This is a genomic window from Variovorax sp. PAMC26660, from assembly GCF_014302995.1.
Classification (GTDB): Bacteria; Pseudomonadota; Gammaproteobacteria; order Burkholderiales; family Burkholderiaceae_C; genus Variovorax.
The window spans coordinates 2,882,838-2,940,305 of sequence record NZ_CP060295.1 but is presented as its reverse complement, the minus strand read 5'-3'; the positions used below and the strand labels follow the sequence as shown (position 1 = coordinate 2,940,305).

Sequence of the window (57,468 nt, the reverse complement as noted above, 5' to 3'; positions counted from 1 at the left end):
TCGTCGCCACCTGGCTCACGGCATGGTGCGGCGTGCCGGGCGGGATCTTCGCGCCCTCGCTGTCCATCGGCGCGGGCATCGGCGAAGCGGTGGCCCGGCTGGCCAATGGCGACCTGGGGCCGGCCCTCATCGCGATGGGCATGGCCGGCTTCCTGGCCGCGGTGACGCAGGCGCCGCTCACGGCGTTCATCATCGTGATGGAGATGGTCGACGGCCACTCGATGGTGCTGAGCCTGATGGCCGCCGCCATGCTGGCCAGCCTGGTCTCTCGCATGATCAGCCGGCCGCTGTACGACACGCTGGCCGAGCACATGGTCGGCCGGGCCATCGGCACCGCCGAACCGGTGCATCCGCCCCCGCCGCAAGCGCCTCCCACCGATCCGCCGGCACCCGCCCGCTCGCCTTGAAACCGCGGGCGGTCTATCATGTCCGGTTGCCCTCGGACGATCGCCCCCTTTGAATTCAACATCCACTGAAGACAGCGCGGAGCGCGCACGCGACGCGGAACGCGAACGCGACATCTACCTCGGTGCCGTGCTCGCACAGCAGCGCATCAGCATCCGCGGCGCGCGAACCCACAACCTGAAGAACGTCGATCTCGACATTCCGCGCAACAAGCTGGTGGTCATCACCGGTCTGTCGGGCTCGGGCAAATCGAGCCTGGCCTTCGACACGCTGTATGCCGAAGGGCAGCGCCGCTACGTGGAAAGCCTCTCGGCCTATGCGCGGCAGTTCCTGCAGCTCATGGACAAGCCCGACGTCGACGTGATCGAGGGCCTGTCGCCCGCCATCAGCATCGAGCAGAAGGCCACCAGCCACAACCCGCGCTCCACCGTGGGCACGGTGACCGAGATCCACGACTACCTGCGCCTGCTGTATGCCCGCGCCGGCACGCCCTACTGCCCCGACCACCACCTGCCGCTGCAGGCGCAGACGGTCTCGCAGATGGTCGACGCCACGCTGGCCCTGCCCAACGAGCCCCGGCTGATGATCCTGGCGCCCGTGGCGCGCGAGAAGAAAGGCGAGTTCGTCGAACTCTTCGCCGAGATGCAGGCTGCGGGCTACGTGCGCTTTCGCGTCGACGGGCAAACGTACGAATACAACGACCTGCCCAAGCTCAAGAAGACCGAGAAGCACGACATCGACGTCGTCATCGACCGCCTGCGCGCGCGCGCCGACATGCAGCAGCGCCTGGCAGAGAGCTTCGAGGCCGCGCTGCGGCTGGCCGAAGGCCGCGCCATTGCGCTGGAGCTGGGCGCCGAGGGCGTGGCCGACAAGGAACACCTGTTCAACGCCAAGTTCGCCTGCCCGGTCTGCCACTACTCGCTGTCGGAGCTGGAGCCGCGCCTGTTCTCGTTCAACTCGCCCGTGGGCGCCTGCCCGAGCTGCGATGGCCTGGGCCACCGGGAAGTGTTCGACCCCGCGCGCGTGGTCGCCTTCCCGTCGCTGTCGATCGCCAGCGGCGCCATCAAGGGCTGGGACCGCCGCAACGGCTACTACTTCAGCATGATCGAGAGCGTCGCCAAGCACTACAAGTTCGATGTCGACGCGCCCTTCGAGTCGCTGCCTGCGTCGGTGCAGCAGGTGGTGCTGCAAGGCTCGGCGGCCGAGGAGATCAAGTTCAACTACACCATGGAGTCGGGCAACTTCGTGGGCAAGAAGCTCACGAAGAAGCATCCCTTCGAGGGGATCATCCCGAACATGGCGCGGCGCTACCGCGAGACCGACTCGGTGATGGTGCGCGAAGACCTCGCACGCTTTCGCAACCTGCAGCCCTGCCCCGACTGCGGCGGCTCGCGGCTGCGGCGCGAAGCGCGCAACGTGTTCCTGGTCGATGAGTCGGCGCGCCCGGCCGATGGCGGCGAGCCGCCTCGCATGGCGATCTTCGAACTCAGCCACCTCACGCTGCGCGATTCGCTCGCGTGGTTCCAGACGCTCAAGCTGCGCGGCGCCAAGGCCGACATCGCCGACAAGGTGGTGCGCGAGATCGGCCTGCGCCTGAAATTCCTCAACGACGTGGGCCTGAACTACCTGAGCCTGGACCGCAGCGCCGAAACCCTTTCGGGCGGCGAAGCGCAGCGCATTCGCCTCGCGTCGCAGATCGGCTCGGGCCTGACAGGCGTGATGTACGTGCTCGACGAGCCCAGCATCGGCCTGCACCAGCGCGACAACGACCGCCTGATCGGCACGCTCAAGCATCTGCGCGACATCGGCAACAGCGTGATCGTGGTCGAGCACGACGAGGACATGATCCACGCCGCCGACCATGTGATCGACATGGGCCCCGGCGCCGGCGTGCACGGCGGCCGCGTGATGGCGCAGGGCACCTATGCCGAGGTGTCGGCCAACCCTGAATCGCTCACCGGCCAGTACCTCTCGGGCGTGCGCAAGATTGAAGTGCCCAAGCACCGCACCGCCTGGCTGCCGGTGGTGAAGAAGGCGGCCTTCAACGAAGGCAAGAAGCCCTCGCGCTTTCCGGCAAGCCCTGCAGCCGAACGGCGTGCCGCGCGTGAAGCGGCCCACCTCGCATCGCAAACCGACCTGCAGGAAATCCGCGTGGTCGGCGCCACCGGCAACAACCTGAAGGACGTGACCGTGGCCTTCCCGGTCGGCCTGCTCACTTGCGTGACCGGCGTGTCGGGCTCTGGCAAGTCGACGCTGGTGAACGACACGTTGTACACGGCCGTGGCGCGCACGCTGTACCGCGCGCACGAAGAACCCGCCGCACACGAGTCGGTCGAGGGCATCGAGTATTTCGACAAGGTCATCAACGTCGACCAGAGCCCCATCGGCCGCACGCCGCGCAGCAACCCGGCCACCTACACCGGCCTGTTCACGCCCATCCGCGAGCTGATGGCCGAGACCAACACCGCGCGCGAACGCGGCTACGGGCCGGGCCGCTTCAGCTTCAACGTGGCGGGCGGACGCTGCGAGGCCTGCCAGGGCGACGGCGTGGTGAAGGTCGAGATGCACTTCCTGCCCGACGTGTACGTGCCCTGCGAGGTCTGCCACGGCCAGCGCTACAACCGCGAGACGCTCGAGGTTCTGTACAAGGGCAGGAACATCGCGCAGATTCTCGAGATGACGGTCGAGACCGCGCACGAGTTCCTGAAAGCCGTGCCGACCATCGAGCGCAAGCTGCGCACGCTGCTCGACGTGGGCCTGAGCTACATCAAGCTCGGCCAGTCGGCCACCACGCTGTCGGGCGGCGAAGCGCAGCGCGTGAAGCTCGCGCTCGAGTTGAGCAAGCGCGACACCGGCCGCACGCTCTACATCCTCGACGAGCCGACCACGGGCCTGCACTTCGCCGACATCGAACTGCTGCTGAAGGTGCTGCACCAGTTGCGCGACGCAGGCAACACCATCGTCGTGATCGAGCACAACCTGGACGTCATCAAGACCGCCGACTGGCTGATCGACATGGGCCCCGAGGGCGGTGCCGGTGGCGGCATGGTGGTGGGCGAAGGCACGCCGGAAGACATCGCGACGAATGAGGCGAGCCATACAGGGCGCTACCTCAAGCGGCTGTTGTAAGCAGCGCCTGCACGAATGCACGGGCCGCGCCACAATCGCGGCCCATGCCGTCCTTCACACCGCGCCAATTCATCCTCCTCGTTCTCCTGACCCTCGCCTGGGGTTTCAACTGGCCGGTGATGAAGCTCGGCGTGGCGGACTATCCGCCGCTCGGCTTCCGCGCGATCTCGATCTGGCTGGGCCTGCCGGTGCTGGGCCTTGCACTGGTGTGGATGAAGGTGCCGTTTCGCGTGCCGCGCAGCGCCTGGCCCGAGCTGCTGTGGCTGGGCGCCACCAACATGTTCGTCTGGCACGCCTGCATCATCCTGGCGGTGAAGGCGCTGTCGGGCGGGCGCGCGGCGATCCTGGGCTACACGATGCCGGTGTTCTCCGCCGTCATCGGGGCCGTGCTGTTCTCGGCCGTGCTCACGCGACGCGCGTGGCTCGGCGTGGGCGCCTGCGCGGTCGGCGTGGGGCTGCTGCTGTGGCACGAACTCACCGACTTCGCGGGACGGCCCGGCTATGTGGCGCTGGCGCTGGTGGCGGCTGCCACGTGGGCTCTGGGCACGCAGTTGCTGCGGCACACGCGCATCGGGCTGCCGACGCTCACGCTGTCGTTCTGGATGACGGCGCTCACCGCGGTGGTGATGACGGTGCTGTCACTGTTGTTCGAGCGCGAGCAATTGCGCTGGCCGGGCAATGTGACCTGGGGATCGATCGGCTACAACGCGGTGCTGATCTTCGGCTTCGCGCACGCGGCGTGGTTCTATCTTGCGCGCGGACTGCCGCCGGTGGCCTCCACGCTGAGCGTGATGTTCATTCCGGTGCTCGGCGTGTTCAGCGGCGCGGTGTGGCTGGGTGAAGTCGTGCACTGGCAGGACTGGGTGGCGGTGGCGCTGATGATGGTCGCCATCGCCTCGGTGCTCTGGCCCGCGCGCAGCACCGCCAAGGCCTGACGCGCAACCAGGTTCAAGTCGTCGTCTGCACGTGCAGGCGGCTGGTCTTGCAGCGGTGCAGCGCGCGGTAGTGTTCCAGCGGCCGGCCGTTGGCACCGTAGGCAATCGATTCGATGCGCAGCAGCGGCTCGGGCTGCGGCAGAGCCAGCAGTTCGCAGGTCGCGGCATCGGGGAGCACCGCATCGATCCAGCGTTCGGCGCGCACGAGGCGCAGGCCGTACTGCCGGCGCAGCACGTCATAAAGCGAGCGGTCGTCCAGGCGCGTGCGATGCAGGCCCGGCGCCAGGTCGGCGGGCACCACGGTCTCGACCAGCAGGCGCAGCTCGCCATCGACGCTGCGCAGGCGCTTGAGTGCAACGACCTGGGTGTCGTCGGTCAGGCCCAGCGACGCAGCCTCCTGCGCGGTCGGCGCGCGCAGTTCCTGCGTGAGGATCTGCGTGCGCACCGAGCGGCCCTTGCGCTCCATTTCGTCGGAGAAGCCGAGCACGGTCGAGACGAAATCTTCATCGCGCTCGCGCGCCGACACGAAGGCGCCGCGCCCCTTGATCTTGTAGATGAGGTTGTTGCGCACCAGATCGGCCAGGGCCTCGCGCACCACGATGCGTGAGATGCCGAACTGATCGCCCAGCTCTGCCTCCGAAGGCAGCTTGGCGCCGATGGGCAGCACGCCTTGCAATATCTGCAGGCGGATGGCGTCGCGAAACTGGGCCCACAGGGGGGATTCGGAGCTGCGGTCGAGCACGATGGGAGTGTCGGTCGGAGAGTTCATGTCAGTGTTTCACCACGCAGTCGTGGATTTTTCTTTGGACCGGCTTTGCTGGTTCTTGGCGCTGCTGTTCGGGGCGAGTGCGAATGACACCAGGTGCTCCCCTCCGCGAATGTCCCCCGCTTCGCTCCTCCTTTATTTCGCTGCGGGGAGCACCTGACGTCATTCGCACAGGGGCACGCTCCTGGTGATCCTGCGATCAACCACCGCTCCGTCCAACGCTCGCGTCGATACGGTGCTCTTTTTCGCGAAATAAAGGAGGAGCGAAGCGGGGGACATTCGCGAAAAAGAGCACCGTGTCGGCGTGAGTGACGCCCTGAATGACTCACGCCAAACACAACGCGACGAGCAAAAGAGCAAGGTGTCATTTCACGACTGGCCAAGGGCCGAGCTGGTCATCAATGATGCATCGAAAGGAGATGCCGCTTCAGGCGCCACTGGGGAGAGGCGCACACCATGGCGTTCACGCAAGGCGGTGGCGCAAGCCTGAAGTTCCTTGTGCGCCAGGGCCGCATCCCACCCCAACGCCTCGGCGGCAATGCTCGCCATCTCGGCCAGCGCGGCATCGGTGACGAGGCCACGGATCGCGAGCAAGGTCCGGCGGATCACGAGATCGTCGAGATGGACCACACCCGTTTCAAGGCACAGGTAAGAGAGTTCGGCGGCCGAGTAGTCGGGTGCGTGCTGCAACGGCACGTCACCCGATGCGCCCAGTCGCTGTGCCAGAGGCAGCGCCTTCGAACCATAGCGGCGCAACAACGCGTGCGCACGCGGACGGCTCAGGCCAGAGGCCGTGACCATGCGATCGAGAAAGCGCTCTGTCGCTTGCGCATCGGCTGGCAATTCGGCGCCGCCGCCAATGGGCAGCAGTTCTGTCGATGCAGTACGCGGGCGGCCCAGCCGCTGCAGCACTTCGTTCGTCGCCTCTTCGGCCAGTGCGCGAAAGGTCGTCCACTTGCCGCCGACCAGGCCGACGATGGGAATGTCCCGCGTGGCATTGGGCAGGTCCACCACCACCGAATGGTCGCGCGAAATCTGCCCCGGCTTGTCGGCATCGGAGCGCGCGAGCGGCCGCACGCCGACGTAGGTGTAGACCACGTTGTCGCGACCGAAGGCCATGTTCGGGAAGACCTCGCCCAGCACGTCGAGCAGGTAGTCGACCTCGGCCGGTTCGGTCGCGATCTTGTCGGGGTCTTCCACCGGGATGTCGGTGGAGCCCACCAGCACGCGGTCGAGGAACGGGTAGACGATGCACACCCGCCCGTCGACCGCCTCGAAGTAGGCCATGCGGCCTTCGAGCGCATCGCGCAGCGCGGGGTGGTCGAGCACCAGGTGCGAGCCCTTGGTACCCATCACGCGCGAGCCTGCACCGCCCAACACCGCCGTGCTGCGGTCGAGCCACGCGCCCGTGGCATTGACCACCGTGTCGGCCGTCACGCGCACCAGCGCGCCGGTGATCTCGTCGCGCAGCGTGAGGATGTTGCCGGCGCAGCCCATCACGCGGCAGTAGTTGGCGGCGGCGGAGCGCGGCTGGTCGCGGCAGGCATCGCCGATGAGTTCGAGGATCAACCACTCGGGGTGGCTGATCCACGCATCGAAGAAAGTGGCAGTCCAGCGCACGGCGGTACGGAACAGGCTGCGGTCGGTCGGCGGCACACGGCTGATGCGGTGGTTGGGCATCACGCGCTGGCGGCGGCCCAGCAGGTCGTACAGGCGCAGGCCCGCGGCCACGGCCAGCAGCCCGCGCGTGCGTTGCGGCGGCGTGCGGCCGAAGAACTTGAGCGCGCTGCTCATCAGGCCGCCGAAGAAGCTCGACAACGGCACCACGGTCTTGAGCGGCTGCACCAGGTGCGGCGCGTTGCGCAGCAGCAGGTTGCGCTCGCGCGTGGCCTCGGCCACCAGCGAGAAGCTGCCGTTTTCCAGGTAGCGCAGGCCGCCGTGGATCATGCGCGACGGCGCGCTGCTGGCACCGGCGCTGAAGTCGCCCTTGTCGACGATCAGGCAATCGACGCGCTGCAGCGACAGGTCGCGGAACACGCCAACGCCATTGATGCCGGCACCGACGATCACGGTCGAGAAATGACGATCCGCCAGCGAAGCAGGACGCACGAAAGGCAGTTGCCAGGCACTCATTTCGCACCCCCTGCCAGATGGGAGAACACAGGGGACATGGTGTCGATCAGTTCATTGAAACCGGCGTTGAAATCGGCGTGGGCCTGCGCGTCGCGCGCATCGGGCTCGACGGTGTCGCAGGGGGCGAGCAAGGCGCAGCCTTGCGCGGCGTGGTCGATGTCCTGCGACATGGCGGCGTAGATCGCGGCGCCGCGCGCGCCGGTCTCGTCGTCGGCGCAGCGTTCGACCGGGCGGCCGAGAAATGCGGCGAGCAGGCGCACCAGCCGCACGTCGCTCGCGCCGCCGCCGAGCACGGTCGTTGCAGACACCGGCAGGCCGCATGCCGCCAGACGCGCGGTGTGCCGCGCATGCAGCGCGGCCGTGGCATCGACCACGGCGCGCGCCATGTCGCCGCGCGTGTGGTGGCTCTTGAGGCCGACGAAGCCGGCGGTGATGCCGCCTCCGCCATTCACGAAAGGCAGGAAGCGCAGGCCACCCGCACCCAGCGGCATCGACATTGCAAGATCGACCACGGCGCGCGCATCGGGCAGGCCGAGCACGCCGGCCAGCCACGCGATGTTGGCCATCGACGAGGGGCTGTTTTCCATGTACAGCCGCTGTTGCTCGCGGCCGAAGTTCACGACGGCCGCGACATCGGGCTTGGGCTCGATCACCGGCCCGATGACCGCGTTCACGCACCACGTGCCGAACACCGACACCGCGCGCCCGCGCCCTTCGGCGCAGATCGCGGTCATCGAGGCGAGCAGGTCGATGGCGCCCATCGCGACGGGAATGCCCGCGGGCAATCCGCATTGCGCCGCCTCGGAGGGCAACAACTGGCCGAGCACCGTGCCGCTCGGCAGCAGAGGGCCGAAGGCGCGCGGGCCGAGGTCCGCAATGCCTGAGGCATCGAAGGCTGCCTGCGACCACGTGCCCGTGGCAATCGACACCAATCCGGCGGTGCTTGCGTCACTCGCATCGGTCGCGATCTCGCCGGTGAGCAAAAAGGCGAGGTAGTCCTTCGCGAACAGCAGGCGGTGCACCTCGCCGCGCTGCACCGCGTCGGTGCCCAGCAGTTCGGCAGCGATCACCGTGGGCTGCCCCGGCCACGGCTGGCAGCCGATATCGGCGAACAGGCGCGGGCCGTGGCTGGCGGCCAGCGCCCGTGCGCGCGCATCGGCCCGCTGGTCGGTCGAGGCGACGGCCCGTCCGCCCACGAGTTGGTTGCGCGCATCGAGCGCATAGAGCCCCGCGCCATGGCCGGTGCAGCCGATGGCGCGGACTTCGGCCACGCGGGCGCCGAGCTGGTGGGCGACGTCGCGCAGCACGTGGGTCAGGGCCGAGCGGATGGCTATCGCGCTCACTTCGCATCCACCTGCGGGCAGCCGGTCGTGTGGCAATGGCATTCGGGACAGGGCAACGGCGCGGCCGCTCCCGGCTTCGAGGGCCAGGGCTTTCAGGCTGCTCGAACCCATGTCGATGCCGATCAGTATGTTTGGCTTCATGTCATAACAGCTTCGGCGGAATAAAAGCACCTTGCCAGTAGCGTTTCCCCTAGTTAACCCCGCAAACAGGCAGCGCGTACATTCTAGCCTGTCATAACAACTGTCGTGACAACGAGGATCAGAGAGCTGCCTTGAAACGCAGCATCAGCAAGCTGTGCCACTCAACGTGAGGAGACAAAAAATGAGACGTAATTTCCTGAAGTCCGCAGCGGCCGCCGGTATCGGTCTGGCCGGTGCGAGCGCACTCGCGCAACAGCAAGCTGCGGCCCCCGCAGCCGGAGCCGGCCTGCGCGGCAATGCCAGCGACGTCTACGTGATGAACGTGATGGTGTCGGGCGTGGAGTACTGGTTTCCGGTCTACGAAATGATGAAGCAGCTCGGCCGCACGCTGGGCGTTCGCACCCGCTACACCGGCACGCCGGAGTACGACGTCAACAAGCAGCTCGCGTCCTTCGAGCAGGAACTGGCGCGCAAGCCGGCCGGCATCCTGCTGCACCCGATGAACCCCGATCCGTTCATCGAGCCGATCAACCGCGCGGCGGCGATGGGCATCCCGGTCGTCACCTTCGCGGCCGATTCACCCAACTCCAAGCGCACCTCGTTCATCACCTCGGACAACGACCGCGAAGGAACGCAGGCCGCCGATGCGATTGCCGCGTCGCTCAACGGCAAGGGCGAATACGCCGTGCTGGAGAACCCGGGCCAGGACAACCACGACCGCCGCATCGCCGCCTTCGTGAACCGCATGAAGACCAAGCACCCGGGCATGAAGCTGGTCGGCCGCGCCGCCAGCAACCAGGACCCGAACAAGGCCTACCAGGCGGTGCTGAGCCTGGCGCAGGCCAACCCGAACCTGGGCGCGCTGTTCATGCCCGAAGCCAATTCGGCGCTCGGCGCGGCGCAGGCCAAGGTCGAGAGCAAGAAGAACATCAAGGTGATGTGCTGCGACGTGAACGCCAAGATCCTGGACATGATCAAGTCGGGCGACGTGTTCGGCTCCATCAACCCGAACCAGGGCATGCAGGGCTACATGGGCATGATGATGTTGTTCCTGGCAAAGAACCCCTCGCTCATCGATCCGATGAACGACGCCAAGCGCAACGGCACCAACCCGATGGCCGTGCCCTTCCTGGACAACGGCCTGGCTGTGGTCAGCAAGGCCAATGCCGACGACTTCTACTGGGACAAGTACCTCGCCCGCCGTGGCACCAAGGGTATCGGCGAGTGAGCGCACTGCTCGAACTGAAGGGCATCAGCAAACGCTTCGGCGCTTCGCGCGCGCTCTCGGGTGTGGACTTCTCGCTGCACGCCGGCGAGATCCACGCCCTGTGCGGCGAGAACGGCGCGGGCAAGTCCACGCTGATGAACATCATCGATGGCATCCATCAGCCGGACGAGGGCACGATCTCGCTCGACGGCCACAAGGTGGTCATCGACGGCCCGGCGCATGCGATGCGCCTGGGCATCGGCCTGGTGCACCAGGAGATCGCCCTGTGCGGCGACGCCACCGTGGCCGAGAACATCTTCATGCCGGAGATCAACGCCGGCAAGCATGCGTGGATGAACTACGCCAGCCTGAACGAGCGCGCCGCCAAGGTGCTGCAGCGGCTGGGGCAGGACATCGACCCGTCCTCGCTGGTGAGCACGCTGAGCATTTCGAGCCAGCAGCTCATCGAGATCGCCAAGGCGCTCACGCTCGACTGCAAGGTGCTGATCCTCGACGAGCCGACGGCTGCGCTGACCGACAACGAATCGGCCGCGCTCTTCAAGGTGCTGCACGACCTCAAGGCGCAGGGCATCGGCATCATCTACATCAGCCACCGCATGGCCGAGATCTTTGCGCATGGCGACCGCGTCACCGTGCTGCGCGATGGGCGCAACGTGCACAGCGGCCCGCTCGCCGAGCTGAACGCCGACGACCTGGTGCGCCGCATGGTCGGGCGCGACCTGGGCAACTACTACCCGCCGAAGCAGCAAGACAGCAGCAGCGCGAACGACCACGTGCTCGAAGTAAGCGACATCGCCGATGGCGAGCGCGTGCACGGCATCTCGTTCACGCTCAAGCACGGCGAGATCCTCGGCATTGCCGGCCTGATGGGTGCCGGCCGCAGCGAACTCGCGGAAACCGTGTGCGGCCTGCGCCCTTCCATGCGCGGCACCGTGCGCTTGCGTGGCAAGGCACTCACGATCCGCAAGTACAGCGACGCGCTGCGCGAAGGCATCGCCTACCTCAGCGAAGACCGCAAGGCGGCCGGCGTGTACCTCGACCTGCCGATCGCGCAGAACATCGCATCGATGGCGCTCAAGCGCGTCAGCTCGCGCTTCGGCCTGCTGCAGCGTGCGGCCGAATACAAGCTGGCCACCGACCTGGGCGCCAAGCTCAAGCTGAAGTCGGACGGCGTGGCCATCGACGTGGCAAGCCTGTCGGGCGGCAACCAGCAGAAGGTGGCCATCGCCAAGCTGCTGGCCACCAACCCTTCGGTGCTGCTGATGGACGAGCCCACGCGCGGCGTGGACGTCGGCGCCAAGTCGGAAATCCATCACATCCTGCGCGAACTCGCGAGCCACGGCGTGGGCGTGGTCGTGATCTCGTCGGAGCTGCCCGAAATCATCGGGCTGTGCGACCGCGCACTGGTGATCCGCGACGGCCGGCTGGCCGGTGAACTGCAAGACAACGAAATGACGGAAGAGGCCCTGCTGCGGCTGGCCTCGGGACTCGAACAGGAGATGGCATGAACTACCCCGCACAACTCGACGCCGGCGCCGGTGTGCCGCCGCGGCAGGCCCCGGGCGGCCCGGCGAAACCGCCCAACCGACTCACCAGCATGCGCGAGATGGGCCTGCTGCTCATCATCGCGGTGCTGTGCGTGGCCATGAGCTTCGCCTCGCCCTACTTCCTGACATGGGACAACGTGCGCGCAATGCTGCTGTCGTTCTCCATCGAGGGCATCGTGGTGGTCGGCATGACCATCCTGCTGATCGTCGGCGGCATCGACCTGTCGGTGGGCTCGGTGGTGTGCTTCGCGATGGTGGTCACGGGCAAGCTGTTCCTCATGGGCCTGGACCCGTGGACCGCCGGGCTGGTGGCCATCGGCGCGAGCGCGTTGATCGGCGCCATGATCGGCGGCTGCGTCACGCGCATCGGGCTGAACCATTTCATCGCCTCGCTCGCCTTCATGGTGATCGTGCGCGGGCTGTGCCTGGCGCTGACGCAGGGCACGCCGCAGTCGCTGTTCTCGCTGCCGGCCGAGTTCAAGTTCATCGGCCAGGGCACGCTGTTCGGCATTCCGGCTGTGATCCTGATCTTTTTGGCGATCGTGGTGGTGAGCGACTTCGTGCTGCGCCGATCGACCCTGCTGCGCCGCGTGTTCTACACCGGCAGCAACGAGAAGGCCGCGCTGTACTCGGGCATTCGCGTGGGCCACGTGAAGTTCTGGGTCACTGTGCTGTGCTCGGCCTCGGCGGGCCTGGCCGGCGTGATCTACACCGCGCGCTTCGGCGCCGCCACGCCGACCTTCGGCGTGGGCATGGAGCTCAACGTGATCGCGGCTGCCGTGATCGGCGGCGCCAGCCTCAAGGGCGGCTCGGGCACGGTGCTGGGCGCGGTGCTCGGCCTGGCCCTGCTGTCGGTGGTGACCAGCTCGCTGATCCTGCTCGACGTGTCGCCTTACTGGCAAGACGTGATCAAGGGATTGATCCTGCTCGCGGCCGTGACCATCGACCACATCCTGAACACCCGAAAGACCAAGCGATGACTGCACCGATGAAAAAGACCACCCTCGGCCCCTCGGGCATCGAAAGCTCGGCCATCGGCCTGGGCACCTGGGCCATGGGTGGATGGATGTGGGGCGGCGGCGACAACGCGGCCGCCGTGCTGGCGATCCAGGCCTCGCTGGACGCGGGCGTGACGCTGATCGACACCGCCCCGGCCTACGGCCTGGGCCGCTCCGAGAGCATCGTCGGCACTGCGCTCAAGGGGCGCCGCCAGGAGGCCGTCATTGCCACCAAGTGCGGGCTGGTGTGGCACACCCAACAGGGAACGCACTTCTTTGAAGAAGACGGCCACCCGGTGTACCGCTACCTGGGCCGCGAGTCGATCTTTCATGAATGCGAAGAGAGCCTCAAGCGCCTGCAGACCGACTACATCGACCTGTACATCACGCACTGGCAGGACAGCACCACGCCCGTGGCCGAGACCATGGACGCGCTGCTCGCACTGAAGAAGCAGGGAAAGATCCGCGCCATCGGTGTGAGCAACGTGAGCCCCGAGACGCTGGCCGAGTACCTGCAGTACGGGCCGGTCGATGCGGCGCAGGAGCGCTACAGCCTGATCGACCGCGAGATCGAACAGACGCTGGTGCCGCTGTGCAGCGAGCACAACGTCGCGGTGCTCGGTTACTCGTCGCTCGCGCTCGGTCTGCTGGCCGGCCCCATCGATCCCGAACGCCAGTTCACCGGTGACGACCAGCGCGCCACCAACCCGCGCTTCAGCGCCGCCAATCGCGCGAAGCTCAAGGCCTTCTTCGAGGAGCTGGAGCCTCTGCGCAAACAGCTCGAATGCTCGTTCGGCCAGATGATGATCGCGTGGACGCTCGCACGCGGCAGCGTCTCGGTGGCGCTGTGCGGCGCGCGCGTGCCGAAGCAGGCCATCGAGAACGCGGCCGCCGGCTCGATCACGCTGCGCGACGACGCACTGCTGCTGATCGATGCGGCAGCCGGCCGCCATCTGGACGCACTGGCCTGACGGCCCGCTGCGTCATCCCTTCACTTCTTTGCACAAGGATTTCTTTCGTATGTCGAAGGACAAAACCGCACGCCTGAACCGGCTGCTGAACAACGGCCGCTGCCTGGACATCGCGCTCGACCACGGCGTGTGCAACGAGCCCTCGTTCCTCAACGGGCTCGAAGACATGCCGGCGGTGATGGACAAGCTCGTGGCCGCAGGCCCCGACGCCATCCAGCTCAACTACGGCCAGGCCGATCTGCTGCAAGACCGCCCGGGCCGCGACAAGCCCGCGCTGGTGCAGCGCATCGACATGGGCAACCCCTACAACGCCACCGCGCACCGCGTGATGTGGGCCCTGCTGCAGAACGAGCACGACCCGGTGCTGCCGGCCGTGCAGCGCGACGCGGCCTGCGTGGTGGTCAATCTGTTCATGCTGCCGAACGAGCCCGACCTGTTTCGCCAGTGCGTGCAGAACATCGCGCGCGTGCGCGCCGACTGCGACCGCTACGGCATGCCGCTGATGATCGAGCCGCTGGTGATGCGCCCGCACAGCGAACAGGGCGGCTACATGGTCGACGGCGATGCCGAGAAGATCGTCACGCTGGTGCGCCTGGCGCGCGAGATGGGCGCCGACATCGTCAAGGCCGACCCCACCAGCGACCCCGCCGATTTCCACCGCGTGGTGCAGGCCGCGCGCTGCCCCGTCCTCGTGCGCGGCGGCGGACGCGAAGACCTGCAACAGGTCTTCGCACGTTCGCGCGTGCTGATGGACCAGGGCGCGGTCGGCATGGTGTACGGACGCAACGTCTACCAGCACGCCAACCCGTCGGCGGTGGTGAGCGCGCTGATGGCCATGATCCACCGCGGCGCCAGCGCCAAGGACGCATGGGACATCTATGAATCGGGCGGCGTGAAGTAACGCTGCCGCCCTGGAGGGAGTTTTTTACGGGAGGCGATGAACCCCTCGCCTGCCCGGGGTGCGTCCTGCGCGCGCACTTTGCGATGAGTCTGCCGAAGAAAAAGAAATGGGTTGCCCTGCGAACTTCTAACAACTTGGAGGCGACGATGAAAATCCGGTATTACTTGATGGCGTTCCTGCTGCCATGCGTCACTTTGCTGACGCATGCGGCAATCACCGGGGTCAGTCCGATCACGACCCTGAGCAACATGGCCACGGCGGTTTCCGCAGCCGTCGCCGACCCGCTCCCGCTGCAGGGACCGGGCCTGGGCAACCTCACCTACACCTCGGCGGAACTGTTCAAGCCGGTGTCGATGATCACCAGCGCCGCGCACCCGCTCGACCCGGCGCACAGCAGTGCCTACGAGTCGCGCGAGGTGCCCGCCACCTACCCGGGCCGCAAGGACTACGGCATGAACGCCGGCATCATGGTCAACGGCTACTTCCTCACCTCCTTCGCGCCGGACAGCGGCCTGGGCCCTGGCGGCTTTTTGCTGTACGACGTGTCGAACCCGCGCCAGATCCAGCTCGTCAAGAAGATCTACGAACCCGAGGCCCGCACCAAGGAGTTCCGCGAAACGCACTCCTTCGGCACCGCCAAGATCGGCGGCAAGACCTACGTGGTGCTGCCCAGCATCAACGGCGTCGAGTTCTGGGACTTCACCGACATCAACGACATCAAGCAGGTGAAGAAGCTGGCGCTGCCCGGCGTCAGCGGCGGCGACTACGAGAACGTGGCCTGGCAGCTCTGGTGGCAGGCGCCCTACCTGTACGTGGCGTCGGCGGGCCGTGGCATCTTCATCGTCGATGCCACGGACCCCGCGAACGCCGTGGTCGCGAACCGCGGCGCCGGCAGGCCCAATCCGGTGCCCACCGGTGAACTCGGCGGTTTCCGCATCGGCCCGATCTTCACGATGGGCAACCACATGGTGCTGACCGCCATGGAAAGCAACGGAGGTTTCGCGAGCCTGGACATCTCCGATCCGCTCAACCCCAAGGTGCTCGACGCCATCGTCGGCACCACGCCGTTCTACTACGCGACCTGCTTCGACGGCAGGAACCTGCATGCCTCCGCGCGCAACAGCGGCGCGAAGATGTACAGCTACGACCTGAGCGACCGCTCGCGCTTCGTGGCCGAAGACAACCGGCTCGTCATCGACGAGCAGTTGTACTGCGCCACGCAGGACAACTACGTCATCCAGGGCGCGCAGACCCGCATCCACAAGGTCGACGTGAGCAATCCGCTCAATCACGTGGAGGTGGGCCGCGGCAGCATCCTGCGCGAGGACGACCCGAACTTCACGCATTCGGACAACGGGCAGGTCGCGATGTTCGGCAACCTCGTCTTCGTGGGCAACGACCACGGCTCGGGCAGCGGCTTCATCGTGCATGCGGTCGACCCCGACATCACCAAGCCCGAAGTGAAACAGGTCTCGCCCGCCAACGGCGCCAAGCAGCAGGCACTGACCTCGCGCATCGGCCTGGGCATGACCGACAACATCCGGCCCGAGAGCGTGAACGCCAACACCTTCATCGTGCGCCCGGTGGGCGGCAACACGCTGGCGGGCACCTACAGCGTGCAGTTGGGCATCATCAACTTCTCGCCCGAGCAGCCGCTGCAGCCGGGCACGAGCTATGAAGTGTTCCTGCCGGCCAACGGCGTGAAGGACTATGCGGGCAACGCGATCGGCGCGGACTACAAGTCGACCTTCAACACCGGCAATGCGACCGAGATCGGCCTGATGCACCACTGGGCGCTGACCGGCAACCTGGCCGACACCATCGGCAGCAACAACGGCACGCCGGCCTCGGGCGACGCCTTTGAAAGCATCGGACTGAACTTCGCGAACCGCACCGCCGGCGTACCGCTGAAGAACGACACCGTGGCCACCGTGCTGGGCGGCACCGCCTCGCTGAGCTTCTACATGAAGACCACGCAAACCGGCAGCGCAAACTCCTGGACCGCGCCCGGCATCTTCGGACGCGACCAGTCCGGCGGTGCGGACGATGTGTTCTGGGGCTGGCTCGACAGCAGCGGCTTCATCAAGCTGTCGGTCGGCAACGACGCCGGCACCCGCTCGTCGGTGGCCGTGAACAACGACCAGTGGCACCACGTCGTCATGACACGCGATGCCGCTTCGGGTGCGCAGGCCGTGTACGTGGACGGCGCAAAGGCCGCCTCGACCGGCACCACGGGCAACAAGGGCCTGTCGAACAAGTTCCAGTTGCTGGGGCAGATCCAGGGCAATGCCGCGCTCTTCAACGGCAGGCTGGCGGAAGTGCGCGTCTACAACCGCGTGCTCACCGACGGCGAGGTGGCGACGCTGGGCGGCCAGACCATCATCGGCGACCCCGGCATCGGCGGCGGACCGAAGCTCGTCAACGGCCAACTGCAGTTCAACCCCGGCACGCTGGGCAGCGGCAGCGCACAGTTCCGCTGGAACTTCGGCGACGGCACGCAGACGGCCTACTCGAGCGCATCGAGCTACACCTACACCTACACGCGCCCCGGCCACTACACGGTGACCCTGACGGTGAAGGATGCCTCCGGCCGCGAGACCTTCCACACCTACAACCTCACCGTGATCGCCCCGACCACGGCGCGGGCGCCGACGCACACCACCAACATCGCGGGCGATGCGAACTCGGTGTACTCGGTCAACCCCGACAGCGGCACGGTCGCCGCCATCGACGCACAGACCCTGGCCAAGCGCTGGGAAGTGCGCGTGGGCGATGAGCCCAAGACGCTGGCCGTGGGCCCCGACGGCCGCATCTGGGTCACGGTGCAGGGCGAAGACAAGCTGGTGGCGCTCAGCGCGGCAGACGGCAGCCTCTCGGCCACCGTGCCGCTCGCCTACGGCAGCGGACCTTATGGCGTGGCCTTCACGCCCGACGGCACCCGGGGCCTGCTGACGCTGGAGAGCAAGTCGGTGTTGATGAGCTTCGACCCGAGCAATGGCGCCACCACCGGCGCGGTCGCGCTCGAAGGCACCCTGCGCGGCATCGCCGTGAATGCCGACTCGCAGTTGGCGTACGTCACACGCTTCAAGTCGAAGATGACCGGCGGCCAGTTGCACAAGGTGAACCTGCAGAGCATGAGCGCCATGACGACCATCGCGCTGCCGGTGGACACCGCCACGATCGACACCGAGAGCCGTGCACGTGGCGTGGCCAACTACCTGAGCCAGGTGATCATCTCGCCGGACGGCACACGCGCCGTGCTGCCTTCGAAGAAGGACAACATCGTGCGCGGCAAGTTCAGGGACGGCAACAACCTGGTGCACGACCAGACGGTGCGTTCCATCCTGTCGCAGGTCAATCTGCAGACGGCTGCGGAAGTGTTCGGCGATCAGATCGACTTCGACGACCGCGCACCGGCACGCGCCGCGCTGTTCTCTCCGTCGGGCGACTACATCTTCGTGGCACAGATGGAAGGCAACCGCGTGGCCATCGTCGATCCGTACAGCCGCACGGTGCGCGGCGAGATCAACGCCAGCAGCGCGCCGCACGGGCTGTACCTGGACGCGACGCGCAAGCGCCTGTTCGTCAACAACTTCCTGGCGCGCTCGGTGTCGGTGCACGACGTGGCCTCGGTGCTGTCGTCCGAATCGGCGGCCGCGACCTTCCTGCAGAACGTGTCGACGGTGGCGCAGGAGCCGATGGCGGCGGCGGCGCTGCGCGGCAAGCAGGTGTTCTACAACGCGTCCGACCGGCGCATGAGCAAGGACAACTACATCTCCTGCGCAAGCTGCCACGCGGACGCTGGCGACGACGGCATGGTGTGGGACTTCACCCAGCGCGGCGAAGGCCTGCGCCGCACCATCAGCCTGATGGGCCGCCGCGGCATGGGCCACGGCAAGCTGCACTGGACGGCCAACTTCGACGAGCTGCAGGACTTCGAGAACGACATCCGCAACGAGTTCGGCGGCCTCGGCTTCCTGACGAACGCGGACTTCACGGCCACGCAAGATCCGCTGGGCGCACCCAAGGCCGGCAAGAGCGCGCAGCTGGACGATCTCACGGCCTACCTGACCTCGCTGAACAAGTACATGCGCAGCCCGGCGCGCAACGCCGACGGCAGCCTCAGCGTCGACGCGGCGCGGGGCCAGGCGCTGTTCGCCTCGGCGCAGTGCGTGACCTGCCACACCGGCGCCACATTCCGCGACGGGTTGCGGCACGACGTCGGCACCATCCAGCTCTCGTCGGGCAAGGGCAGCAACCAGCCGTTGGCGGGCGTGGGCTTCGACACCCCGACGCTGCTGGGCACCTGGAACACGACGGCGTTCTTCCACAACGGACAGGCGGCCACGCTGCAAGATGTGCTGGCCAGCGGTCACGGCAACGCCAGCAGCCTGCCGGCCGCCGACGTGGTGGCGATCCGCGAGTACGTGCGGTCGCAGGACACGGACCCGACGCCGACGATCACCCGCATCCGTTCGAACCATAGCAACCTGTGCGTGAACATCAAGGCTGCGGCGACGACGAGCGGGACGACAGCGGTGCAGTGGCCGTGCGGCAACGCGGGCAACGAGAAGTTCACGGTGACGAGCCTGCCCGGCGGCTACGTGCAGTTCAAGGCCGAGCACAGCGGCCTGTGCCTGGCGCAGAGCGGCACCGCGACGACGAACGCGGCGGTGGTACAGCTGGCCTGCTCGGCGGGCGACACGACGCAATGGAGCCAGGTGGGCGGGGCCCTGAAGAACCGCGCTTCGGGTTCGTGCCTCGACGTGCCGAACAACGCGACGACGCAGGACACTGCGTTGATCACCTGGACGTGCAACGGGGGGAACAACCAGAGCTGGACGCAGCTGCCTTAGCGTTCGATTTCTGATTCATTCACGGCCGTGCAGGGGACCCGTTGGGGTTTTCTGCACGGCTTTTTTTGTGCTTGGCGGCGCTGCTGTTCTTCAGGGCGAGTGCATTCGGGGTGCGTGCGAATGACACCGGGTGCTCCCCTGTGCGAATGTCCCCCGCTTCGCTCCTCCTTTATTTCGCTGCGGGGAACACCCAGTGCCATTCGCACCTGGGCACGCTGCTGGTGATCGTCGATCAACAACCGCTCTGAGTGCTCACGTCGATACGGGGCTCTTTTTCGCGAAATAAAGGAGGAGCGAAGCGGGGGACATTCGCGAAAAAGAGCACCGTGTCGGCGTGAGCGGCGCCCTGAACAGCAGCAGCGCCCAAACCACGCAACGCGAAATCCGTCACGTCTCACGAAAGACTGGCCGTTCGTACAGGACATGACCTCCCACGTCATGGACCCCGCGCACCCGCTCTGGGAAAGTACGTCCATCGATCAACCAACCAGGAGAAAACACCATGACCGGCTTCAACATCCTTCCCCTCGCAGTCGCCTTGCTGATCGGCATTGCCGCACTCGGCTCCTGCCTCGGCATCGGACTGGTCGGCCAGAAGTTTCTGGAAAGCACCGCCCGCCAACCCGAAATGGTCGACGTGCTGCAGACCAAGTTCTTCCTGATTGCGGGTGTGACAGACGGTGCATTCATCATCGCCACCGGCATCGGCCTGTGGTTCGCGACGGCCAATCCCTTCGGCTGATCCGGGACAAGCGGGCCCCTGAAAACGGAGCCCGCGCACCAGGAAGTGACACGGACCACTGGCACCATTCGTGCTAGCACCGTTGACACTGAATCGTTTATGGTTAAAGTATTTAGCTATCAACGGTTCGATGTCGCCGGTGCTGCATGGCGCAGTGCCGGTGCGTCGTTTCATCCTTCCCAGTCGGAGAACCCATGAGCCACCTGTCCCCGAAGTCGCCCGCGCTGCCGCGCACCCTGCTCTCGCTGTTGCTCTGCGGCGCAGCCCTTGGTACGGCGGTGTCGGCCATGGCCGCTCCCGTCAAGGTCGGTTTGGCCCTCGACATCTCGGGGCCTTTCGCGGCATTGGGCGCCGAAGCGCGCGACGGTTTTGCGCTGGGCATCAAGCAGCTCAACGGCAAGCTCGGCGGACAGGACGTCGAATTCGTGCAGGCCGACATGGCCGGCAGCCCCGACCAGGCCAAGCAACTGGTCGACCGCATGATCCAGCGCGACAAGATCGACATCTTCAGCGGCCCCATCGGCTCCAACGTGGCGCTGGCCGTCGGCCCCACGCTCTTCAACGCCAAGGTGCCGTACCTCTCGGCCAACGCCGGCCCCAGCCAGTTCGCGGGTGCGCAGTGCAATGCGTTCTTCTTCGGCACCGCTTATCAGAACGACCAGTTCCATGAAGCCGCCGGCAAGTTCGCGCAAGACCGCGCCTTCAAGAAGATCGTGCTGATCGCCCCCAACTACCCGGCCGGCAAGGATGCGCTCGGCGGCTTCAAGCGCCAGTTCAAGGGCCAGGTGGCCGACGAGCTGTACACCAAGCTCGGCCAGATCGACTACGCCGCCGAACTCGCGCAACTGCGCGCGGCCAAGCCCGACTCGATCTACTTCTTCCTGCCCGGCGCAATGGGCATCAACTTCATCAAGCAGTTCGTGGGCGCCGGCCTGTCCAAAGACATCACGCTCGTGACCAGCGGCTTCTCGGCCGACGAAGACGTGATCGGCGCGGTGGGCGAGCCGATGCTCGGCCTGTTCAACACCTCGCATTGGGCGCACGACCTCGACAACCCTGCCAACAAGGCTTTCGTGGCCGCGTTCCGCAAGGAATACAACGGCCGCTATCCGTCGGTGTATGCCGCACAGGCCTATGACGCGATCCTGGCGATGGACGCGGCCGTGAAGCAATCGGGTGGCAATGCGCAGAACCGCGAAGCCGTGGTCGCCGCGCTGAAGAAGGCCAACTACGCCTCGACGCGCGGCAACTTCAAGTACGCCAACAACCACTACCCGATCGAGAACTTCTACCTGCGCGTGATCGGCAAGGATGCACAGGGCAAGGTCACGAACAAGCTGATCAACACGGTGCTCACCAATTACGGTGACAGCTACGCAGACAAGTGCCCGCTGAAGTAAATCGAGTTACTCAATAACTCGTGACTACAGCAAAACAGGAGCTTGGTGCTTGGGGGGAGACCGAGGTCTCCAAGAAATGCGCATGCCCAAGCTGCAAAAGATCCAAGACGCTCAAGCGTCTGCCAACAAACTTCAAGTGTGCAGATCTCATCTGTGACTTCTGCGGCTATCTTGCGCAGGTGAAGTCAATGTCGGTGCGCAAGCTGGATCCGATGCCCAGACAGATCCTTGGCGCGGCGTGGGGACCGCAAAGAGAACGAATGGATGCGGGAATCTATTTCCCGTTGTTTCTCGTTTTGAAGACACCGACGGAGTTCGCTATCTACTACCTGCCCTCGGACTTTCAAAGTCCAGCACTCTTTTCTGCGCGTGCACCGCTATCCCCCTCGGCCAAAAGAGCGGGATGGCAAGGGTTCCTCTACGTTCTCTCGGCCGTTCCTGACGGCGCCCTTGTTCGATTGATCTAGCTTGATATGAGTGGAATTCTTGTTCTGGAGCAGCTGCTCAACGGCCTCGGCTATGGGCTGATGCTGTTCCTGCTGGCGGCCGGGCTCACGCTGGTGTTCGGCATCATGGACGTGCTCAACCTTGCGCACGGCTCGCTGTTCATGTCCGGCGCGTATGTGGCGGCCGAAGCGCACACGCGCACCGGCTCGTTCACCGCCGCCATCGTCATCGCGGTGGCGGTCACTGTCGTGGTGGCTCTGCTGCTCGAAGTGCTGCTGATGCGGCGACTCTACACACGCGACCACCTCGCGCAGGTGCTCGCCACCTTCGGCGTGATCCTGGTGGCCGACGACATCGTCACGATGGTCTGGGGCCCGTCGCCGATCATGGCGCCGACGCCGGCCGCGCTTTCGGGGCCCGTCAACCTGATGGACGGCCTGCCCTACCCGTCCTACCGCCTCGTGATCCTCGCTGGCGGGCTGCTGGTGGCGCTGGCGCTGTACCTGCTGGTCAACCACACGCGCATCGGCATGCGGGTGCGCGCGGGTGCGTCCGACCGGCCGATGGCCGAGCTGATGGGTGTGCGCGTGGGCCGCATCTTCAACGGCGTGTTCCTGCTCGGCGCGGCGCTGGCCGCGCTGGCAGGCGCGCTGATGGGCCCGATCGTCGCGGTGCAGGTCGGCATGGGCGAAGCGATCCTGATCCCGGCCCTGGTGGTGCTGGTGATCGGCGGCATCGGCTCGGTGCGCGGCGCCTTCGTGGCCGCGCTGCTGGTGGGTCTGGTGGACACCGTCGGACGCGCCTTCGTGCCGATGCTGCTGCGCGCCACGCTGCCGCCCGCCACGGCGGCCGACCTGGGCCCGCTGTTCGCCGAAGTCGCGATGTACGCGCTGATGGTGATTGTTCTGATCTTCCGGCCCTCGGGCCTTTTCTCGGCGCGCGCATGAAGCACCCCTCACGCTACATCGGCCTCGGGCTGGTCTTCCTGCTGCTCGCCGCGTTTCCACTGGTCGCACCACTGTTCGGGCTCGAGTTCTACATCGGCTTCGTGCGGCGCGTGCTCATCGTGGCGCTGGCCGCGGCGAGCCTCAACTTCATCCTCGGCTTCGGCGGCATGGTCGCGCTGGGGCATGCGGGCTTCATCGGCATGGGCGCCTACACGGTGGTGGCGCTCAGCGACGCCGGCGTGATGTCGGGCTGGATCATGTGGCCGGCCGCCGCGCTGGTGGCCGGGCTGGTCGCCGCGCTGATCGGCACGGTGGCGCTGCGCACGCGCGGCGTGTACTTCATCATGACCACGCTGGCCTTTGCGCAGATGCTGTATTTCGTGGTGGTGTCGCTGCGGCGCTATGGCGGCGACGACGGCTACACGCTCATGTCGCGCCCCACGCTGCTGCCCGGCCTGGACCTGGGCAACGAATCGAACTTCTATTGGGTGGTGCTGGCCATCGTGGCGCTCGCGCTGTGGTGGCTGCACCGCGCGACACAATCGCGCTTCGGCCATGCGCTGATGGGCATTCGCGACAACGAGACGCGCATGCGTGCGCTGGGCTATCCGGTGTTCCGGCTGCAACTGGTGGCGTTCGCGATTGCGGGTGCCATCGCCGGGCTGGCCGGTGCGCTGCTCGCGGGCGGCAACGGCTTCGTGAGCCCTGCGACGATGCACTGGACGCAATCGGCAACGCTGCTGGTGATGGTGGTCATCGGCGGTCTTGGGCGCAGTTGGGGCGGGCCTGTGGGCGCTGTCGTCTGGCTGGTGCTGGAAGAGGCGTTGAAGCAGCACACCGAACACTGGCACATGCCGCTCGGACTGCTGTTGATTGCCGTTGCGTTGTGGGCGCCCAAAGGGTTGGCCGCACTGTACAAGCGCCGCTTGCCCCTCACCCCCACCCTCTCCCCAGAGGGGCGAGGGAGTAAGACAACACCATGAGCCTTTTCAGAATCGAAGGGTTGGTCAAGCGCTTCGGCGGACTGCTGGCGACCGACCATGTGAACCTCACGGTGGAGCGCGGCGAAGTGCATGCGCTGATCGGGCCGAACGGCGCGGGCAAGACCACGCTGGTCAACCTGATCACCGGGCTGCTGAAGGCCGACGCCGGTCGCCTGCTGCTCGACGAGAAAGACATCACCTCGCTGAAGGACCACCAGCGCGTGGCGGCCGGCATGTCGCGCTGCTTCCAGGTCACACGCGTCTTCGCCAAGGAAACGGTGCACGACAACCTCATGCTCGCGGCGCAGGCCCATGCGGGCAGCAGCCTGCGCTTCATGGCGCCGCGCGCAAAAGAACGCGACCTGATCGACCGTGCCGTGGCACTGGCCGACCGCGTGGGACTGGGCAGCGAGCGCGATCGCGTCGCGGGCACGCTGCCGCACGGTGCGCAGCGCGCACTCGACGTGGCGCTGGCGCTCGCGGCTGAGCCCAAGTTATTGCTGCTCGACGAGCCGATGGCCGGCATGGGCCCGGACGAATCCGCGCGCATGGTCGAGCTGATCGAATCGCTGCGCGCGTCGATGGCGATCCTGCTGATCGAACACGACATGGACGCGGTGTTCCGCCTGGCCAACCGGCTCACGGTGCTGGTGCAGGGCAAGGTGCTGATGAGCGGCACGGCCGACGAAGTGCGGGGCCACCCCGATGTGCAGGCCGTCTACCTCGGCACCGAAGCGGAAGGCCACTCATGACAACGACAACATTGCTCGAAGCGAAGGCGATCGAGGCCGGCTACGGCGCGAGCCAGGTGCTGTTCGGCATCGACATCGACATCCGCCCCGGCGAAGTGCTCGCGCTGCTGGGCCGCAACGGCATGGGCAAGAGCACGCTGCTCAAGGTGCTGACCGGCACGCTGGCACCGATGCGCGGCCACGTGAATTTCGACGGCGCGGCCATCGGCGGCCACAAGCCCGATGCCATCGCGCGGCGCGGTGTGGCCATCGTGCCCGAGGGTCGGCACGTGTTTCCGAACCTCAGCGTCGACGAGCACCTGCGTGCCTTTGCACGGCCCCGGCCGGGCAGTGCGCCGCGCTGGACGGTCGACGCGCTCTACGGCCTGTTCCCACGCCTGTCGGAACGCAAGGCCAATGCGGGCAACCAGCTCTCGGGCGGCGAGCAGCAGATGCTGGCGATTGCGCGTGCGCTCTCGACGCACCCGCGCCTGCTGATCCTCGACGAAGCCACCGAAGGCCTCGCACCGGTGATCCGCGAGGAAATCTGGCGTTGCATCGCCACGCTCAAGGCCGAGGGCGAAGCGATCCTGGTGGTCGACAAGTATGTGCAGCGCCTGCTGCCGCTGGCCAACCGCCACGTGATCCTGGAACGCGGGCGCGTCGTGTGGCAAGGCGACTCGGCCGCGCTCGATGCGGACCGTTCGCTCTGGACGCGCTACCTGGGCGTTTGAACGCCAGCCGACGCGCGCCGGTCCGGGTCAGTCCGGCGCCGCGTCCAGTTGCAGGATCAAATCTTGGCTGGCCTGGTTGAGCCCGCTCACCTCGACCACGCTGCCGTGCTTGCGCAGCCGCTCGACGACCTTCTTCAGCGCGGCCACGGCTGTGACGTCCCAGAAATGCGCCTCCGACACGTCGATGTGCACGGGCGCGCCATCGATCTCGCGCACGTCGAAGGCGTCCACCAGCATGTCGGCCGACGCGAAGAACACCTGGCCCCTCACGCGGTAGACCTGCGCGCCGCCGTCTTCGCCCGGCAGCACATCCACATGCAGCAGCCGCGCCACCTTGAAGGTGAAGAACACGCCGCTCAGCATCACGCCGGTGGCAACGCCCGCGGCCAGGTTGTCGGTGGCCACGGTAACGGCCACCGTCGCGAGCATCACCGCGCTGGACATGCGCGGGTGACGCACCAGCGCGCGCAGCGATCCCCGGTCGAAGGTCGAGGCCGAGACCATCACCATGATCGCCACCAGCGCCGCCACCGGCACCTGCGACACCCAGGGCTTCAGCGCCACCATGAGGATCAGCAGGAACGCGCCGGCGAACAGCGTCGACAGCCGCCCTCGCCCGCCGTAGCGCACGTTGCTCACCGTCTGGCCGATCATTCCGCAGCCCGCAATGCCGCCGAAGAAACTGGCCGCCACGTTGGCCACGCCGAGGCCGCTGCATTCGCGGTTCTTCGAGCTCGGCGTGTCGGTCAGTTCGTCGACCACGCTGGCCGTCATCATCGATTCGAGCAGGCCGACCATCGCGATGGCGAATGCCGGCAGCGCGATGATGCGCAGCGTCTCCAGCGTGAGCGGCACCTCGGGCAGCGCGAAGGCAGGCAGCGCGCCGGGCAGTTGCCCCAGGTCGGCCACCGTCTTCAGCGGCAGGCCCAGCCAGTGGCCCACCAGCGTCACGGCCACGATGCACACCAGCGGTGACGGCACTGCCGTGGTGATGCGCGGCAGCAGGTAGATGATGGCCAGCCCCAGCCCGACCATGGCCCAGGTCGCGGTGTTGGCGCCGATGAAGTGCGGCATCTGCGCCGCGAAGATCAGGATCGCCAGCGCATTGACGAAACCGGTGCGCACCGACGACGACACGAAGCGCATCAGCACCCCGAGCCGAAGCAGCCCGAACACGACCTGCATCGCGCCGGCCAGCACGCCGGCGGCCAGCAGGTACGGCAGGCCGTGCGCATGCACCAGCGGCGCGGCCACCAGGGCCACCGACCCGGCCGCCGCCGACACCATGGCCGGCCGCCCGCCCGTGAACGCGATGACGATCCCGATGACGAACGAGGCGAACAGCCCGACCGCCGGATCGACGCCGGCCACGAAAGAGAAAGCGATGACCTCGGGGATGAGCGCGAAGGTGGCGACGGCGCCGGCCATCAACTCGCGGGGAATGCTGGGGCACCACTCGGTGCGCAGGCGACTGTGCGGGGAAGACATGAAGGGAAAAAAGGAAAGCAGCCCGCATCCGCCGGCAAGGCGATGCGGGACATGGGCAGAAAGCGGGAAGGAAGGGCCGTCGGCTTGTGGCTCCCTCCCTGGGTGTCGCGGCGGCCGGGGCCGCCGCGCGTCACTGCACTGCCGTCAAGGAGGCGTCGGTCGCGAGCAGCCAGACTGCCGGCGACGAATGGGAAAGCGGGGCATCCTCGAACACATGGCCGCGATTGTAGAGAGCGGCCTGCCGGCGCCCTCCAGCCGCAGCTTCCCGGCTCACACCGAGCGTGTGATCCCGCCGTCCACGCGCAGGTTCTGCCCGGTGATGTAGCCCGCGCCTTCCGACGCCAGAAAGCCGATGACGGCCGCGATCTCGCTGCTCTTGCCGTAGCGGCCCATCGGAATGCGCGAACGGAACTCGGCCTTCTCGGGCAGGCTGTCGATGAAGCCGGGCAGCACGTTGTTCATGCGCACGTTCTGCGCGGCGTACTTGTCGGCGAACAACTTGGTGAAGGCTGCAAGGCCAGCACGGAACACGCCCGAAGTCGGAAACACCGGGTCGGGCTCGAAAGCAGCGAAGGTGGAGATGTTGATGATGGTCCCGCCGCCCTGCGCCACCATCAGCGGCGCCACAAGCCGGCTGGGGCGCAGGGCGCTCAGCAGGTAGACGTCCATGCCGCGATGCCAATCTTCGTCGGTGATCTCGAGGATGGGCGCGCGAGGGCCGTGGCCTGCGCTGTTGACCAGAACATCGACGCGGCCCCATTCGTTGGCGACGCGGTCCACGAGCCGCTTCACGTCGTCGTTCGACTGGTTCGAGCCGGTCACGCCGATGCCGCCCAGTTCGGCGGCGAGTGCCTCGCCCTTGCCCGACGACGAAAGAATGGCGACGCGAAAACCGTCGTCCGCCAGTTTGCGGGCGGCGGCGGCGCCCATGCCGCTGCCACCGGCGGTGACGATGGCTACTTTTTTCTGTGCTTCAGAAGACATGCGAAGGTTCCTTGGTTCATGCAAGACCTGCATTTAGCCAAGGATTCTGTTCTGCTGCCAGGCGGAGGTTTGTGTTCGGGGTGCGTGCGAATGACACCGGGTGCTCCCCTGTGCGAATGTCCCCCGCTTCGCTCCTCCTTTATTTCGCTGCGGGGAGCACCCGGCGTCATTCGCACATGGACACGCTGCCGGTGTGAAGCCGATCAACGACCGCTCTGTCCAACGCTCGCGCCGATACGGGGCTCTTTTTCGCGAAATAAAGGAGGAGCGAAGCGGGGGACATTCGCGAAAAAGAGCACCGTGTCGGCGTGAGCGACGCCCTGAACAACAGCAGCGCCTAGAAACCCCAAAAAGCTCAGACAGTAGGCAAAGTCGCCTGCATCGACGCCCGCTGGTTGAACACGTCGAACCACTTCGCGCTGTTAGGCGCCTCGGCACGCCAATCGACAGTGGGAAAACGGAAGTCCATGTAGCCCAGCGCGCAGGCGAAAGCGATGGTGCCGATGTCGACACGATCACCAAACGAAGGCGCCGCGATTTCGAGCCATTCGAGACCGGTGCGCACCTTCGCGAGCTGGCCATCGGTCCATTCGGTCCAGCGCAGCGGCTCGGGGCGCAGCACGTTCTCGTAGCGCGCAAGCAATGCGGCGCCCGTCATGCCGTCGGCCAGCGACAGCTCGGTCAGACGCGCCCAACGGTCCGCGCCTTCGGCCGGGAACAGCTTGCCCGACTGCGTGGCGTTCAGGTACTCGCAGATCACACGGCTGTCGAACAGCACCTGCCCGTCGTCGGTGAGGAAGGTCGGCACCTGGCCGAGCGGGTTCTTCGGAATGATGGTGCTGTCGCGCTTCACCGGGCCGGCCGCACTGGGCAGCTTCTCGATGCGGTCGGCCATGCCGAGTTCATGCGCCACGACCATGCACTTGCGCACGAAGGGGGAAGCGGGAGAGAAAAAGATTTGCATGATGGTGAAGTGATGTTTGTCGTCAGGCGTGTTCTGCAGAACCGTGGGCCAGGTGCATGCCGGCCACCCAGCCGAAGGTTAGCGCAGGGCCGAGCGTGATGCCCGGCGCCGGGTACTCGCCGCCCATGACCGAGTGCATGTCGTTGCCGGCCACGTACAGGCCGGCGATGGGCATGCCCTGCGCATCGAGTGCGCGGGCATTCGCGTCGGCGCGAATACCGAGTGCGGTGCCGATGTCGCCGGGGTACACCTTCACGGCATAGAACGGCGCCTGCTTCACCGGCGCAAGGCAGGCATTGGGTTGATGGTCCGGATCGCCGAGGTAGCGGTTGTAGGCGTCGCTGCCCTTGCCGAACACCGGGTCCTGGCCTTGTGCGGCGAGCGGGTTGAACTTCGCGACCGTGCGCGCCAGGCCGGCCGGGTCCACGCCGGCCTGCTGTGCAAGTGCTTCGAGCGTGTCGGCGCGATAGAGATAACCGGCGCGCACCAGATGCTCGCGCGAGCGGCCGCCGGGCAATGCGAGGCCCAGGCCCCACTTCTCCATGAACGCGCTGTCGCACACCAGCACGGCGGGAATGCTCGTGGCCTTCGCGTTGGCGCGGTACATGCCGCGCACGAACTCGTGGTACGAGGTCGACTCGTTGACGAAGCGCTCACCGCGCGCATCGACCGCAATCAGCCCTGGCTTGGCGCGGTCCCACACGAGGTGCGGGTAGCGCAGCACGCTGCCGTCGGGCCGCGTGAGCAACGAGACGGGCGCCCACAGCGCCGGCCCCGTGTGGCCCGTGCCGAGCACACCACCGGCCTGCTGCGCCATCGCGATGCCTTCGCCGGCATTGTCTTGCGGCGACATCGAATACGGCCCCGTGGGTGCCGGATAGTGCTGGCCACGCATGGCCGCGTTCCACGGGAAGCCACCGGTGGCGATGACCACGCCGCGCCGTGCGTGCACGGTCAGTTCCTTGCCATCGCGGCGCAGGCGCACGCCGGTGACCACGCCCGTGGCGTCCTTCTCCAGCCCCAGTGCCGGCGTGTCGAGCCAGAACGGAATGCCCTTCTTCAGCACGCTGTGAAAGAGCCGCGCCGCGAGCGCATTGCCCAGCAGCAGCCGCGTGCCACGGTGGTGGCCGCTCAGACGGTCGCCGAAGTAGCGCAGCACCATCTTCACACCGTGCTTCCACGACGCGAATGAACGCCAGACCGCAAGCAGGTGCTTCACGTCGGTCATGTTGACCATCATCCCGCCGAGCACGCAGAACTCGGGCAGCGGATCACGCAGCGTCTTAAAGTGCGAGCCGAGCAGCCGGCCATCGAACTCGATGGGGTCGAGCGAACGGCCGCCCATCGCGGCGCCTTCGCGGTCGGGGTAGTAGTCGGGCGAATAGGTGCGCGCGGCCAGTTGCACGTCGGTGCGTTCGCGCAGATAGCGCAATGCGAGCGGGCCTGCATCGAGGAATGCGTGGCGCAGCTCTTCGTCGCCGGCCGCGCCCACGGTGTTCTGCAGGTAGGTCCAGGCCTTGCCGCGCGTGTCCGGGTGACCGGCCGCCTCGGCCTGGTCGTTGAGCGGCACCCACACGGCGCCGCCCGAGATGGCGGTCGATCCGCCGATGCGGTCGGTCTTCTCGACCACGAGCACGTCGAGGCCTTCGAGCTTCGCGGTGAGCGCGGCGGAAAGACCGCCCGCGCCGCTGCCGATGACGACGACGTCGTACTCGGTCTTTTCTTGCTGTTGTCGCTGCGCCATCAGGACCCCGAGCCTCCGAGCGACTTTCCGCCATCGACAAACAACACCTGGCCGGTGACGAAGCAGGTCGATGGCGATGCGAAGAAGGCCACCGCATGCGCGATGTCTTCGGGCCGACCGGCCGCGCCGGTGGGCTGAAGCGCAAGCTGCGCGGCCAGGCGTTCGGGCGACAGCGCGCGCAGCAGCGGCGTGTCGATCAGCCCCGGTGCGATGGCGTTGACCATGATGCCGCGCGGTGCGAGTTCCATCGCGCTGGCGCGCGTGTAGCCGACGAGCGCGGCCTTCGAGGCCACGTAGTGCGCGTGGTTCTTCGCACCCAGGTAGGCACGCGATGCGATGTTGACGATGCGCGCGCCGTCCGCCATCTTGCGCGCGGCCTCCTGCGTGAGCGTGGCCACGGCCAGCAGGTTCACTTCGTACATGCGGCGGAAGTCCGCCGACGTCACATCCAGGAAAGCCCGCTCGTCGAAGATGCCCGCGTTGTTGACCAGCGCGGCGAGCGGCGGCAGTTGCTGCACCATCGCGCGCACAGCCGCTTCGTCGGTGAGGTCGATGGCGCGGCATTCCACGTCGAGGCCGGCGGCGCGCAGCACTTGCGTTTCGCGCTCGGCCAATTCGCCGTTGAAGTCGGCCATGACCACGCGCCACCCGTCGCGCGCCATGCGCTCGACGATGGCGCGGCCCATGCCGCTGGCGCCGCCTGTCACGAGGACGAGCGGCTTCTCTGTACTGCTGTTGTTCATGGTTGTTCCGATGTGCGGCAGTGCTCAGACCGCCAGGTAGCCGCCATCGACCGGCAGCACCACGCCATTGACGTAGCTGGCCATCGACGACGCAAGAAAGACGACCGGCCCGGCGATCTCGTCGGCCTCGCCGTGGCGCTTGATGGGCACGCGGCTCATGTACCAGTCGGTGCCGTGTTCGGCCTCGCGCTGGCCGGCCGTCATGTCGGTGACCATCAGGCCCGGCGCCACCGCGTTCACGCGCACGCCGTACGGCGCGAGGTCGCGTGCCAGCACTTGCGTGAGCGAACGCACGCCGCCCTTGGCCACCACATAGCCGGCCGACGAGATGCCCGCGCCGAAGGCCACGATGGACGACAGGTTGACGATGTTGCCCTTCGAGCGCTTGAGCGCCGGCACGAAGGACTGCGTGACGTTGAACACGCCCTGCAGGTTGACCGACATCACGCGGTCCCAGGCTTCGCGCGCACCGGGCTCGTCGAACTTCGAGCGCACCGAGATGCCCGCGTTGTTGACCAGCACGTCGATGTCGCCATGCGACGCCGCAACGCGCACCGCAAGTGCGTCGACCGCTGCCGCATCGCTCACGTCGACGCTCTCGGCATCGGCACGGCCACCGGCTTCGCGGATCGACGCGGCCACCTGCTGTGCCACGTCGAGGTCGCGGTCCACCACGAGCACGTGCGCGCCTTCGGCCGCCATGCGGCGCGCGATGGCTTCGCCCAGGCCGCGCGCGGCGCCGGTGACGAGCGAGAGTTTGTCTTTGAGGAGCATGAACTTTCCTTGAGGGAAGTGGCGTCAGACGCCGAGGTAGGCGCGGCGCACCGCTTCGTCGTTCGCGAGCTGCGCGGCAGGGCCGTGCAAAGAGATCTCGCCGTTCTCCAGGATGTAGCCGTAGCTGGAAACCGCCAGCGCAAGCTGCACGTTCTGCTCGACCAGCAAGATGGTGATCTTCTGTTCGCGGTGCAGCCGCTCGATGATCTCGAACATCTGCTCCACCAGCAGCGGCGACAGGCCCATCGACGGCTCGTCGAACAGCATCACGCGCGGGCGCGCCATCACTGCGCGGCCGATGGCCAGCATCTGCTGCTCGCCACCCGACAGCGTGGCCGCCATCTGGTGCTGGCGCTCCTTCAGGCGCGGGAACATCGTGTAGACCGACTCCAGGTCGTTGCGAATGCCCGCACGGTCGCGCCGCAAGTACGCGCCCAGGTCGAGGTTCTCGCGCACGCTCATGTCGCGAAACACCTGGCGGCCTTCGGGCACCTGCACGATGCCGCGCTTGACAAGTGCATCAGAGCCGAGCCGGTCGATGCGTTCGCCATCGAGGCGCACTTCACCGTGCGTGCAGTCGACCAGGTTCGAGATGCAGTTCAGCGTGGTGGTCTTGCCCGCGCCGTTGCTGCCGAGCAGCGCGACGATCTGGCCTTCGGGCACATCGACCGACACGTCGCACAGCGCCTGGATGCGGCCATAGGCGGCCGAGATGGCGCGCAGGGACAACAATGCTTCAGCCATGCGCGGCTCCCTTTCCGTTTCCCTTGCCCAGATAGGCTTCGATCACGCGCGCATTGCTGCCGATTTCCGCGGGCGTGCCTTCCGCGATCTTCTCGCCGAAGGCCATGACGGTGATGCGGTCCGAGATGGACATCACCAGTTGCATCACATGCTCGACCAGCAGCACGGTGATGCCGTCGCGCGCCACCAGCTCTTTCAGCAGCCGGTCGAGGCTTTCGATCTCGCGGTTGCGCAGGCCGGCCGCGGGCTCGTCGAGCAACAGCAGCTTGGGCTTGATGGCCAGCGCGCGCGCCAGCTCCAGCAGCTTCTGGCGCCCGAAATCGAGGTCGCGCGCCGGTTGATGACGCTCGTCGGCCAGGCCGACGCGCTCCAGCAGGTGCATGGCGAAGTCTTCGGTGGCGCGGTCAGGGCGACGCAGCAGCCGGCCCAGCGTGCTGGCGCCGCGTGAGTGCGTGCCGAGCAAGACGTTCTCGAGCACCGACAGTTCGGCGAACAGCTCCAGGTTCTGGAAGGTGCGCGCAATGCCGAGCGAGGCCATGCGGTGCGGCGACACGCTCGTCAGCTCGCGGCCCTCGAAGGTCACGCTGCCGCTGCTGGGCGTGTAGAAGCGCGAGATGCAGTTGAAGGTGGTCGACTTGCCCGCGCCGTTCGGCCCGATGAGCGCATGGATGCGGCCCTGCTCCACCTGGAACGAAAGGCCGTTCACCGCCTTGAGGCCGCCGAACACCACGCTGATGTCGCGCACGTCGAGAAATGCGGTCGCGCTCATGCGTGCTTCTCCGCAACGTTGACGCTGCTCGCACGCTGCGACTTGCGGCGCGCTGTAAAGAGCGATGCCATGCCCTTGGGCAGGAACATCATGAAGAGCATGAGGATGCCGCCGTAGATGATTTCCTGGTACGACGGTGCCTGCCGCAGCAGCTCCGACGCCAGGCCGAACACGATGGCACCGGCCACCGCGCCGCGCACCGAACCGAGGCCGCCCACCACCACCATCGTGAGGATCAGGATGGTGGTCTGGAAGCCCAGGCTCTCGGGGTGGATGAAGGAGGTGAACAACGTGTACATGCCGCCCGCCACGCCCGCGAAGGCCGCCGACAGCACGAAGGCCGTGACCTTCACCGTGCGCGTGTTCACGCCCATGGCCACTGCCGCCACGTCGCTCTCGCGCACCGCGCGGAATGACGAGCCCAGCCGCGAGCGCGACAGCGCCACGGTCAGCCACAGCATCAGCGCCGCAATGGCGATCACGAAGGGGTAGGCCTGCAGGTCGTTCATGAGCTGGTAACTGCCGAGCGAGGCCGGCTTCATCTGCAAGCCGTTCGAGCCCTTGGTCACCGACTCCCAGTTCAAAAACACCCATTGCATCGCCTCGCCGAAGGCGAAGGTGGCCAGCGCCAGGTAGATGTCGCGCATGCGCAGCGCCAGCAGGCCGATGACCCAGCCGAGCGCGGCCGACAGCACGGCGCCCGCGAGGATCGACACGAAGAACGGCGGCTGCCACTGGTTGTTGATGAGCCCGGCCGTGTAGATGCCGATGCCGAAGAAGGCCGCGTGCGACAGCGCGAACTGGCCCGTCTCTCCGATGACCAGGTGCATGCCCAGCGCCAGCACCGAGAACACCATCAGCAGGTTGACCACGTACAGCACATAGCCGCTGGTGGTGAAGGGCAGGACCGCGAGCACCACGGCCATGCCGAGCAGCACCGCGCGGTCCCACCACGGGGACGAAACTGTCGAAGCGCTCATACCTTCTTCACCTGAGGCTTACCGCCGAGCAGCCCTTGCGGACGCACCAGCAGCACCACCATGATCGCCACGAAGGGCGCGACCACGATGGCGTTGGACGAAATGAACAGCCCCACCAGGTTCTCGACGATGCCGATGATGAAGCCGCCGACCACCGCGCCCGGCAGGCTGGTGAAACCACCGACGATGGCGGCCGCATAGGCCAGGATCGCGATGTGGCCGATGTCGGGCGTGATGAGAATCTTGGGCGTGATGAGCAGCGCCGAGATGGCCGAGATGACGCCCGTGAGCGCCCAGATCTTCATGCGGATGGTGCCAAGCTTCACGCCCACGATCTGCGCGCCGCGCGGGTTCATGCCCACCGCGCGCATGGCCTGGCCGGTGCGGGTGCGCGTGAACATCAGGTACAGCAGCACCATCACCACCACGGCCGAGCCGAAGATGGCCAGGTCGAGCAGCGTGAGCGAAGCCTGGCCGATCATGATCGGGTCCTGCGGCACCAGCGAGGGCAGCGAGCGCGGCGTGTCGCCCAGGCCGGTCTTGCGCACCAGGCCTTTCAGCAGGTACGCGAAGCCGAGCGTGGCAATGACAAGCTGCACGCCGACGCCGCGCGAGGCGGTCACGCGCTGCATCACCACGCGCTGGAATGCGGCGGCGAGCATGGCGGTGACCACGATGCTCGCGAGCACCGCGGCCCAGTAGGGCCAGCCCCACACCACCAGCGGAAAGAGCGCGGCGTAGCCGCCGGCCATGAAGATTTCGCCTTGCGAGAAGTTCGGCACGTCGGTGGTCTTGAAGACCATGACGATCGCCACCGCGAGCAGCGCATAGACGCTGCCGGTGACGATGCCGGACAGCACGCCCTGCTGCACGAAAAGCCAGATGTCAGAGATGCTCATGGAATGCCTGCGCCCTCAGGGCTTGTAGGTCCACACGCTCTTGTAGCTGCCGGGCACCTGCGCCATGTTGCTGCCGTCGAACTTGATGTAGATGGCCGACTCCTGCGCCGCATGGTCCTGCGGACCGAACTCGATCGGGCCGGCCATCACGCCGGAGTCGAACTTCATCGTCGACAGTGCCGTCAGCACCTTCTCGCGCGTCGGGTTGGGGCCGGCGGCCTTCAGTGCATTGACCACGGCCATCGCGGGCGGAATGCCGTAGGGCATGTAGGCCTGCGGATGGCCGGGCTTGGAAGCCAACTCGGGGTATGCGGCCTTGTACATGTCGTACACCCACTTCAGCTTGGGACCGCCGGGCACGTCGGCCAGCACTTCCTGGATGTAGACGTTCTTGAAGGCATCCTTGTTGCCCACGTTCTCCACCAGTTGCTTGAGATCGGCGGTGGAGTTCACGGCCAGCACGATGGGCTTGTTGAAGCCCAGCTCGAAGGCACGCTTGACGATCAGGCTCACCGGCCGTGCATAGGTGGTGAGCAACAGCACGTCGGGGTTGGCCGCCTTGATCTTCAGCATGGGCGCCGTCACGTCGGTGATGTTCGGGTTGACCGACTGCACCTGCAAGTCGATGCCGCCGAGCGCCTTGGCCTGTGCCTGGGCCGACTCGAGGTTCCAGCCGCCGTAGGCGTCGTCGTGGTTGATGTAGCCGATCTTCTTGGCCTTGAGCTGCTCGCTCGCGAACTGCACCATCGAGCCGCCCACCGCGTGCTGCGAGATGGAGAACGCGCCGTAGATGTACTTCGACGGCGGATACAGCGCGCCGTCGCCCGAGGCGTTGAGCATGACCAGCGGAATCTTGGCGCGCTCGACGTATTCGCGCGCGCCGACCACGGCCGCCGAGCAGGAGCCGCCGTTGAGCAAAAACACCTGGTCCTGCTCGGTGAGCTTCTTCACCGCGGCCAGCAGGTCGTTGGCATTGCAGCGGTCGTCTTCGACCACGAGTTCGATCTTGCGGCCGTTCACGCCGCCTTCCTTGTTGATCTTGTCGTAGTACATCTTCGCGGCGTTGATGACGTCGAAGCCGTAGTTCATCGACGCGCCCGACATCGGCGAGAACATGCCGATCTTGATGGTCTTGTCGGTCAGGCCGGGCTCGGACTGCGCGAAGGCGGCGCTCGCCAGGGTGCACAGTGCGGCGGCCAGTGCCATGTTCGCCAGGGCGGGAATCAGAGGGTTCTTTTTCATGAGCTGTCTCCGTTGGTATGGGTGAGTGAAAGGCGCTGCCCGCTTACTGCATGCGGTAGCCGCCGTTGACGTCGATCACGTTGCCCGTGATGTACGCCGCCTGCTCCGAGACCAGGTAGTCGACCGCGCCGGCCACGTCGTCCACCGTGCCGATGCGACCGAGCGGGATGTTGGCGGCCGCGGCGTCGAGCGCGCCGCTGCTGCGCACGGTGCCGCGCAGCATGTCGGTGTCGATCAGGCCGGGGGCCACCGAGTTGACGGTGACGCCCAGGTGCGCCGATTCGCGCGCCATCGCCTTGGTCAAGCCGAGCACCGCCGACTTGGCGCCGATGTAGGTCGCGCTGGAGCGGTAGCCGCCCAACTGCGCCGCCACCGAACCGAAGGTGACGATGCGGCCATGCGCCACCGGCAGCGCCTCGCGGCGGCGCAGGTAGGCGCGGCCGCACAGGAACACGCTGCGCGCGTTGACCGCGAAGGTGCGCTCCCAGTCGTCGAGCGACGTGTCCTTGATGAGCGAGCGTTCGCCGCCGGGCATCAGCAGGATGCCGGCCACGCAGACCAGCGCGGCGATCGGGCCGATCTGGCTTTCGATGCCGTCGAACGCGGACTCGACCGCAGCCTCGTCGCTCACGTCGAACTGGCGAAAGTGATGGCCGTCGCCCAGCGATTGCGCCACATTGCGGGCGTTGTCGCCGTCGATGTCCGCCACGACGACGCGAAAGCCGCTGGCCGCGAGGCGGCGGCTCACGGCCTCGCCGATGCCACGGCCGCCGCCGGTCACGAGGGCCAGCCGGCCGGGAGCTTGTGCATGATGTTCCGCCATGGGCTGCGAGTTCTCCGTGCCGCATCGGTGCGGCGTGAAAGTTGATCGAGGGCCGCATTGTGTATACATGGATACTTTTTACAGTCCTCGTTAACCCTGATATCACACCTTATTTCTGATTTTCACTGGCATCATGTATACCTGACATGGACACACTCTCCCAACAAGTCACAGAGACGCTGCGCACCTGGATCCTTCACGGGCGGCTTGCGCCGGGCATGCGCGTGGAGGAAGTGCCGATCGCGGAAAACCTCAAGGTGTCGCGCACGCCGGTGCGCGCCGCGCTGGCCGCGCTGGCGATGGAAGGGCTGATCGACCACCAGCCGAAGAAGGGCTACCTGGTGCGCTCGTTCGCGCTCGAAGACATCCTGGCGGCCTACGAGGTGCGCTCGGTGCTGGAAGGGCTGGCCTGCCGGCGCTTTGCGGCGCTGGGCGTGGACAAGCCGACCGCCGCGCTATTGCATGAGTGCCTGCGCGAAGGCGACGAAATACTTGCGAAGGGGCAACTGCTGGTCGAAGACCTGGCGCCCTACCAGCAGATGAACGTGAAGCTGCACAACGCGCTGATGCACGGCGCCGGCAACCAGTGGATCGTGCGCTTCGGCGCGCAGGCGCAGGCGGTGCCTTTCGCGTCGGACCGGATCATGCTGTGGAATGACCACGGCGTGATCCTGCGTTCGCACGACGACCACCACCGCATCGTGCAGGCGGTGATCTCGGGCGACGCGGCGCGCGCCGAGCAGTTGATGCGCGAGCACGTGTACTACGCCGGCATCCTGCTGCGCGACAACTACCAGCGGCTGCTGGACGAGCGCAGCCGCGACGGCGCGGCGCAGTCGCCGCTCGCTGTGAGCGACCTCGGCGACTTCAGCGCGGCTTGATGATGCGCAGCATGCCTTCTTGCGCGGTGGAGGCCACCAGCCGGCCGTCGCGCGTGAACAGGCTGCCACGGCACAGGCCGCGTGCGCCGCTCGCGCTGGGCGAATCGAGCACGTAGAGCAGCCAGTCGTCCATGCGGAAATCGCGGTGGAACCACATCGCGTGGTCCAGGCTCGCGGGGCGCACCTGGCCGCTCATGAAGCTCAGGCCGTGGGGCAGCATGGCGGCGCGCAGCAGGCCGTGGTCGGAGGCATAGGCGAGCAGCGCGCGGTGCACCATCGGATCGTCGGGCAGCGGCGCGATGGCGCGCATCCAGATCGCGCTTTCGGACGGGCGCACGACCGGCGTCAGCAGGTCTTCGGGCTCGACGCGGCGGTACTCGATGCCGTGCGGCTCCAGGCCCTTGATGCGCCAGCGCTCGGGCAGGCGGTCGCCCAGGGCGATGCGCTGGTCGAGTTCGCTCGGCAGCCCGTCGGGACCGTCCACCTGGGGAATGTCGAACTGGTGCTCGACGCCGTCGTCCACCGTCTGGAACGAGGCCGACATCTCGAAGATGATGCGTTCCTGCTGGCGCGCCACCACGTGGCGGGTGGTGAAGCTGCGGCCGTCGCGCACGCGGTCGACGCTGTATTCAATGGGCGCATGCTCGCCCGGCAGCAGGAAGTAGGCGTGCATCGAATGCACCGGCCGTTCGGCGCCGACCGTGAGGCTGGCGGCCATCAGCGACTGGCCGAGCACCTGGCCGCCGAACACGGCGGGCGTGCCGATGTCTTCGCTCTGCGCCAGGAAGCGGTCGCCCCCGAGCGGCTGGAGCTGCATGAGGGCGACGAGTTCGTCGACGAGGCGGGCGGCGGTGGCGGGATCGGTGGTCATCTGGCGGGGGGCGGTCAACGCAAAAAAGGGCAACCCGCAACCATAGCAAAGGCCGGGCCCGCGGGCTGTCGCGGGTCGGTCAGGCCGATCAGGGAGCGCTTCTTATCTGTAGAAGCAGACGCCCATGACGCCGACGCGGCAGCTGTAGTCGGTTCCGCCCTGGACAACGCGCACGGGCACGCCGCCCAGCAGCATCGAGCCATCGTCGGCGTACACCAGCGGCGTGGCCGTGGCCTTGGTAAAGGCGCCGCTGAGCGTTTCCTGCTCGACGAAATTGACGTAGTAGCGCCTGGAAAAATCGACCGTGTCGGCTGACTTCAACGGCGCCGCCGCATAGCGCTTGCCGTAGATGGTGCCGAAGTAGCGCAGCGCCGATCCGGTGCGGTCGCCGTACTTCACGTCCGCCCTCGCAAAGCCGGTCTGGACCAGGAAGACCCTGTCTTCGGGCGTGAGGTCGGCGTCGAAGGCCATCAGCATGTACTGGCCCTCGAAGCTCTGGTTGCGCGCCACCTTCATCTCGCCGATCAGGGCGGGCGTGATCTTGGTGCGGCCTTCCCAGCGCAGCAGCGCCGCCACGGAAGGATCGCCGTCGAACACGTAGTGGTAGTTGTCGCCGGCAATGGCGAGCTTGCGGCCGTCCTTGGCCGCGACAAGGCTCAGTATCCGGTCCTTGCCGTGGACGGGCTCGCCTTCGGGTGTACTGGCGCAAGCCGACAGCATCAGGCCGAGGGTGGCGCAGGAAAGGGCGAGGAGGATGCGACGCGCAGTGGTCGACAACGAAAGAAATTGCACTTTTCGTCCGGGGTTCGAGTTCATCAAGCCCCGGACTCTAGCGCCATCCGCGTGCACGGCGCGTTCAGCGGTCCAGGTCCACGCCGTCGGCGGCCAGCTTCTTTTGCAGCGCCGGCACGTCCACGCTCGCAAAGGCCGTGCGGCCCAGCGATGCCGCCGCCGTGCCCGCGGCCTGCCCCATCACGAAGCAGCCACCGCTGGCGCGCGCGGCCGACTGGCCTTCGTGCGTCATCGAGGCGCAGCGCCCGGCCACCAGCAGGTTGTCCAGCGTGCGCGGCACCAGCATGCGCCAGGGCAAGTGGTTGTAGGCGTTGGCTTCGTCGCGCGGGAAGGCCCACTCGATACGGCCGTCGGCATGCATTTCCATCGGCCAGGCATTCAGGCCGATGTTGTCGTCGAACTTCGCCGACGAAAGGATGTCCTCGCGATCGAGCGCATACAGCCCTTCGATGCGCCGCGTCTCGCGGATGCCGACCTGCGGCGCGATCTCCACGATGGCCGACCCTGCGAAGCCCGGCACCTCGGCCTTCAGGAACTTGAAGTACTCGCTGATCTGCCTGCGGCCTTCGAGTTCGCCTTCGGTGAGTTCGCGCGCGTCCACGCCGTTCATCGCACGGCCCTGGGCGTTGCGGATCTGCGTGACGTTGGCGCGCCATTCGCGCGGGTCCTTGTTGGGCCGCAGGATCGCGCCTTCGCGCGGGAACTTGTAGACGCCCGGCTTCTGCTGCTCGGCGCGGGCCATGTAGTCGTTGATCGCCTTGAACTCGCCCACGGCTTCGAGCGCGGCCGGTGCATCGACCTGGCCGATGCGGAACATCGTGGTCGGGAACAGCCCGCTGCCGTGGCCGTCGCCCACTTCGAAGGGCACGCCCGCGAAGGCGGCCACGTCGGCGTCGCCGCTGGCATCGATGAAGGCGTTGGCGCGGATCGCCTGGCGGCCCGACTTGGTCTCGACCACCAGCGCCGCGATGCGGCTGCCGTCCCGGATCACCGCGGCCGCATACGCATGGAACAGCAGCTTCACGCCCGCCGCTTCAAGCAACTGGTCGGCCGCCAGCTTGTACGCCGAGGTGTCGTAAGAGCGCACGCAGATGCGCCCGCCCATGCCGTTCTGCGGCTGGTTCATGCCGTTGAGCCCGGCGATGCGGTCGATCAGGTCGTCGACCACGCCGTGCACCAATTGCGTCATCTCGCCCTTGCGTTTGCCGTACAGGCCCGCGAAGTTGGTGACGCCGCCGGCCGTGCCCATACCGCCGAGAAAGCCGTAGCGTTCCACCAGCAGCGTGTTGGCACCGTGGCGCGCTGCGCTCACTGCGGCAGCGATGCCGGCGGGGCCGCCGCCGACCACCACCACGTCGTATTCACCGAAGACCGGCAGTTCGCGTGCCGGTTCGTGCAAGGTCTGGGCTGTCATCACTGGAGCTTGATGCCGCGAGCCGAGATGATCTTGGTCATGATCGCCGCCTCTTCGTTCACGCGCGTGCGCATGCCGTCCGGCGAGGTGCCCACGGCCTGCCAGCCTTGCTCGAAGAGCTTGCGGCGCACGTCCGGGTCTTTCATGACGCCTTCGAGTGCGTGGCTGATGCGTGCCTGCGCGGTCTTCGACAGATTGGCCGGGCCGAGCAGCGCCACCCACACCTCGAGATTGAAGTCCTTCACGCCGGCGTCGGACAGCGGCGGAATCTCCGGCACCAGCGCGCTGCGGCCGCCCGTCAGGCCGATGGCCTTGAGCTTGCCGGCCCTGATCTGCGGCATGGCCACGCCCGGGGGAATCAGGCCCATCTGCACCTGGTCCCCCAGCATGGCGGTGATGACCTGCGGGTTGCCCTGGTAGGGCACGTGCTCGGGCTTGAAGCCGGGCACGCGGGTCTTGAGCAGTTCCATGCCCAGATGGCCGACCGAGCCGATGCCGACCGAGCCGTAGTTCCACTTGTCGCCGGCCTTGCGTCCCGCGTCGAAGAAAGCGGTGCCCGAGGGCAGATTGTTCTGTGCCACCAGCACCAGCGGCGCGGTCGCAATCAGCGACAGGTACGTGAAGTCCTTCACCGGGTCGTACGGCAGCTTGGCGTACAGCATCTTGGACGACGTGAGGTTGCCGTTGATGACGATGCCCAGCGTGTGGTCGTCGGTGGCCTTGGCCACCTGGTCGGCCGCGATGTTGCCGGAGGCGCCGGCCTTGTTGTCGACCACGATCGGCTGGCCGAGCGCCTTCGACAGCGGCTCGGCGATGGTGCGCGCCGCGATGTCGGGCGTGGAGCCACCCGGAAAGCCCACCAGCAGGCGGATCGGCTTGGTCGGCCAGGTGTTGTTGTCGGCGCTGGCGGTCAGCGGCAGCGCGGCGGCGGCCGCCAGACCGCAGGCAATCAGGAGGGCTCTCTTGGTGGCTTGCATGGAGAAAAGTGTGAAAAAGTTGTCAAAAACAAAGAAGGCCAGCTTAACTGTCGAGCGAGACACCGGGCAAGTCGCGCCCTTGTCAATCGAGGCTGATGTTGCCCCTGCGCACCAGCTCGCCGTACACCTTGGACTTGGCCTCGGCATTGCGACCGATTTCCTCGGGCGACCAGGCCAGCGGCTCGAAGGCGAAGGTGTCGAAGCGGGCACGGATCTCGGGATCGGCGATGACCTGGGCCACGTCGGCATTGATCTTCGCCTTGATGGCCGCCGGCACGCCCTTGGGCGCGAGCAGCGACACGAAGGAATTGACCTCCAGCGAGGCCGGGCCGCCGGCCTCGGCCATGGTCGGCACGTCGGGCATCTGCGCGATGCGCTTGGGCGCGGCAATGGCCAGGTAGCGCAGCTTGCCGGCCTTGTAGATGCCCTGGCTCGACGGGATGCTGGCAAAGCTCCACGGCACGTCGCCGGCGCCGACGTTGGAGAACAGTTGCGACACCTCGCGGTATGGCGCGTGCCGCATGCGGATGCCGGTCAGCGCTTCGAGCTGCTGCGCGCCCAGGTGGCCGGGGCTGCCGACGCCCCAGGAACCGTAGACGATGCCGTCCGGCTCGGCCTTGGCGGCGGCGATCAGGTCGCTCATGTTCTTCCACTTCGAGTCGGTGGCCACGGCCACGAAGAAGGGGGTGCGGAACAGCGAAGCCACCGGGTCGAAGTGCTGCAGCGTCACGAAGTTCTTCGACTTGTACAGGTGCGGCAGCGCGGCGATGTGCTCGCTGTCGAGCTGCAGCAGCGTGTAGCCATCGGGCGCGGCGCGGCGTGCCTGGTCGATGGCGATGAAGCCGCCGCCACCGGGCTTGTTGTCGATCAGCACGCGCTGGCCCCACAGGCGCGAGAGCTTGTCGGACACGAGGCGCAGCACCGCATCGGGCCCACTGCCGGCTGCAAAGGGCGTGACCAGCGTCACCGGCTTGTTCGGAAAGTCGCCGGCCTGCGCCAGCGCGCCCGTGGTGGCGCTCAGGGCAAGGATACCGGTGAGCAATGCGCGCGGAAATTTCATGGTTTTTGTCTCCTGGGCCTTTGGCCTCGAATAGTGATGATGAAGGGAACGGGGTTCAGCGCGGCGAAAGAGCCTCCGGCGCATCGTCCAGGCAGTGCTCGGGCCGCCAGGCATACAGCCACTCGACGGCATCGTAGAAACGCTCGGGCGTGCGCCCCACCCAGAGGCTGTTGCGCACCAGCCGTTCCACGCCGCTGGCGTGATAGATGCGGCCCATCTCGCGCACCGACAGCACCACGCGCGCCGTGCGGGCGACACGGGCAGCTTCGTAGAGTTTGAATGCGGCCGGCATGTCGAAATCACAGGCCTTCACGGCTTCGCCCAACGTCACCGCGTCTTCGAGCGCCATGCAGGCGCCCTGCGCAAGGTACTGCATCATGGGATGCGCCGCATCGCCCAGCAGCGTGGCCGAGCCCTCGCTCCAGCGCGCGACCGGGTCGCGGTCGGCGGTGCTCCAGCGGCGCCACGAAGTGGGCCGGTCGAGCAACTGGCGCGGGCGCGCATGCACGCCCTCGAAGTACGACAGCACTTCTTCCTTGCTGCCATCGGTCACGCCCCACTCTTCCGCGTCGCGGCTGTGGAAGGTGACGACCAGGTTGTATTGCTCGCCGTGGCGCAACGGGTAGTGCACCAGGTGGCAGTTGGGACCGGCCCAGACCACGGGCGCGTTCCAGCGCAGGTCGACCGGCATGTCGGCCGCTGGCACCACCGCGCGATAGACCACGTGGCCCGAGACGCGCGGCGCATCGCCGATGAGCTTGGCGCGCACCACCGACTTCACGCCGTCGCAGCCGACGATGGCATCGGCGGTGAAGCACCGGCCATCGCGCGTGACCGCCGTCACGCCGTGCGCGCCGATGTCGAGCGATTCCACCTGCGCCGAGGTGTGAAAGCGGATCAGCGGATGCTGCTTCACCGCCTCGTGGATCGCACCGTGCAGGTCGGCACGGTGGCTCACCGCATACGGATTTCCGAAGCGCGCGCGGAAGGCTTCGCCGACCGGCACCGAGGCCACTTCGCTGCAATCGACCGCGTCCATCATCACCAGCCGGTCGGTGAACACCGAGCCCTTGCGCACCGCCTCGCCGACGCCCAGCGCATCGAGCGCCGCGAAGGCATTGGGGCCGAGCTGCAGGCCGGCGCCAATCTCGCCGATGGCGGCGCTCTGCTCCAGCAGGTCGATGGCCACGCCCAGCCGGGCCAGTGCGAGCGCGGCGGCCATGCCGCCGATGCCGCCGCCGACGAGCAGCACGGTGGGGTTGACTCGGGTCGACGTCATCTTGAATTCCTTGCGTATCTCTGAGAGCGGGTCATTCGATGTCTAGGCGCGCACGGCATGGGCGGCCGGCGGCTGCGTCCTCGCCCGATGAACGCCCAGCATGGCCAGGGTCAGCCCCGCGACGATGGCCGGAATGCCGACCACCGCGAACAGGGACGGCAGCGTCAGGCCCATGGCCAGCATCGCGCCACCGCCCATCGACCCGACCACCGATCCGATGCGTCCGATTCCGTTGGCCCAGCTGACGCCGGTCGCACGGCAATCGGTGGGATAGAAGCCCGCCGACAGTGCGTTGGCGCCGACCTGGCCACCGGAGACGCAGAAGCCGGCCAGGAACACCACCGTTCCCACGAGCCACGGCGTTGCGGTGACGCTGCCGATGGCGGCAATGAAAAGCGCCGCGAGCCCATAGGCAGCGGCCAGCACGTAGTGCGGATTGGCCCGGTCCATCAGCCAACCCAGAACGATCGCGCCCAGGGTGCCGCCCACCTGGAACATCATGGTGATCAGCGCCGCGGTCTTGAGGCTGACGCCGGTGGTCTTGAGCAGCGTCGGCAACCAGCTCGACAGCAGATAGATGATCAGCATGCTCATGAAGAAGGCCAGCCACATCAGCAAGGTGCCCCGCAGCAGGTCGGGCCTGAAGAGATGCGACACCGGCGAGCCGGCCGGCGGCCGCGGCGGCGGCGGCGGCGGCGGCGGCAGCTTGTAGATGGCCCCTTGCAGGTCCGTGTGGGGCGAGATGCGCCGCAGCGTCCGCGTGACTTCGTCCAGGCGCTTGCCGGTGGTGACGAGATAACGAGCCGACTCGGGCAGCAGCACCCACAGCACCGGCAGCAACAACAGCGGCAGCACGCCACCCACGACGAGCACCGAATGCCAGCCGTAGGCTTCGACCAGGCCGGCGGACGCCAGGCCGCCCAGTGCCGAGCCGACGGTGAAGCCGCAGAACATCGTCATGACCAGCAGCGAGCGCCGTTTCTCGGGGCAGTATTCGGCGGTCAGCGTGATCGCATTGGGCATGGCGCCTCCAAGCCCCAGGCCGGTGAGAAAGCGCAGCACGATCAGCATGTCCAGCGATGTCGACCAGGCCGAGACCAGGCTCATGAGGCCGAAGAAGAAGACGCTGAGCAGCAGCACGGTCCTGCGGCCGAAGCGGTCGGCGAAGGGTCCGATGGTCAGCGCGCCCACCATGAGGCCGAACAGGCCGGCGCCGAAGACCGGTGCGAGCTGGGCCGGCGCGAGCTGCCATTGCGCCCGGATGGCCGGCGCAATGAAACCGATCGCGGCCGTGTCGAAGCCATCGATGGCCACGATCAAAAAGCACAGGACCACGATCATGATCTGGTAGGGCGATACCTTGCGCTGATCGATGAAGCTGGCGACGTCGATGGGTGGGGGGACGGCTGGCACGTGGATGTCTCCTTGTCGTTGTGTTCCCGGGCGGCTGGCGCTCCGGTGAGCGCCGTCGTGTCAGTCGATGCGAACGGTCAGCGAAGGCAGTCGCTCGATGCTCACCTTGATCGTCTGGCCCGCCTTCACTGCGCCCACGCCTTCGGGCGTGCCGGTGAAGATCAGGTCGCCGGGCTGCAGCGTGAAGAGCGTCGAGAGATTGGCGATCACTTCATTGACCGACCAGATCAGGTGCGCGATGTCGCTGCTCTGGCGCACCTGCCCGTCGACTTCGAGCGTGATGGCGCCGCCGTTGACCTCGCCCATGTCGGCCAGCGTGCGCAGCGGTGCGATGGGTGCCGAGAAGTCGAAGGCCTTGCCGATTTCCCACGGGCGGCCCTGCTCGCGCATCTTCATCTGCAGGTCGCGGCGCGTCATGTCCAGGCCCACGGCATAGCTGTGGATGTGGCTGGCGGCCTGCTCGACCGGGATGTCCTTGCCGCCCTTGCCGATGGCGACGACCAGCTCGGCTTCGTAGTGGTAGTTGCTCGTGAGCGGCGGGTACGGAATGGAACCGGTCTGGCCTTCGGCCACGGGCACCACCGATGCGTCGTCATTGGGCTTGCAGAAGAAGAAAGGCGGTTCGCGCTCGGGGTCGAACCCCATCTCGCGCGCATGCGCCGCGTAGTTGCGGCCGACGCAGTAGACGCGGCGCACGGGGAACAGCTTGTCGGAATCGACGATGGGCAGGCCGACGATGGAAGGGGGCGTGAAAACGAAGGACATGGGGGCTCCTGCCGCACACGGCGGCACACGGTCGAACAAATGAAAAGGAAAGAGATGCGCCTGTGTTCAGGCGTCTTCGAGAAAGGCTTCGCGCAGGATGCCCATGGCCTGCTGCACGGGGCGATCGGAGAAGCTGAAGAGCACCACATCTTCTGCTTCGGCCAGCAAACGCAGCGGCGCCCACGACGGCACGACGAAGGTGTCGCGCGGACCGAACTCGAAGCGCTGGCCCGCAATCTCTGCAGTGCCATGGCCTTCGACCACGCTGTACACGGCGCCATCGGTCGCGCGGTGCGTCTTGCCGGCGAAGCCCTTCGGCAGCAGTTGCAGATTGGTCGAGATGGTCGGCATCGGCGAGCCGCCCGTCAGCGGGTTGACGTAGCGCAGCTTGTGGCCGAGCCAGGCATCGGGTGCTTCCTGCTTCTGCAATTGGGCCAATGCTTCGCGGCTGCGCGCATAGGGGTAGTTGAAGATCGGCGAAGTGGCCGACACATGGTCGTGCCGCACCGGCACCATGTTGTGGCCGAAGCGCGCAAGGCTGTGGCCTTCGGGCCGCGACACGTGCTGCACCTTGGCGTCGTCGTTCTCGGCAAAGCCCGCGTCGAAGAAACGCAGCATCGGAATGTCGAGCCCGTCGAGCCAGACCACCGGCTCGGTCACACCGCCGATGCCTTCGTTGCCGTGGTCATGCCAGGCCCACGAGGGCGTGATGATGAAGTCGCCCGGGTACATGGTGGTGCGCTCGCCGCCCACCGTGGTGTAGGCGCCCTTGCCGTCGACGATGAAGCGCAGGGCCGACTGCACATGGCGGTGCGAAGGCGCGATCTCGCCCGGCATGATGAGCTGCAGGCCCGCGTAGATCGACTGCGTGATCGACGAGTTGCCGGGCAGCGCCGGGTTTTCGAGCACCAGCACGCGGCGCACGGCCTCCTCGGCGGTGATGAGGTCGGCCGATTCCATCAGCAGCGGGCGGATCTCGTCGTAGCGCCAGAGCGCCGGCACGCAGGGCGTCTGCGGTTCGCGCGGCACCAGTGCGTGCAGCGATTCCCACAGCGGCGTGAGGTTCAGCGGGCGGATGCGCGCGTAGTAGTCGCGGCGCTCTGCGGCGTTGGCCGGGGCGGACGCGGGGGCTTTTTTTTGCGGGGCGGGGTTCATGCGGGTTTGTCTCCGGGCGCTGGCGACGAACAACGCCAACGGCGGCATTGTTGATCCGCACCACTATTTCCTCAAGGCCGGTGGTCAATACCCGGAATTGCAAATTCGGATAATGGTGTCTTTCGCCTTCGGAAAAGCCCCCCATGTCCAAGCTCGATCTCGAATGGCTCGCCGTGTTCGACGAGGTCTACAAGACCGGCAATGTCTCGAAGGCGGCCGAGCGGCTGGGCATGGCACAGGCGGCGGCGAGCACCGCGCTCAACAAGCTGCGCGCGCATTTCGACGACCGGCTGTTCACGCGCACCGCGCAGGGCATGCAGCCCACGCCGCACGCCGAGCGCATCTATCCCAACCTGCGCGAGGCATTGGCGCAACTGGCGCAGGCCCAGGGCAATCGCAGCAGCTTCGATCCGGCGCAGGCGCAGCGGCGCTTTCGCATCTGCATGACCGACATCAGCGAGGTGGTGCTGTTGCCCGGGCTGCTTGACCATCTGCGGCATGTGGCGCCGGGCGTGCACATCGAGACCGAGATCATTTCCACGATCAGCGGTCGCCGGCTGCAGGACGGCGAGGTCGATCTGGCCGTGGGCTTCATGCCGCAACTGGACGCGGGCTTCTACCAGCAGACGCTGTTCATGCAGAACTTCGTCTGCCTGGCGGCGCAGAACCATCCGCGCATCGGCGCCCGGCTCACGCGCAAGCGCTTCGAGGCGGAGGCGCATGCGGTGGTGTCGACTTCAGGCACGGGCCACGCCATCGTCGACACGACCATCGCCCGGCTGGGGCTCAAGCGCGACGTGGTGGTGCGGCTGTCGAGCTTCTTGAGCGTGGCGCGCATCGTGGCGCACACCGAGCTGATCGTGGTGGTGCCGCGCATCCTGGGCAAGGTGCTGGCGACGCAGGAGCCGGTGAAGCTGTTGGAGCTGCCCTTCACGCTACCGGACTACGCGGTGAAGCAGCACTGGCACGAGCGCTTTCATGCGGACCCGGGGAATGCTTGGCTGCGGCGCACGTTGGCTCAGTTGTTCAACGGGTGAAGATTTTGTACGCTGCTGTTCAGGGCGTCGCTCACGCCGACACGGTGCTCTTTTTTCGCGAATGTCCCCCGCTTCGCTCCTCCTTTATTTCGCGAAAAAAGAGCACCGTATCGGCGTGAGCGTTGGACAGAGCGGTTGTTGATCGGCGATCACCAGCAGCGTGCCCAGTGCGAATGACGCCAGGTGCTCCCCGCAGCGAAATAAAGGAGGAGCGAAGCGGGGGACATTCGCGGAGGGGAGCTCCTGGCGTCATTCGCACCTACCCCGAACAGCAACGCCAAGAACGCTCACTGGCACAAGCCTTGCAGACAGACGAGCATTCACGGGAGACAGCCGGCGCGAGAGCAAACCACAGGCCGCTCGCATAATCGCGGCTCCCCACCCACAGCCCCCACAAAAAAGGCGCCCATGTCTTCCATCACCCTGCGCTTTCTCGCCGAGCCCAGCACCGTCAACTTCGGCGGTAAGGTCCACGGCGGCACGGTCATGAAATGGATCGACGAGGCCGGCTACGCCTGCGCGACCAGCTGGGCCAAGCGCTACTGCGTCACCGCCTTCATCGGCAGCATCCGCTTTCACCGGCCGATCATGATCGGCGACCTCGTCGAGGTCGAAGCCCGCCTGGCCTACACCGGCACCACCAGCATGAACATCTCGGTCGAGGTGCGCAGCGGCGACATGAAGGGCGGCGTGATGGAGAAAACCACCGAATGCCTGATCGTGTTCGTCTCGGTCGACTCGCATGGCCGCCCGCTGCCGGTGCAGAGCTTCGTGCCCGGCACGCCCGGCGAAATGGCCCTGGCCGAGCGTGCCAAGACGCACCTCGACGCCAGTCGCGCGGCCGGCGCCACACCCTGACCCTGCACAACTAGGCGGAAAGCTCTAACGGCAGAGGCCGTGGGCGGCTAGAGTCTTGCGATTCGACGCCCCCTTTCAAGGAACCTCCGCATGGCCACCGCCGACGACGACAGCAACAACAAAGCCTCCGACCGCATCAAGGATTCCGCCCAGCAGATCTGGCTGGCCGGCCTCGGCGCCTTCGCCAAGATGCAGCAGGAAGGCAGCAAGGCCTTCGAGGCGCTGGTCAAGGACGGCGCCGGCATGCAGAAGAAGACCCAGCAAGCCGCCGAAGAAACCCTGGCGCAAGCCCAGACCCGCATGGCCGGCTTTGCCAGCGAGTTCGGCACCAAGGCCGCCGGCCAGTGGGGCAAGCTGGAGAACATCTTCGAAGAACGCGTGGCCCGCGCGCTCGAAAAACTCGGCGTGCCCTCGGCCGCCGACATGGCCGCACTGCAGGCCCGCATCGACACCCTCGAAGCGCAACTGAAGCACCGCGCCGGCGCCAGCGAAACCGCCACGCCCGCCAAGACAGCGCGCGCCGCCCGCAAGACCGCGGCACGCAAGGCACCCACTGCTCCCGCGAAGAAAACCGTGCGCCGCCACAACAGCGGCAACGCCGGCTGACCCTGCCGGTATTGCGGCACTGCACAAAAAATCAGCGCCGCAAAACATGTCCCGCACCGTTCATGGTGCGGTGCACATACGCTAGAGTGTCCCCAAGAGACCACGAGACACACGGGGGCACCGACATGGCAAAGAAGGCGCCACGCCGCACAGCGCAACGCATCCTCGAAGCCGCATTGGACCTGTTCAACCGCTTCGGGGAACCGAACGTCTCCACCACATTGGTGGCGGGCGAACTCAACATCAGTCCGGGCAATCTCTACTACCACTACCCCGCCAAGGAAGAGCTGATCAACAAGCTCTACGAAGCCTACGAGGCCGAGCTCAACGAGCTGCTGCACGCCAGCGAAGGCGTGCACGACGTGGAGGACGCGTGGTTCTTCATGCACAGCCTGTTCGAGCTGATCTGGCGCTACCGCTTTCTGTACCGCGACCTCAACGACCTGCTGAGCAAGAACCGGCACATCGAGACCCAGTTCCAGCTGGTGCTGAAGAACAAGGCCCGCGCCATCCGCCAGCTGATTGCAGGCCTGAGCCGCGCCGGCCATCTGGAGATCGACGCGCACGAGGTCGACACGCTCGCGCAGAGCATGGTCGTGGTGCTGACCTACTGGCTCAGCTACGAGTACGTGCGCAACCCGCGCGAGGCGCTGGAGCCGGCACATGCGCAGGGCGCACTGCTGCGCGGCGGCCATCACACGCTGCACCTGCTGGCGCCCTACCTGGGCCGGGAACAGCGACGGCATCTGCTGACACTGAGCAATGCCTACAACGGGGAAGATGCCGCGAACGGCGGCAGCGCTGCGGCCCCCACAGTCGATATGGCGGTCTAGACCATGCCCCACCCAGACTTCAAACCGCTCTCGCTGATGTCCGCCAGTCCGGTTGCCGCCAACGCGGAACCCTGGACGCCCCTGCCCTACGCCGACGTGCCGCGCTTCGACGCGCGCAGCGTGCTGCCGCATTGGCAGCGCCTGCATGCCGGCCATGAACTGCCGCCGCCGGCCGAAGGCACGCCGCTCGCCGAAGGCTGGGCGCTGTACCACAGCGGCGAATTCGAACGCGCCGCCACCATCGGATTGCTGCACGGCGGCGACGGCCAGACGCTCGCCAACCAGGCGACCGCCATCTACGCCAACTACCTCGAACCGCGCGAAGCCGTGCGCCTGTCGATGTTCCGCCAGGTGATCGAACGCGCCGGCGCGCAAGCTGTCGCCGAGCCCGAGAACTGCCACGCCCTGTACTGGCAGGCCTATGCGCTGGGCCGCTACAGCCAGGGCATCAGCGTGGCGCGTGCACTGGCGCAGGGTTTGGGCAGCAAGCTCAAGGCCGCGCTGGAACGCGTGATCGCGCTGCAGCCCCGGCATGCCGACGCGCATGTCGCACTGGCCGCCTTCCATGCCGAGGTGATCGACAAGGTGGGCGCGCTGGTCGGCCGCATGACCTACGGCGTGCGTGCCGAAACATCGATCGAGCTGTTCGAGCGCGGCCTTGAGCTGCATCCCGATTCGGCCGCAGGAATGATGGAGTACGCCCGCGCGCTCGCGATGCTGCACGGCGAGTCGCGCATGGGCGAGGCCACGCAGCTCTTCGAGAAGGCCGCGGCGCTGAAGCCGGCGGATGCGCGGGAGCGGCTGGATGTGGAACTGGCGCGGGTGGGCTTGCGGGACTGAGCCTGGTACAGGCAGGTACCACGGCATTTAAGATGCGCGTTTTCTGCTTATCAATTTGACCGCCATGTCCGATCTCAACGCCCAGTTCGAAGCCGCCCAGGCCAACTCCAAGCTGCTCGCCGAGCGCCCCGACAACCCGACGCTGCTCAAGATCTACGGCCTGTTCAAGCAGGCCACCGAAGGCGACAACGCCGCCAAGAAGCCCAGCTTCAGCGACTTCGTGGCGCGTGCCAAGTGGGACGCATGGACGGCTCTGAAGGGCGCGAGCGCCGACGACGCCAAGCAGCAGTACATCGACCTGATCGAATCGCTGCGCGCCTGACAGCCCTCGCCCGTTAGCCGACGATCCCGCGCGCATGCAGCGCGGCGATCTGCTCGGCGCTCAACCCGATCTCCTTCAACACCGCATCGGTGTCGGCACCCAGCGCTGGCGCGTTGTGCCGGTGGCTGGCGGGCGTGAGCGACAGCTTGGGCACGAAGCCGGGCACCGCGAGCGCGCTGCCGTCGGGCATCAGCACCTGTTGCAGCATGCCGCGCGCGGCGTAGTGCGCATCGGCCGCGATGTCGGCGATGGTGTAGATGCGACCGCCCGGCACGTGCGCCGCATCGAGCGCCGCGAGCACGTCGTTCACCGTGCGCTGCGCGGCCCAGTCGCCGATGGCGGCATCGAGCATTTCGACTTGCGCCACCCGCCCGGCGTTGCCCGACAGCGCCGGATCGGCAGCGAGATCAGGCCGGCCGATGCATTCCATGAGCCTGCGAAAGATGCTGTCGCCATTGCCCGCGACGATGGCATAGCCGCCATCCGCGCAGCGGTACGCATTGGTCGGTGCGATGCCGGGCAATGCACTGCCGGCCGCCTCGCGCACCGCGCCGAATTCGCCGTACTCGGGCAGCAGGCTTTCCATGCAGTTGAAGACCGCTTCGTAGAGCGCCACGTCGATCACCTGCCCCACGCCCTTCGGATGCTCGGCGCTCACCGTCGCATGCCGGTGCTGCATCGCCATCAGCACGCCGATCACGCCGTGCAATGACGCCAGCGTGTCGCCGATCGACACACCCACGCGCACCGGCACGCGGCCCGGCTCGCCCGTGAGATGGCGCAGCCCGCCCATGGCCTCGGCTACCACGCCGAAGCCTGGGCGGTCACGGTACGGACCGGTCTGTCCGTAGCCGCTGATGCGCAGCATCACGAGCGCGGGGTTGGTGGCCAGCAGCGCATCGGGCCCCAGCCCCCAGCCTTCCATTGCACCGGGGCGGAAATTCTCGATCAGCACATCGGCCTCGGCCGCGAGCTGGCGCACGATGGCCTGCGCCTCGGGCTCGCGCAGGTCGAGCGCCAGCGAGCGCTTGTTGCGCGATTGCACCTGCCACCAGACCGACGTGCCGTCTTTCAGCAGCCGCCAGGTGCGCAGCGGGTCGCCCGCGCCGGGCGGCTCGATCTTGATGACCTCGGCGCCGAAGTCGGCCAGCGTGCGTGCGGCAAAGGGCCCGGCGATGAGTTGCCCGAGTTCGACGACCTTGAGGCCGGCCAACGGGCCCGTGGCCACAGGAGAAGAAGAGGTGTTCGTCATGGCGCCAGAGTGTGCCGTGCCGACGCCCGACGCTCTCGGGGCGGGAAAACACCTATGAATTTTTGACCCGGTGCTTTCAGCGACTTTTGCAGTGCAGCAATCGCACCGTGGCGCCCCACTCTCCCCGGAGGAGAAAGCACTTTGCTGCGATGCAATGCCCATGCTCAGCGGCTTGCTTCGATGTCAAAAAAGTATCAACCTGAGGCGCCATCTCTGGTTGTTGACGTCCTGGGCGATTCGTACAGTCCGCCCCACGCTGTCACACGTCGCCATTCACAACAAACACAGAGACAAGGAACAAGGAACGCCATGCAACCCGATCTGGAAATCGTCGAAGTCCGCGGTGACGAATCGTTCACCGCCTGGGCGCACGGCTATCCGTATCGCACGGTGCGCTGGCACTTCCACCCCGAATACGAAATCCAGTTGATCGTCGAAACACGCGGCGTCTACTTCGTGGGCGACCACGTCGGCCACTTCGAGCCCGGCAACCTCGTGCTGATGGGCCCCGACCTGCCGCACAACTGGATCAGCGACGTGCCCGCCGGCCAGAGCGTCGAGCGGCGCGGCATCGTGATCCAGTTCCCGGCCACACTGCCCGATCACATGGCCGCGGCCTTTCCCGAGTTCGAGCGCATCGTGCCGCTGCTGGCCGAGTCGGGCGCGGGCGTGCTCTTTTCCGCCGAGACCGCGATCGCCGCCAAACCGATCATGGAATCGCTGCTCGAAGCGCGCGGATTGCGCCGCGTGATCCTGCTGCTGTCTTTGCTCGAACTGCTGGTCGACAGCAGCGACCGCCAGCGGCTGGCCAGCCCCGCGTTCAAGCCCGACCCCAAGGCCTTCATGTCGCACGCGATCAACAACGTGCTGGCGCACATCGCGGCCAACCTGGGCGACGACCTGCGCGAGCCGATGCTGGCCGAGCTGGTGGGCCAAAGCCCGAGCGCTTTCTCGCGGTCGTTCCGCAAGCACACGGGCCAGTCTTTCGTGCGCTACGTGAACCGGCTGCGCATCAGCCGCGCCTGCGAGCTGCTGACCAACAGCGAGAAGCCGGTGCTCGACGTCTGCATGGACGTGGGCTTCAACAACGTGTCGAACTTCAACCGGCAGTTCTTGTTGCACAAGCGCATGCCGCCAACCAAGTTCCGCAATTTCCATCGCATGCAGGCTGCGGCCTCGCGTGCCGCCAACCCGCCGTAGCCAGGCGCTTTTCGTGTTCCCCGTGTCGTCACCGACGCGGCCCTTCGGGTGCCGCGTGGGGCGAGCCTTTGTCCGCGTTTTTTCGACAGTCGGTCCGTCAGTCACAAACCCAAGGAGACAGCCATCATGAAGAACATCCTCAAAGCCACCGCCCTCACCGCCGCGCTGGTCTGCGGTGCATCCGCCGCACAGGCGCAGACGCCGAAGCAGCCACTGCGCATCGGCATGACCTTCCAGGAACTGAACAACCCCTACTTCGTGACGATGAAGCAGGCGCTGGAAGAAGCCGCCGCCACCATCGGCGCGACCGTGGTCACCACCGACGCGCGGCACGACGTGGCCAAGCAGATCGGCGACGTGGAAGACATGATCCAGAAGAAGGTCGACATCCTGCTGCTGAACCCGACCGACTCCGCCGGTGTGCAGTCGGCGGTGCGTTCGGCCAAGAAGGCAGGACTGATCGTGGTGGCGGTGGATGCCAACGCACAAGGCCCGGTCGATTCGTTCGTGGGCTCCAAGAACACCGACGCGGGCCGCCTGGCCTGCGAGTACCTTGCGAAGAACATCGGCGAGAAGGGCGACGTGGCCATCCTCGACGGCATTCCGGTCGTGCCGATCCTGGAACGCGTGAAGGGCTGCCGCGAAGCACTCGCCAAGTACCCGGGCATCAAGGTGGTGAGCACGCAGAACGGCAAGCAGGAGCGCGCCACCGCGCTCACCGTCACTGAAAACATCCTGCAGGCCAACGGCAACCTGAAGGGCATCTTCAGCGTGAACGACGGTGGCTCGATGGGCGCGCTCGCCGCCATCGAAGCCAGCGGCAAGGACGTGAAGCTCACCAGCGTCGATGGTGCGCCCGAAGCCATCAAGGCGATGCAGAAGCCGGGCTCGAAGTTCATCGCGACCACCGCGCAGTACCCGCGCGACCAGATCCGCCTGGCCATCGGTATCGCGCTCGCCAAGAAGTGGGGGGCCAACGTGCCGGCTGCCGTGCCGGTCGATGTGAAGCTGATCGACGCTGAAGGCGCCAAGACCTTCAGCTGGTAAGCCGCGCAAACAAACAAGCAGGCGGACAAGCCCGTGACCACGAACGACAACGCCGAGATGCTGCGGCTCGAAGGCGTCTCGAAGAGCTTCCCCGGCGTGAAGGCGCTCGCGGGCATCGACCTCTCGATCCGCAAGGGCGAGGTGCATGCGCTGCTCGGCGAGAACGGCGCGGGCAAGTCGACGCTGATGAAGATCCTCGGCGGCATCTACCAGGCCGACGAGGGCCGCATCTTCATCGAAGGCAGCGAGCGCAAGTTCGCGGGCTACAACGACGCGATTGCGGCGGGCATCGGCATCATCTTCCAGGAGTTCAGCCTGGTGCCGTACCTGAACGCGGTGGAGAACATTTTTCTCGGCCGATATCTGAAGAACCGCTTCGGGCTGATGGACAAGGCGGCAATGAGGCGTTCGGCGCAGGCACTGTTCGATGAACTGGGTGTGCAGATCGATCTGGGCGTGCCGATCTGCCGGCTCTCGGTGGCGCAGCAGCAGTTCGTCGAGATCGGCAAGGCGCTGTCGCTGAAGGCGCGGCTGCTGGTGCTCGACGAGCCGACCGCCACGCTCACGCCGAACGAGGCGGGGCATCTGTTCAGGATCATGCGCGAGCTGCGCGGCAGGGGCGTGGCGATGATCTTCATCTCGCACCACCTGGACGAAATTTTCGAGGTGTGCGACCGCATCAGCGTGCTGCGCGATGGGGCCAATGCGGGGCACGCAGACGTCGGCGCGACCGATGTGGATGCGCTGGTCGAGATGATGGTGGGCCGCCGGATCGAGCACAACTTTCCGCCGAAGCCGCAGCCTGCACCGCGCGAGCGCAAGGTGCTCGAAGTGACGGAGATCCAGCTCGCGAAAGGCGGTCCCGTCAACGCCTTCGATCTGTACGAAGGCGAGATCCTTGGCTTTGCGGGGCTGGTGGGTTCGGGCCGCACCGAACTTGCGTTGGGAATGATGGGTGCCGACCGCGTGCATCGCAAGACTGTTCTGCGCAACGGCAAGTCCGTGCGCTTGAACGACCCGACGCAGGCGCTGGAAAACGGCATCGGCCTGTTGCCGGAGAGTCGCAAGGTCGAGGGGCTGATCACCGACTTCACGATCCGCTTCAACATCTCGATGAACAACCTGGGCAAGCACCGCCATGCGGGGCTGGTGAGCCAGAAGTCGGAGAAGCAGTCGGCCAGCGAACTCTCGAAGCGTGTGGGCGTGAAGGCGCCCGACATCGAGACGCGGGTGGCGACGCTCTCGGGTGGCAACCAGCAGAAGGTGGTGATTGCGCGCTGGCTCGGTCACGACTGCGAGGTGCTGATCTTCGACGAGCCGACGCGCGGCATCGACGTGGGCGCCAAGGCGGAGATCTACAGCCTGATGCGCGAAC

The 57,468-nt window shown here is 66.7% G+C and carries 51 protein-coding genes (2 of these 51 running past the window's edge); 26 read left to right on the top strand and 25 right to left on the bottom strand.

All coding sequences use genetic code 11. From position 1 onward, the window contains the following. The 3 genes in view from H7F35_RS14145 to H7F35_RS14135 are tightly spaced (at most 49 nt apart) and all read left to right on the top strand, a layout consistent with a single transcriptional unit that may run on beyond the window. On the top strand, positions 1-407 hold the final stretch of the coding sequence (locus H7F35_RS14145; protein ID WP_187113467.1) for a chloride channel protein. It extends 976 nt beyond the left edge of the window; only the last 407 of its 1,383 coding nucleotides appear in the window; its start codon lies off the left edge, out of view; its stop codon occupies positions 405-407. A 49-nt stretch (positions 408-456) separates the two neighbouring features. Next, the gene (uvrA, locus tag H7F35_RS14140) at positions 457-3,534 is read left to right on the top strand and encodes an excinuclease ABC subunit UvrA (protein ID WP_410010777.1); all 3,078 of its coding nucleotides are present in this window, start codon (positions 457-459) and stop codon (positions 3,532-3,534) included. Positions 3,535-3,578: 44 nt separating this feature from the next. Beyond that, positions 3,579-4,469, top strand: coding sequence for a DMT family transporter (locus H7F35_RS14135; RefSeq protein WP_187113466.1), 891 nt, complete (start codon positions 3,579-3,581; stop codon positions 4,467-4,469). A 13-nt stretch (positions 4,470-4,482) separates the two neighbouring features. On the opposite strand, the gene H7F35_RS14130 is transcribed toward H7F35_RS14135, so the two are convergent. The 3 genes from H7F35_RS14130 to H7F35_RS14120 form a co-directional block, all read right to left on the bottom strand. After that, positions 4,483-5,238, bottom strand: a complete 756-nt coding sequence (locus H7F35_RS14130; RefSeq protein WP_187113465.1) for a GntR family transcriptional regulator — start codon at positions 5,236-5,238, stop codon at positions 4,483-4,485. 366 nt (positions 5,239-5,604) lie between these two features. Then, complete coding sequence (locus H7F35_RS14125; RefSeq protein ID WP_187113464.1) at positions 5,605-7,368, bottom strand: glycerol-3-phosphate dehydrogenase/oxidase; 1,764 nt, start codon at positions 7,366-7,368, stop codon at positions 5,605-5,607. Further along, positions 7,365-8,852, bottom strand: a complete 1,488-nt coding sequence (locus H7F35_RS14120; protein WP_187113463.1) for an FGGY family carbohydrate kinase — start codon at positions 8,850-8,852, stop codon at positions 7,365-7,367. Before H7F35_RS14120 ends, H7F35_RS14125 begins: the two co-directional genes overlap by 4 nt. 181 nt (positions 8,853-9,033) lie before the next feature. Here H7F35_RS14120 and H7F35_RS14115 point away from each other — a divergent pair, with 181 nt between their 5' ends. The 13 genes from H7F35_RS14115 to H7F35_RS14055 all read left to right on the top strand — a co-directional run bounded on the left by H7F35_RS14115 (position 9,034) and on the right by H7F35_RS14055 (position 25,337). Next, positions 9,034-10,080 (top strand): substrate-binding domain-containing protein, encoded by a 1,047-nt coding sequence (locus H7F35_RS14115; RefSeq protein WP_187113462.1) that lies wholly within the window; start codon positions 9,034-9,036, stop codon positions 10,078-10,080. Further along, positions 10,077-11,588: a sugar ABC transporter ATP-binding protein gene (locus tag H7F35_RS14110; RefSeq protein ID WP_187113461.1), complete on the top strand. Its 1,512-nt coding sequence runs from the start codon at positions 10,077-10,079 to the stop codon at positions 11,586-11,588. Before H7F35_RS14115 ends, H7F35_RS14110 begins: the two co-directional genes overlap by 4 nt. Beyond that, positions 11,585-12,607 (top strand): ABC transporter permease, encoded by a 1,023-nt coding sequence (locus H7F35_RS14105; RefSeq protein WP_187113460.1) that lies wholly within the window; start codon positions 11,585-11,587, stop codon positions 12,605-12,607. Before H7F35_RS14110 ends, H7F35_RS14105 begins: the two co-directional genes overlap by 4 nt. An 8-nt stretch (positions 12,608-12,615) precedes the next feature. After that, on the top strand, positions 12,616-13,596 hold the full coding sequence (locus H7F35_RS14100) for an aldo/keto reductase (protein ID WP_187113459.1): 981 nt from the start codon (positions 12,616-12,618) through the stop codon (positions 13,594-13,596). A gap of 49 nt (positions 13,597-13,645) precedes the next feature. After that, positions 13,646-14,497, top strand: a complete 852-nt coding sequence (locus H7F35_RS14095) for a class I fructose-bisphosphate aldolase (protein WP_187113458.1) — start codon at positions 13,646-13,648, stop codon at positions 14,495-14,497. Positions 14,498-14,643: 146 nt separating this feature from the next. Then, the gene (locus H7F35_RS14090) at positions 14,644-19,353 is read left to right on the top strand and encodes an Ig-like domain-containing protein (RefSeq protein ID WP_187113457.1); all 4,710 of its coding nucleotides are present in this window, start codon (positions 14,644-14,646) and stop codon (positions 19,351-19,353) included. Positions 19,354-19,855: 502 nt separating this feature from the next. Continuing rightward, positions 19,856-20,095 carry a F0F1 ATP synthase subunit C gene (atpE, locus tag H7F35_RS14085; protein WP_013538854.1) on the top strand — a complete coding sequence of 80 codons (240 nt, stop codon included), beginning with the start codon at positions 19,856-19,858 and terminating at the stop codon, positions 20,093-20,095. Between the two features lie 194 nt (positions 20,096-20,289). Then, complete coding sequence (locus H7F35_RS14080) at positions 20,290-21,495, top strand: ABC transporter substrate-binding protein (RefSeq protein WP_187113456.1); 1,206 nt, start codon at positions 20,290-20,292, stop codon at positions 21,493-21,495. A 20-nt stretch (positions 21,496-21,515) separates the two neighbouring features. Then, on the top strand, positions 21,516-21,962 hold the full coding sequence (locus H7F35_RS35125) for a DpnI domain-containing protein (RefSeq protein ID WP_187113455.1): 447 nt from the start codon (positions 21,516-21,518) through the stop codon (positions 21,960-21,962). Positions 21,963-21,968: 6 nt separating this feature from the next. Further along, positions 21,969-22,889: a branched-chain amino acid ABC transporter permease gene (locus H7F35_RS14070; protein ID WP_187113454.1), complete on the top strand. Its 921-nt coding sequence runs from the start codon at positions 21,969-21,971 to the stop codon at positions 22,887-22,889. Next, positions 22,886-23,872, top strand: a complete 987-nt coding sequence (locus tag H7F35_RS14065; protein WP_187113453.1) for a branched-chain amino acid ABC transporter permease — start codon at positions 22,886-22,888, stop codon at positions 23,870-23,872. Before H7F35_RS14070 ends, H7F35_RS14065 begins: the two co-directional genes overlap by 4 nt. Further along, positions 23,869-24,624 (top strand): ABC transporter ATP-binding protein, encoded by a 756-nt coding sequence (locus H7F35_RS14060; RefSeq protein WP_187113452.1) that lies wholly within the window; start codon positions 23,869-23,871, stop codon positions 24,622-24,624. Before H7F35_RS14065 ends, H7F35_RS14060 begins: the two co-directional genes overlap by 4 nt. An 11-nt stretch (positions 24,625-24,635) precedes the next feature. Continuing rightward, positions 24,636-25,337, top strand: coding sequence for an ABC transporter ATP-binding protein (locus H7F35_RS14055; protein WP_410010789.1), 702 nt, complete (start codon positions 24,636-24,638; stop codon positions 25,335-25,337). A 27-nt stretch (positions 25,338-25,364) separates the two neighbouring features. Here H7F35_RS14055 and H7F35_RS14050 read toward each other — a convergent pair whose 3' ends face one another. The 12 genes from H7F35_RS14050 to H7F35_RS13995 form a co-directional block, all read right to left on the bottom strand. Continuing rightward, complete coding sequence (locus tag H7F35_RS14050) at positions 25,365-26,825, bottom strand: SulP family inorganic anion transporter (RefSeq protein WP_187113450.1); 1,461 nt, start codon at positions 26,823-26,825, stop codon at positions 25,365-25,367. A gap of 270 nt (positions 26,826-27,095) precedes the next feature. After that, positions 27,096-27,809 (bottom strand): SDR family oxidoreductase, encoded by a 714-nt coding sequence (locus tag H7F35_RS14045; RefSeq protein ID WP_187113449.1) that lies wholly within the window; start codon positions 27,807-27,809, stop codon positions 27,096-27,098. A 355-nt stretch (positions 27,810-28,164) separates the two neighbouring features. Further along, complete coding sequence (locus tag H7F35_RS14040) at positions 28,165-28,773, bottom strand: glutathione S-transferase (RefSeq protein WP_187113448.1); 609 nt, start codon at positions 28,771-28,773, stop codon at positions 28,165-28,167. A 22-nt stretch (positions 28,774-28,795) separates the two neighbouring features. Continuing rightward, the gene (locus tag H7F35_RS14035; RefSeq protein WP_187113447.1) at positions 28,796-30,517 is read right to left on the bottom strand and encodes an FAD-dependent oxidoreductase; all 1,722 of its coding nucleotides are present in this window, start codon (positions 30,515-30,517) and stop codon (positions 28,796-28,798) included. Next, entirely contained in the window at positions 30,517-31,260 is a 744-nt protein-coding gene (locus H7F35_RS14030; RefSeq protein ID WP_187113446.1) for an SDR family NAD(P)-dependent oxidoreductase, read from the bottom strand. Before H7F35_RS14030 ends, H7F35_RS14035 begins: the two co-directional genes overlap by 1 nt. A gap of 24 nt (positions 31,261-31,284) precedes the next feature. Beyond that, positions 31,285-32,034 (bottom strand): SDR family NAD(P)-dependent oxidoreductase, encoded by a 750-nt coding sequence (locus H7F35_RS14025; RefSeq protein WP_187113445.1) that lies wholly within the window; start codon positions 32,032-32,034, stop codon positions 31,285-31,287. Between the two features lie 24 nt (positions 32,035-32,058). Next, complete coding sequence (locus H7F35_RS14020) at positions 32,059-32,778, bottom strand: ABC transporter ATP-binding protein (RefSeq protein WP_187113444.1); 720 nt, start codon at positions 32,776-32,778, stop codon at positions 32,059-32,061. Beyond that, the gene (locus H7F35_RS14015) at positions 32,771-33,547 is read right to left on the bottom strand and encodes an ABC transporter ATP-binding protein (RefSeq protein WP_187113443.1); all 777 of its coding nucleotides are present in this window, start codon (positions 33,545-33,547) and stop codon (positions 32,771-32,773) included. The genes H7F35_RS14020 and H7F35_RS14015 overlap by 8 nt, the downstream gene beginning before the upstream one ends. Further along, positions 33,544-34,527, bottom strand: coding sequence for a branched-chain amino acid ABC transporter permease (locus H7F35_RS14010; RefSeq protein ID WP_187113442.1), 984 nt, complete (start codon positions 34,525-34,527; stop codon positions 33,544-33,546). Before H7F35_RS14010 ends, H7F35_RS14015 begins: the two co-directional genes overlap by 4 nt. Beyond that, positions 34,524-35,426, bottom strand: a complete 903-nt coding sequence (locus H7F35_RS14005) for a branched-chain amino acid ABC transporter permease (protein WP_187113441.1) — start codon at positions 35,424-35,426, stop codon at positions 34,524-34,526. Before H7F35_RS14005 ends, H7F35_RS14010 begins: the two co-directional genes overlap by 4 nt. A 15-nt stretch (positions 35,427-35,441) precedes the next feature. After that, a complete protein-coding gene (locus tag H7F35_RS14000; RefSeq protein WP_187113440.1) occupies positions 35,442-36,668 on the bottom strand; it encodes an ABC transporter substrate-binding protein in 1,227 nt (408 codons plus the stop codon). Between the two features lie 43 nt (positions 36,669-36,711). Then, positions 36,712-37,491, bottom strand: coding sequence for an SDR family NAD(P)-dependent oxidoreductase (locus H7F35_RS13995; protein WP_187113439.1), 780 nt, complete (start codon positions 37,489-37,491; stop codon positions 36,712-36,714). A gap of 146 nt (positions 37,492-37,637) precedes the next feature. Here H7F35_RS13995 and H7F35_RS13990 point away from each other — a divergent pair, with 146 nt between their 5' ends. Beyond that, positions 37,638-38,372, top strand: coding sequence for a GntR family transcriptional regulator (locus H7F35_RS13990; RefSeq protein WP_187113438.1), 735 nt, complete (start codon positions 37,638-37,640; stop codon positions 38,370-38,372). On the opposite strand, the gene H7F35_RS13985 is transcribed toward H7F35_RS13990, so the two are convergent. From H7F35_RS13985 to gtdA, 9 genes are all read right to left on the bottom strand, one after another. Next, entirely contained in the window at positions 38,359-39,243 is an 885-nt protein-coding gene (locus H7F35_RS13985; protein WP_187113437.1) for an acyl-CoA thioesterase, read from the bottom strand. The two genes, H7F35_RS13990 and H7F35_RS13985, sit on opposite strands and share 14 nt — an antisense overlap. A 102-nt stretch (positions 39,244-39,345) precedes the next feature. Continuing rightward, positions 39,346-40,035, bottom strand: a complete 690-nt coding sequence (locus tag H7F35_RS13980) for a hypothetical protein (RefSeq protein WP_261803622.1) — start codon at positions 40,033-40,035, stop codon at positions 39,346-39,348. Between the two features lie 64 nt (positions 40,036-40,099). Beyond that, on the bottom strand, positions 40,100-41,449 hold the full coding sequence (locus tag H7F35_RS13975; protein WP_187113435.1) for an FAD-dependent oxidoreductase: 1,350 nt from the start codon (positions 41,447-41,449) through the stop codon (positions 40,100-40,102). Further along, on the bottom strand, positions 41,449-42,426 hold the full coding sequence (locus tag H7F35_RS13970; protein ID WP_187113434.1) for a Bug family tripartite tricarboxylate transporter substrate binding protein: 978 nt from the start codon (positions 42,424-42,426) through the stop codon (positions 41,449-41,451). Before H7F35_RS13970 ends, H7F35_RS13975 begins: the two co-directional genes overlap by 1 nt. A gap of 82 nt (positions 42,427-42,508) precedes the next feature. Next, positions 42,509-43,486: a Bug family tripartite tricarboxylate transporter substrate binding protein gene (locus tag H7F35_RS13965; protein ID WP_187113433.1), complete on the bottom strand. Its 978-nt coding sequence runs from the start codon at positions 43,484-43,486 to the stop codon at positions 42,509-42,511. Positions 43,487-43,541: 55 nt separating this feature from the next. After that, on the bottom strand, positions 43,542-44,765 hold the full coding sequence (locus H7F35_RS13960; RefSeq protein WP_187113432.1) for a 3-hydroxybenzoate 6-monooxygenase: 1,224 nt from the start codon (positions 44,763-44,765) through the stop codon (positions 43,542-43,544). 42 nt (positions 44,766-44,807) lie between these two features. Then, a complete protein-coding gene (locus H7F35_RS13955) occupies positions 44,808-46,178 on the bottom strand; it encodes an MFS transporter (RefSeq protein ID WP_261803621.1) in 1,371 nt (456 codons plus the stop codon). A 60-nt stretch (positions 46,179-46,238) separates the two neighbouring features. Beyond that, positions 46,239-46,943, bottom strand: coding sequence for a fumarylacetoacetate hydrolase family protein (locus H7F35_RS13950; protein ID WP_187113431.1), 705 nt, complete (start codon positions 46,941-46,943; stop codon positions 46,239-46,241). Between the two features lie 66 nt (positions 46,944-47,009). After that, positions 47,010-48,098, bottom strand: a complete 1,089-nt coding sequence (gtdA, locus tag H7F35_RS13945; RefSeq protein ID WP_187113430.1) for a gentisate 1,2-dioxygenase — start codon at positions 48,096-48,098, stop codon at positions 47,010-47,012. 143 nt (positions 48,099-48,241) lie between these two features. On the opposite strand from gtdA, the gene H7F35_RS13940 reads away from it, so the two are divergent. From H7F35_RS13940 to H7F35_RS13915, 6 genes are all read left to right on the top strand, one after another. Then, positions 48,242-49,135, top strand: a complete 894-nt coding sequence (locus H7F35_RS13940; RefSeq protein WP_187113429.1) for a LysR family transcriptional regulator — start codon at positions 48,242-48,244, stop codon at positions 49,133-49,135. A gap of 408 nt (positions 49,136-49,543) precedes the next feature. Beyond that, complete coding sequence (locus H7F35_RS13935; protein ID WP_187113428.1) at positions 49,544-49,993, top strand: acyl-CoA thioesterase; 450 nt, start codon at positions 49,544-49,546, stop codon at positions 49,991-49,993. Between the two features lie 90 nt (positions 49,994-50,083). Continuing rightward, a complete protein-coding gene (locus tag H7F35_RS13930; protein WP_187113427.1) occupies positions 50,084-50,599 on the top strand; it encodes a phasin family protein in 516 nt (171 codons plus the stop codon). 125 nt (positions 50,600-50,724) lie between these two features. Further along, a complete protein-coding gene (locus H7F35_RS13925; protein ID WP_187113426.1) occupies positions 50,725-51,432 on the top strand; it encodes a TetR/AcrR family transcriptional regulator in 708 nt (235 codons plus the stop codon). A 3-nt stretch (positions 51,433-51,435) separates the two neighbouring features. Further along, positions 51,436-52,272, top strand: coding sequence for a hypothetical protein (locus H7F35_RS13920; RefSeq protein ID WP_187113425.1), 837 nt, complete (start codon positions 51,436-51,438; stop codon positions 52,270-52,272). Positions 52,273-52,336: 64 nt separating this feature from the next. After that, the gene (locus H7F35_RS13915; protein WP_187113424.1) at positions 52,337-52,594 is read left to right on the top strand and encodes an acyl-CoA-binding protein; all 258 of its coding nucleotides are present in this window, start codon (positions 52,337-52,339) and stop codon (positions 52,592-52,594) included. 13 nt (positions 52,595-52,607) lie between these two features. On the opposite strand, the gene H7F35_RS13910 is transcribed toward H7F35_RS13915, so the two are convergent. Further along, the gene (locus H7F35_RS13910; protein ID WP_187113423.1) at positions 52,608-53,846 is read right to left on the bottom strand and encodes a CaiB/BaiF CoA transferase family protein; all 1,239 of its coding nucleotides are present in this window, start codon (positions 53,844-53,846) and stop codon (positions 52,608-52,610) included. A gap of 309 nt (positions 53,847-54,155) precedes the next feature. Between H7F35_RS13910 and H7F35_RS13905 the strand changes: the two genes are divergently transcribed. From H7F35_RS13905 to H7F35_RS13895, 3 genes are all read left to right on the top strand, one after another. Further along, a complete protein-coding gene (locus tag H7F35_RS13905; RefSeq protein WP_187113422.1) occupies positions 54,156-55,046 on the top strand; it encodes a helix-turn-helix domain-containing protein in 891 nt (296 codons plus the stop codon). 126 nt (positions 55,047-55,172) lie between these two features. Continuing rightward, positions 55,173-56,093, top strand: a complete 921-nt coding sequence (locus tag H7F35_RS13900; RefSeq protein WP_187113421.1) for an ABC transporter substrate-binding protein — start codon at positions 55,173-55,175, stop codon at positions 56,091-56,093. A 57-nt stretch (positions 56,094-56,150) separates the two neighbouring features. Next, a protein-coding gene (locus tag H7F35_RS13895; protein ID WP_187114265.1) for a sugar ABC transporter ATP-binding protein crosses the window boundary here: on the top strand, positions 56,151-57,468 show its 5' portion. Its footprint extends 176 nt past the window's final position; only the first 1,318 of its 1,494 coding nucleotides appear in the window; its start codon is at positions 56,151-56,153; its stop codon lies off the right edge, out of view.

Excerpts from the sequence above, each read along its gene's own strand:
- H7F35_RS14135 (WP_187113466.1), top strand. The coding sequence starts at position 3,579 with ATGCCGTCCTTCACACCGCGCCAATTCATCCTCCTCGTTCTCCTGACC.
- H7F35_RS14130 (WP_187113465.1), bottom strand. The coding sequence starts at position 5,238 with ATGAACTCTCCGACCGACACTCCCATCGTGCTCGACCGCAGCTCCGAA.
- H7F35_RS14125 (WP_187113464.1), bottom strand. The coding sequence starts at position 7,368 with ATGAGTGCCTGGCAACTGCCTTTCGTGCGTCCTGCTTCGCTGGCGGAT.
- H7F35_RS14120 (WP_187113463.1), bottom strand. The coding sequence starts at position 8,852 with ATGAAGCCAAACATACTGATCGGCATCGACATGGGTTCGAGCAGCCTG.
- H7F35_RS14115 (WP_187113462.1), top strand. The coding sequence starts at position 9,034 with ATGAGACGTAATTTCCTGAAGTCCGCAGCGGCCGCCGGTATCGGTCTG.
- H7F35_RS14105 (WP_187113460.1), top strand. The coding sequence starts at position 11,585 with ATGAACTACCCCGCACAACTCGACGCCGGCGCCGGTGTGCCGCCGCGG.
- H7F35_RS14100 (WP_187113459.1), top strand. The coding sequence starts at position 12,616 with ATGAAAAAGACCACCCTCGGCCCCTCGGGCATCGAAAGCTCGGCCATC.
- H7F35_RS14095 (WP_187113458.1), top strand. The coding sequence starts at position 13,646 with ATGTCGAAGGACAAAACCGCACGCCTGAACCGGCTGCTGAACAACGGC.
- H7F35_RS14090 (WP_187113457.1), top strand. The coding sequence starts at position 14,644 with ATGAAAATCCGGTATTACTTGATGGCGTTCCTGCTGCCATGCGTCACT.
- atpE (WP_013538854.1), top strand. The coding sequence starts at position 19,856 with ATGACCGGCTTCAACATCCTTCCCCTCGCAGTCGCCTTGCTGATCGGC.
- H7F35_RS14080 (WP_187113456.1), top strand. The coding sequence starts at position 20,290 with ATGAGCCACCTGTCCCCGAAGTCGCCCGCGCTGCCGCGCACCCTGCTC.
- H7F35_RS14070 (WP_187113454.1), top strand. The coding sequence starts at position 21,969 with ATGAGTGGAATTCTTGTTCTGGAGCAGCTGCTCAACGGCCTCGGCTAT.
- H7F35_RS14065 (WP_187113453.1), top strand. The coding sequence starts at position 22,886 with ATGAAGCACCCCTCACGCTACATCGGCCTCGGGCTGGTCTTCCTGCTG.
- H7F35_RS14060 (WP_187113452.1), top strand. The coding sequence starts at position 23,869 with ATGAGCCTTTTCAGAATCGAAGGGTTGGTCAAGCGCTTCGGCGGACTG.
- H7F35_RS14050 (WP_187113450.1), bottom strand. The coding sequence starts at position 26,825 with ATGTCTTCCCCGCACAGTCGCCTGCGCACCGAGTGGTGCCCCAGCATT.
- H7F35_RS14045 (WP_187113449.1), bottom strand. The coding sequence starts at position 27,809 with ATGTCTTCTGAAGCACAGAAAAAAGTAGCCATCGTCACCGCCGGTGGC.
- H7F35_RS14040 (WP_187113448.1), bottom strand. The coding sequence starts at position 28,773 with ATGCAAATCTTTTTCTCTCCCGCTTCCCCCTTCGTGCGCAAGTGCATG.
- H7F35_RS14035 (WP_187113447.1), bottom strand. The coding sequence starts at position 30,517 with ATGGCGCAGCGACAACAGCAAGAAAAGACCGAGTACGACGTCGTCGTC.
- H7F35_RS14030 (WP_187113446.1), bottom strand. The coding sequence starts at position 31,260 with ATGAACAACAGCAGTACAGAGAAGCCGCTCGTCCTCGTGACAGGCGGC.
- H7F35_RS14025 (WP_187113445.1), bottom strand. The coding sequence starts at position 32,034 with ATGCTCCTCAAAGACAAACTCTCGCTCGTCACCGGCGCCGCGCGCGGC.
- H7F35_RS14020 (WP_187113444.1), bottom strand. The coding sequence starts at position 32,778 with ATGGCTGAAGCATTGTTGTCCCTGCGCGCCATCTCGGCCGCCTATGGC.
- H7F35_RS14015 (WP_187113443.1), bottom strand. The coding sequence starts at position 33,547 with ATGAGCGCGACCGCATTTCTCGACGTGCGCGACATCAGCGTGGTGTTC.
- H7F35_RS14010 (WP_187113442.1), bottom strand. The coding sequence starts at position 34,527 with ATGAGCGCTTCGACAGTTTCGTCCCCGTGGTGGGACCGCGCGGTGCTG.
- H7F35_RS14005 (WP_187113441.1), bottom strand. The coding sequence starts at position 35,426 with ATGAGCATCTCTGACATCTGGCTTTTCGTGCAGCAGGGCGTGCTGTCC.
- H7F35_RS14000 (WP_187113440.1), bottom strand. The coding sequence starts at position 36,668 with ATGAAAAAGAACCCTCTGATTCCCGCCCTGGCGAACATGGCACTGGCC.
- H7F35_RS13995 (WP_187113439.1), bottom strand. The coding sequence starts at position 37,491 with ATGGCGGAACATCATGCACAAGCTCCCGGCCGGCTGGCCCTCGTGACC.
- H7F35_RS13990 (WP_187113438.1), top strand. The coding sequence starts at position 37,638 with ATGGACACACTCTCCCAACAAGTCACAGAGACGCTGCGCACCTGGATC.
- H7F35_RS13985 (WP_187113437.1), bottom strand. The coding sequence starts at position 39,243 with ATGACCACCGATCCCGCCACCGCCGCCCGCCTCGTCGACGAACTCGTC.
- H7F35_RS13975 (WP_187113435.1), bottom strand. The coding sequence starts at position 41,449 with ATGACAGCCCAGACCTTGCACGAACCGGCACGCGAACTGCCGGTCTTC.
- H7F35_RS13970 (WP_187113434.1), bottom strand. The coding sequence starts at position 42,426 with ATGCAAGCCACCAAGAGAGCCCTCCTGATTGCCTGCGGTCTGGCGGCC.
- H7F35_RS13965 (WP_187113433.1), bottom strand. The coding sequence starts at position 43,486 with ATGAAATTTCCGCGCGCATTGCTCACCGGTATCCTTGCCCTGAGCGCC.
- H7F35_RS13960 (WP_187113432.1), bottom strand. The coding sequence starts at position 44,765 with ATGACGTCGACCCGAGTCAACCCCACCGTGCTGCTCGTCGGCGGCGGC.
- H7F35_RS13950 (WP_187113431.1), bottom strand. The coding sequence starts at position 46,943 with ATGTCCTTCGTTTTCACGCCCCCTTCCATCGTCGGCCTGCCCATCGTC.
- gtdA (WP_187113430.1), bottom strand. The coding sequence starts at position 48,098 with ATGAACCCCGCCCCGCAAAAAAAAGCCCCCGCGTCCGCCCCGGCCAAC.
- H7F35_RS13940 (WP_187113429.1), top strand. The coding sequence starts at position 48,242 with ATGTCCAAGCTCGATCTCGAATGGCTCGCCGTGTTCGACGAGGTCTAC.
- H7F35_RS13935 (WP_187113428.1), top strand. The coding sequence starts at position 49,544 with ATGTCTTCCATCACCCTGCGCTTTCTCGCCGAGCCCAGCACCGTCAAC.
- H7F35_RS13930 (WP_187113427.1), top strand. The coding sequence starts at position 50,084 with ATGGCCACCGCCGACGACGACAGCAACAACAAAGCCTCCGACCGCATC.
- H7F35_RS13925 (WP_187113426.1), top strand. The coding sequence starts at position 50,725 with ATGGCAAAGAAGGCGCCACGCCGCACAGCGCAACGCATCCTCGAAGCC.
- H7F35_RS13920 (WP_187113425.1), top strand. The coding sequence starts at position 51,436 with ATGCCCCACCCAGACTTCAAACCGCTCTCGCTGATGTCCGCCAGTCCG.
- H7F35_RS13915 (WP_187113424.1), top strand. The coding sequence starts at position 52,337 with ATGTCCGATCTCAACGCCCAGTTCGAAGCCGCCCAGGCCAACTCCAAG.
- H7F35_RS13910 (WP_187113423.1), bottom strand. The coding sequence starts at position 53,846 with ATGACGAACACCTCTTCTTCTCCTGTGGCCACGGGCCCGTTGGCCGGC.
- H7F35_RS13905 (WP_187113422.1), top strand. The coding sequence starts at position 54,156 with ATGCAACCCGATCTGGAAATCGTCGAAGTCCGCGGTGACGAATCGTTC.
- H7F35_RS13900 (WP_187113421.1), top strand. The coding sequence starts at position 55,173 with ATGAAGAACATCCTCAAAGCCACCGCCCTCACCGCCGCGCTGGTCTGC.